Annotated in this window: 38 protein-coding genes; 23 read left to right on the forward strand and 15 right to left on the reverse strand. The window is 63.3% G+C overall.

Annotation, left to right across the window (positions count from 1 at the left end; translation table 11 throughout):
* Window positions 1-160 precede the first annotated feature (160 nt).
* Window positions 161-3244, reverse strand: coding sequence for an efflux RND transporter permease subunit (locus tag NKJ04_RS31280; protein ID WP_352679551.1), 3084 nt, complete (start codon window positions 3242-3244; stop codon window positions 161-163).
* Window positions 3241-4572, reverse strand: coding sequence for an efflux RND transporter periplasmic adaptor subunit (locus NKJ04_RS31285; RefSeq protein ID WP_352679553.1), 1332 nt, complete (start codon window positions 4570-4572; stop codon window positions 3241-3243). The genes NKJ04_RS31280 and NKJ04_RS31285 overlap by 4 nt, the downstream gene beginning before the upstream one ends.
* Window positions 4573-4717: 145 nt before the next feature.
* Here NKJ04_RS31285 and NKJ04_RS31290 point away from each other — a divergent pair, with 145 nt between their 5' ends.
* Entirely contained in the window at window positions 4718-5251 is a 534-nt protein-coding gene (locus NKJ04_RS31290) for a TetR/AcrR family transcriptional regulator (protein ID WP_023811021.1), read from the forward strand.
* A gap of 348 nt (window positions 5252-5599) precedes the next feature.
* On the opposite strand, the gene NKJ04_RS31295 is transcribed toward NKJ04_RS31290, so the two are convergent.
* The 6 genes from NKJ04_RS31295 to NKJ04_RS31320 all read right to left on the reverse strand — a co-directional run bounded on the left by NKJ04_RS31295 (window position 5600) and on the right by NKJ04_RS31320 (window position 13137).
* Window positions 5600-7279 carry a dipeptide ABC transporter ATP-binding protein gene (locus tag NKJ04_RS31295; RefSeq protein WP_127295206.1) on the reverse strand — a complete coding sequence of 560 codons (1680 nt, stop codon included), beginning with the start codon at window positions 7277-7279 and terminating at the stop codon, window positions 5600-5602.
* A gap of 1 nt (window position 7280) precedes the next feature.
* A complete protein-coding gene (locus tag NKJ04_RS31300) occupies window positions 7281-8132 on the reverse strand; it encodes an ABC transporter permease (RefSeq protein ID WP_352679556.1) in 852 nt (283 codons plus the stop codon).
* Window positions 8129-9067, reverse strand: coding sequence for an ABC transporter permease (locus tag NKJ04_RS31305; RefSeq protein ID WP_023811025.1), 939 nt, complete (start codon window positions 9065-9067; stop codon window positions 8129-8131). Before NKJ04_RS31305 ends, NKJ04_RS31300 begins: the two co-directional genes overlap by 4 nt.
* Window positions 9068-9141: 74 nt before the next feature.
* On the reverse strand, window positions 9142-10674 hold the full coding sequence (locus tag NKJ04_RS31310) for an ABC transporter substrate-binding protein (RefSeq protein WP_352679559.1): 1533 nt from the start codon (window positions 10672-10674) through the stop codon (window positions 9142-9144).
* A gap of 74 nt (window positions 10675-10748) precedes the next feature.
* Window positions 10749-12191, reverse strand: a complete 1443-nt coding sequence (locus tag NKJ04_RS31315) for an amidase (protein WP_352679562.1) — start codon at window positions 12189-12191, stop codon at window positions 10749-10751.
* A 46-nt stretch (window positions 12192-12237) separates the two neighbouring features.
* Window positions 12238-13137 carry a MurR/RpiR family transcriptional regulator gene (locus NKJ04_RS31320; RefSeq protein WP_164893024.1) on the reverse strand — a complete coding sequence of 300 codons (900 nt, stop codon included), beginning with the start codon at window positions 13135-13137 and terminating at the stop codon, window positions 12238-12240.
* 434 nt (window positions 13138-13571) lie between these two features.
* On the opposite strand from NKJ04_RS31320, the gene NKJ04_RS31325 reads away from it, so the two are divergent.
* From NKJ04_RS31325 to NKJ04_RS31345, 5 genes are all read left to right on the forward strand, one after another.
* On the forward strand, window positions 13572-14900 hold the full coding sequence (locus NKJ04_RS31325) for an NAD(P)H-dependent oxidoreductase (RefSeq protein WP_352442059.1): 1329 nt from the start codon (window positions 13572-13574) through the stop codon (window positions 14898-14900).
* A 2-nt stretch (window positions 14901-14902) separates the two neighbouring features.
* Window positions 14903-15931 carry a thiamine pyrophosphate-dependent dehydrogenase E1 component subunit alpha gene (locus tag NKJ04_RS31330; RefSeq protein ID WP_127261511.1) on the forward strand — a complete coding sequence of 343 codons (1029 nt, stop codon included), beginning with the start codon at window positions 14903-14905 and terminating at the stop codon, window positions 15929-15931.
* Entirely contained in the window at window positions 15931-16929 is a 999-nt protein-coding gene (locus NKJ04_RS31335; protein ID WP_352679566.1) for an alpha-ketoacid dehydrogenase subunit beta, read from the forward strand. Before NKJ04_RS31330 ends, NKJ04_RS31335 begins: the two co-directional genes overlap by 1 nt.
* Window positions 16930-16932: 3 nt before the next feature.
* Window positions 16933-18315, forward strand: a complete 1383-nt coding sequence (locus NKJ04_RS31340) for a pyruvate dehydrogenase complex dihydrolipoamide acetyltransferase (protein ID WP_352679569.1) — start codon at window positions 16933-16935, stop codon at window positions 18313-18315.
* Between the two features lie 114 nt (window positions 18316-18429).
* Complete coding sequence (locus tag NKJ04_RS31345; protein ID WP_352679572.1) at window positions 18430-18798, forward strand: hypothetical protein; 369 nt, start codon at window positions 18430-18432, stop codon at window positions 18796-18798.
* A gap of 45 nt (window positions 18799-18843) precedes the next feature.
* On the opposite strand, the gene NKJ04_RS31350 is transcribed toward NKJ04_RS31345, so the two are convergent.
* On the reverse strand, window positions 18844-19815 hold the full coding sequence (locus NKJ04_RS31350; protein WP_352679575.1) for a sugar-binding transcriptional regulator: 972 nt from the start codon (window positions 19813-19815) through the stop codon (window positions 18844-18846).
* A gap of 256 nt (window positions 19816-20071) precedes the next feature.
* Here NKJ04_RS31350 and NKJ04_RS31355 point away from each other — a divergent pair, with 256 nt between their 5' ends.
* From NKJ04_RS31355 to NKJ04_RS31380, 6 genes are all read left to right on the forward strand, one after another.
* Window positions 20072-21058, forward strand: coding sequence for an ABC transporter substrate-binding protein (locus NKJ04_RS31355; protein WP_128305052.1), 987 nt, complete (start codon window positions 20072-20074; stop codon window positions 21056-21058).
* Between the two features lie 88 nt (window positions 21059-21146).
* Entirely contained in the window at window positions 21147-22850 is a 1704-nt protein-coding gene (locus NKJ04_RS31360) for an ABC transporter permease (protein ID WP_352679578.1), read from the forward strand.
* The gene (locus NKJ04_RS31365) at window positions 22838-23917 is read left to right on the forward strand and encodes an ABC transporter ATP-binding protein (RefSeq protein WP_352679581.1); all 1080 of its coding nucleotides are present in this window, start codon (window positions 22838-22840) and stop codon (window positions 23915-23917) included. Before NKJ04_RS31360 ends, NKJ04_RS31365 begins: the two co-directional genes overlap by 13 nt.
* On the forward strand, window positions 23917-25083 hold the full coding sequence (locus NKJ04_RS31370) for an MBL fold metallo-hydrolase (protein ID WP_352679592.1): 1167 nt from the start codon (window positions 23917-23919) through the stop codon (window positions 25081-25083). The genes NKJ04_RS31365 and NKJ04_RS31370 overlap by 1 nt, the downstream gene beginning before the upstream one ends.
* Complete coding sequence (locus tag NKJ04_RS31375; RefSeq protein ID WP_352554465.1) at window positions 25080-25838, forward strand: 5'/3'-nucleotidase SurE; 759 nt, start codon at window positions 25080-25082, stop codon at window positions 25836-25838. Before NKJ04_RS31370 ends, NKJ04_RS31375 begins: the two co-directional genes overlap by 4 nt.
* Before the next feature lie 163 nt (window positions 25839-26001).
* The gene (locus tag NKJ04_RS31380; RefSeq protein ID WP_352679584.1) at window positions 26002-27177 is read left to right on the forward strand and encodes a DUF930 domain-containing protein; all 1176 of its coding nucleotides are present in this window, start codon (window positions 26002-26004) and stop codon (window positions 27175-27177) included.
* Here NKJ04_RS31380 and NKJ04_RS31385 read toward each other — a convergent pair.
* Both NKJ04_RS31385 and NKJ04_RS31390 read right to left on the reverse strand, forming a co-directional pair.
* Window positions 27174-27848, reverse strand: coding sequence for an HAD family hydrolase (locus NKJ04_RS31385; RefSeq protein WP_023811039.1), 675 nt, complete (start codon window positions 27846-27848; stop codon window positions 27174-27176). The two genes, NKJ04_RS31380 and NKJ04_RS31385, sit on opposite strands and share 4 nt — an antisense overlap.
* Before the next feature lie 93 nt (window positions 27849-27941).
* Window positions 27942-28583 carry a hypothetical protein gene (locus NKJ04_RS31390; protein ID WP_023811040.1) on the reverse strand — a complete coding sequence of 214 codons (642 nt, stop codon included), beginning with the start codon at window positions 28581-28583 and terminating at the stop codon, window positions 27942-27944.
* A gap of 195 nt (window positions 28584-28778) precedes the next feature.
* Between NKJ04_RS31390 and NKJ04_RS31395 the strand changes: the two genes are divergently transcribed.
* The 5 genes from NKJ04_RS31395 (at window position 28779) to ptsP (ending at window position 33608) form a co-directional block, all read left to right on the forward strand.
* A complete protein-coding gene (locus tag NKJ04_RS31395) occupies window positions 28779-29216 on the forward strand; it encodes a transcriptional regulator GutM (RefSeq protein ID WP_023811041.1) in 438 nt (145 codons plus the stop codon).
* Between the two features lie 88 nt (window positions 29217-29304).
* A complete protein-coding gene (srlA, locus tag NKJ04_RS31400; RefSeq protein WP_013529328.1) occupies window positions 29305-30066 on the forward strand; it encodes a PTS glucitol/sorbitol transporter subunit IIC in 762 nt (253 codons plus the stop codon).
* Window positions 30067-30082: 16 nt separating this feature from the next.
* Window positions 30083-31084 (forward strand): PTS glucitol/sorbitol transporter subunit IIB, encoded by a 1002-nt coding sequence (gene srlE, locus NKJ04_RS31405; RefSeq protein ID WP_023811043.1) that lies wholly within the window; start codon window positions 30083-30085, stop codon window positions 31082-31084.
* A 108-nt stretch (window positions 31085-31192) separates the two neighbouring features.
* Window positions 31193-31573 carry a PTS glucitol/sorbitol transporter subunit IIA gene (locus tag NKJ04_RS31410; RefSeq protein WP_023811044.1) on the forward strand — a complete coding sequence of 127 codons (381 nt, stop codon included), beginning with the start codon at window positions 31193-31195 and terminating at the stop codon, window positions 31571-31573.
* 55 nt (window positions 31574-31628) lie between these two features.
* Window positions 31629-33608 carry a phosphoenolpyruvate--protein phosphotransferase gene (gene ptsP, locus NKJ04_RS31415; protein WP_023811045.1) on the forward strand — a complete coding sequence of 660 codons (1980 nt, stop codon included), beginning with the start codon at window positions 31629-31631 and terminating at the stop codon, window positions 33606-33608.
* 14 nt (window positions 33609-33622) lie between these two features.
* Here the strand turns inward: ptsP and NKJ04_RS31420 are convergent, their stop codons facing one another.
* Window positions 33623-34426: a hypothetical protein gene (locus NKJ04_RS31420; RefSeq protein WP_023811046.1), complete on the reverse strand. Its 804-nt coding sequence runs from the start codon at window positions 34424-34426 to the stop codon at window positions 33623-33625.
* A gap of 159 nt (window positions 34427-34585) precedes the next feature.
* On the opposite strand from NKJ04_RS31420, the gene NKJ04_RS31425 reads away from it, so the two are divergent.
* Window positions 34586-35596, forward strand: a complete 1011-nt coding sequence (locus NKJ04_RS31425; RefSeq protein ID WP_023811047.1) for a sugar-binding transcriptional regulator — start codon at window positions 34586-34588, stop codon at window positions 35594-35596.
* Here NKJ04_RS31425 and NKJ04_RS31430 read toward each other — a convergent pair.
* Genes NKJ04_RS31430 through NKJ04_RS31440 form a run of 3 tightly spaced genes read right to left on the reverse strand, consistent with a single transcriptional unit; the run spans window position 35583 to window position 38756 of the window.
* Complete coding sequence (locus NKJ04_RS31430; RefSeq protein WP_023811048.1) at window positions 35583-36434, reverse strand: TIGR01459 family HAD-type hydrolase; 852 nt, start codon at window positions 36432-36434, stop codon at window positions 35583-35585. The genes NKJ04_RS31425 and NKJ04_RS31430 overlap by 14 nt on opposite strands.
* Window positions 36431-37705 carry an FGGY-family carbohydrate kinase gene (locus NKJ04_RS31435; RefSeq protein WP_352679594.1) on the reverse strand — a complete coding sequence of 425 codons (1275 nt, stop codon included), beginning with the start codon at window positions 37703-37705 and terminating at the stop codon, window positions 36431-36433. Before NKJ04_RS31435 ends, NKJ04_RS31430 begins: the two co-directional genes overlap by 4 nt.
* Window positions 37706-37712: 7 nt before the next feature.
* Window positions 37713-38756 (reverse strand): class II aldolase/adducin family protein, encoded by a 1044-nt coding sequence (locus NKJ04_RS31440; protein ID WP_352554462.1) that lies wholly within the window; start codon window positions 38754-38756, stop codon window positions 37713-37715.
* Window positions 38757-38943: 187 nt separating this feature from the next.
* Between NKJ04_RS31440 and NKJ04_RS31445 the strand changes: the two genes are divergently transcribed.
* From NKJ04_RS31445 to NKJ04_RS31465, 5 genes are all read left to right on the forward strand, one after another.
* Window positions 38944-39720 carry a DeoR/GlpR family DNA-binding transcription regulator gene (locus NKJ04_RS31445; protein ID WP_127266683.1) on the forward strand — a complete coding sequence of 259 codons (777 nt, stop codon included), beginning with the start codon at window positions 38944-38946 and terminating at the stop codon, window positions 39718-39720.
* On the forward strand, window positions 39717-41096 hold the full coding sequence (locus tag NKJ04_RS31450; RefSeq protein WP_352442063.1) for an FGGY-family carbohydrate kinase: 1380 nt from the start codon (window positions 39717-39719) through the stop codon (window positions 41094-41096). Before NKJ04_RS31445 ends, NKJ04_RS31450 begins: the two co-directional genes overlap by 4 nt.
* Window positions 41093-42637 (forward strand): sugar ABC transporter ATP-binding protein, encoded by a 1545-nt coding sequence (locus NKJ04_RS31455; RefSeq protein ID WP_023811053.1) that lies wholly within the window; start codon window positions 41093-41095, stop codon window positions 42635-42637. The genes NKJ04_RS31450 and NKJ04_RS31455 overlap by 4 nt, the downstream gene beginning before the upstream one ends.
* Window positions 42634-43632 (forward strand): ABC transporter permease subunit, encoded by a 999-nt coding sequence (locus tag NKJ04_RS31460; RefSeq protein WP_352611812.1) that lies wholly within the window; start codon window positions 42634-42636, stop codon window positions 43630-43632. Before NKJ04_RS31455 ends, NKJ04_RS31460 begins: the two co-directional genes overlap by 4 nt.
* A gap of 77 nt (window positions 43633-43709) precedes the next feature.
* Window positions 43710-44648, forward strand: a complete 939-nt coding sequence (locus NKJ04_RS31465) for an ABC transporter substrate-binding protein (protein ID WP_027038073.1) — start codon at window positions 43710-43712, stop codon at window positions 44646-44648.
* Window positions 44649-44777: the final 129 nt, after the last annotated feature.

Below are 44777 nucleotides of genomic sequence, written 5' to 3' on the forward strand. Positions count from 1 at the left end.
GAAAGGGCTGGCCCCTGTGCAATACAGGAACCAGCCCTTAAACCTACCAACTCAATGAACCGTCCAACTTTATGGGGTCAGTTCAGAAATTCCCGGCCTCTTTTCTTTTGCTTCCATCGATTTGCCCTGCGCATTTCCGGGCGGGACTCCCTCGACCGCCCTAGCTCGGCAGTGCCGGCATCAGCTTGGGATCCGGCTTCTCCGCCAAATGAGGCAGGTCCTTGCTGGCGATGAAGGTGTAGAACATGGGCACGACGAAGAGCGTGAACATGGTGCCGACCAGGATGCCGGTGAAGATGACCAGGCCCATCGAATAGCGGGCCGCGGCACCAGCGCCGCTGGAGGTGATCAGCGGCACCACGCCGAGCGCCATCGCCGCTGTCGTCATCAGGATCGGCCGCAGGCGCACCTTGGCCGAGGCGATGATGGCGTCGCGCCGCCGCATGCCATGTTTTTCACGTTGCTGGTTGGCGAACTCGACCAGCAGGATGCCGTGCTTGGTTATCAGACCGATCAGTGTGATCAGGCCGACCTGCGTGTAGATGTTGAGCGTCCCGAGGCCCAGATTGAGCGGCACGATCGCGCCGAAGATCGACAGCGGCACCGCCATCATGATGATCAGCGGGTCGCGGAAGCTTTCAAACTGCGCCGCCAGCACCAGATAGATGACGACCACGGCGGCCGCGAAAGCGATCAGGATGGTGTTGCCCTGTTCCTTTTCCTGCCGCGATTGACCGGAATAGTCGAGGAAGAAGGTGTCGGGCAGGCTCTCCTTTGCGATGTCCTCCAGCGCCTTCAGCCCGTCGCCAGTGGTGACACCGGGTAACGGAAGCGCCGAAATCGTCGACGAATTCAGCTGGTTGAACTGCTCGATTGCCGCCGGCGCCGCATTGGTCGAAATCTTGACCACCGCCGATAGCGGCACCATCTCGCCCGTCACGCTGCGCACGAAGTATTCGCCAAGCTTGTCGGGGTTGTCGCGAAACTCTTGCGGCACCTGCGGGATGATGTCGTAGCTGTTGGAATCGCGGTCGAACTGCGCCACTTCGGCGCCGCCGACCAGCAAGGTCAGCGTGCGGCCGATATCGGCGATCGGTAGGTTCAGCGCCGCGGCGCGGTCGCGGTCAATGGTCACCGTCACCTCCGGCGCGTCATAGGCCATCGAATTCTGCACGACGATGAAGCGGCCGGAGGCCTGCGCCTTGTTCTTGATCTGCTCGGCCACCTCGTACACCTCCGAGGAAGCGCCCGTCGATCGCACCACCATGGAAATGGGCAGGCCGCCGCCGGAGCCCGGCAGCGTCGGCGGTGCAAAGACGAAAGCCTCGACCCCGGCCACTTTGGCGATACGGGCCGTAATGTCGGCCTGCAGTTCCTTCGAATTGCGCTTGCGTTCCGCCCAGTCCTTGAAGGCATAGCCGACGAAGGCGCTGTTTGTCGTGCCTCCGAAGGCGACGGCCGAGAACTGCGCCCGTGTTTCGGGAATATCCTTCACCAGGCCGAGGATCTGGTTGACGTAAGTCTCGGTGTAATCGGAGGTCGCATAACGCGGCCCCGTCACAATCGAGAGCAGAAAGCCCTGGTCCTCTTCCGGCGCCAGTTCGCTCGAGGTCTTGGTGAACATGAAGCCGGTGACACCGACAAGCGCAAGCACGATGATCAGCGTCAATGGGCGATAATTGAGCGACCCGGTGACGGCCCGTTCATAGACATGCTCGACGCGCGCGAAGGTGCCGTCGACAATGCGCTGGAAACGGCCCGGCGTGCCGGACTTCAAGAGGCGTGCCGACATCATCGGGGTGATGGTGATGGCGATGACGCCCGACAGCACCACCGAGCCGGCGAGCGTGACCGCGAATTCGCGGAACAGCGCGCCGGTGAGGCCGCCGGTGAAGGCCAGCGGCGCGAACACGGCGGCCAGCGTCATGGTCATGGCAACGATGGCTGACGCGATTTCGCGCATACCGCTGAACGCAGCCTGCATCGGCGACATGTGGTCTTCTTCCATGTGACGATGGATGTTCTCCACCACCACGATGGCGTCGTCGACGACCAGGCCGATCGCCAGCACCATGGCCAGCAGCGACAGCAGGTTGATCGAGTAGCCGACAGCAAACAAAAGGAAGCAGACGCCGATCAGCGACAACGGGATGGTGATGATCGGCATCATCACCGACCGGAAGGAGCCAAGGAACAGAAGGATGACGACGATGACGATGGCAACCGCCTCGGCGATGGTCTTGAACACCTCTTCGATGGAAGCGCTGATCTGCCCGGTCGCGTCGTAGACGACCTCGATCGTCATGCCTTTCGGCAGCGTCTCCTGAATCTGCGGCACCAGCTTGGTGAGCGCAGCCGCCGTGGTCAGCGGATTGGCCGCCGGCGTCGGGAAGATGGCGAGGAAGGTGCCTGGCTTGCCGTTGAACGAGACCCTGGTGTCGGTGTTCTCTGCGGCGAGTTCGACGCGAGCCACGTCGCGCAACCGCACCACATTGCCGTCAGTCGAGCGCAGCGGCAGTTCGGCGAAGGCCTCCGGCGTCTGCAATGTCGAGCGCACGGTGATCGAGGAAACGACATACTCGTTCTGGGTGTTGCCGGGCGCCGACAGGAAGTTGGAATTGTTGATCGCCGTCAGCAGTTCGGAGGCCGTCACGCCGCGCGCGGCAAGCTTGACCGGATCGATCCAGACGCGCATCGAGTATTCCTGGGCGCCGAAGATCTGCACGTCGGCGACGCCTTCGACCGTCGACATGCGCGGCCTGATGACGCGCTCGATATACTCCGTAAGCTGCTCCTTCGTCATGTTCGGATTCTGCATCGAGATGTACATCATCGCGAACTGCTGGCCGGTGCCCTTGACGATGACAGGGTCCTTCGATGCGTCCGGCAAGGTGCCGCGCACGCCCTGGACCTTGGACAGAACTTCGGTCAGCGCGACGTCGGGGTTCGAGCCGAGCTTCATCTGCACCGTCACGGTGCTGGAGGACGGGCGGCTGGACGAGGTGACGTAGTCGATGTTTTCGGTCGAGGCGACGGCGCGCGCGATCGGGGCGGAAATGAAGCCCTGGATCAGATCGGCGCTGGCGCCCGGATAGGCCGTGGTGATGGTGATCGCCGTTTCATCGACCTTCGGATACTGCCGGATCGACAGGTTGAAGATGCCCTGGAAACCCAGGAGCAGGATCATGCAGGCAAGGACCGTCGAAAGAACAGGCCGGCGAATGAAGAGATCTGAAAAGCTCATTGCTGTTCGGCCTGCTTGTTCGCCGATTTGGTCGGGTCGATGGTGTTGTCCACAACGACGGACATGCCGTTGAAGAGGCGGTTCTGACCGGCGGTGACGACTTCGTCGCCAGCCTTCAGCCCCTCGACGATCTCGACCATGCCTTGATTGCGGCGGCCGGGCTTGACGAACACCTGCGACAGCACGAGCGCGGGCTTGTCACCTTCCGCCGCCGGCTTGGCCGCATCGGGAGCCTGGTCAGTCGGCTTTGCCGCATCGGCGGCGGGCTTGGCTGCATCAGCCGCCGGCTTCATGGCATCGGCCGGCTTGGTGTCCGCAGGCTTGGCATCAGCCGATTTGTCGGCTGCCGGCGCGGCGGGTTTTTCCTCCGGCTTGGCAGCTGGCGCCGCCTCGGCGGGCTTGGCTGACTGCACCACGAAGATGTAGTCGCCATAGAGACTTGTCGTCAGCGCCGTCTGCGGCAGGGTCAGCACGTTCTGCTCTTCGGGCAGCTCGACACGCACCTGCACGAACTGGCCGGGGGTCAGCTTGCCATCGGGATTGGCGACTTCCGCCCGGATGTTCACCAGCCGGCTGGACGAGTCGATCTTCGGGTCGATGCCGCGAATGGCGCCTGCGAATGGCCTGTCCTCACCGCCAAAGCCCAATCGAATCGTCTGGCCTATCTTGAGCAGAGCGAGTTGCTGTTCGGGAACCGAGAAATCGACCCGCATCGTGTCGAGATCCTGCAATGTCACCACGGCGGTGCCGGGCGCCAGATACTGGCCGATATCGATCCTCGGAATGCCCACCGTGCCGCCGAAAGGCGCCGTCAACTGCTTCTGCTCGAGCACGGCCTGCAGCTTGGTGACCTGAGACGCCGAGGCCGAGGCCGCCGCACGCGCCGTGTCCAGCGTCGAGTCGGAGCCAACGCCACGCCTGGTCAGTTCGATGGCGCGGGCAAGCGATGTCTGATCGAGCGCGGCCTGCGCCTTCTGTGCGTCGAGATCGGCGCGCTCGACGGCGTCATCGAGCTGCAGCAGAACCGCATTGTCCGCCACCTTCTGGTTGGCATGGAAAAGGATGTCCTTGACGATACCGGTGGTCTCGACCGTCAGGTCGACACCGCGCACGGCCTTGACCGTACCGATCGCCTCGACGCCCGGCGTCCAGGCCGAAGGCTTGGCGATGGTTGTCGAAACGGTTGCCGCCGGCGGCTTCATCGATGCGAAGTACTGCTTGATGCCGTTGTCACGCAGGAAGTTGAAGCCGACGATGCCGCCGACCACGACGACGAGCAGGGCCAGAACCAGAACGATGATAAAGATACGAAGTATGCGCTTGAACAAGGAAGTCCCCTCAGTCGAAAATCCGGCGCGAAGCGCGGATATCGGGACACATATCGACTGGGGTCCCGATTTCAAATAATGGCTGTCTTACTGTACCGTCTGGACGGTCTTGTCAATTGGGCCTAAGCTTGCGATGGGAGGCACCATGAGAGCCCAACGACCGAATTCGCGCGAGAAGATTCTCGCCGCGGCGGCTGATGTTGCCCGGGAATCCGGACCAGGCAGCCTGTCGCTGGATGCCGTCGCCAGCCGTGCCGGCGTGTCGAAAGGAGGGCTCCTCTACAACTTCCCGACCAAGGCCAAATTGATGCAAGGTTTGGTCGAAGGCTATCTGCGTGAGTTCGAGCACGCGCTGGAAGCCGCCCGCACAAATGACAAGGACGAAAATCCCCTGGCCGTCTACATCAGGCTGTCGGCCAATGATTGCGAGGAAAAGCAGCCGTCGGCGTCCTGGATCTTCTCGGCCATCGCCGAGGATCCCGATTTCATGATGCCGATAAAGACCTTCAAGCGGCAGCTTTTCGAGCGGCTGAAGGGCGAAACGCCGGATCTCAAATCGCTATTGATCTGCTATCTCGCCATCGAGGGATTGCGCAGCATGAACCTCTTCGATTCGGATGTCCTGTCGAAAGACGAGCGCGAGCTGTTGGTATCGTCCCTGCTCGAGATTGCCAAATAGGTCGCCCACCCGCTTTTCGGCCAGGCCTGTGCGTCAACGCGGTTCGCCGGCGTCACACAGGGTTCATCGTGCGGCCATAGCGTTCTTCCCAGTTCTTTGCTGCAATGCATCTGGAGTGGGACATGGTGGATATAGTTCCAGCGAGGCGGGCATTCCGAGACCGGACCATCCGCTGGATCAATCGGGCAGCGCGAAGTGGTTCCTGCCGGCCTTCGGTGTGCGCACCGTCGCCCCATTGCAGCCGGAACCGTTCGCCGCCATCGTTCCGGCAACGCCCGACGCAATTTGCTGCTTGCCTGGGTGCTGACGCTGCCGTGCTCGATCACACTCGGCCCTGAAGGCTTTAGTCTAGCATTTGCTTCCGGCGGCCAATAGCGGGGTGTCTCCTGGTTGGATTCCGCTGCTCGTTCGACGCGAGAGTTTCGGGATAGCGGCGATCAATTCTTGGGTATAGGCCTGCTGCGGACGATCCAGAACGTCTTCCGTGTTGCCATACTCAACCAGCTTGCCGTGCTGCATGACCGCAACGTGTTCACAGAGATAGCGCACCACGCCCAGATCGTGGGAAATCAGGATCAGTGTCAGCGACAATTCGCGGCGCAGCCGCGCAAAGAGGCCGAGCACCTGGGCCTGGATGGTGACGTCCAGAGCGGAGGTGACTTCATCGGCGATCAAGATCTCAGGCTCCAGCGCCAGCGCTCTGGCGATGCCGACGCGCTGCCGCTGGCCGCCGGAAAGCTGCGTGGTGCGTCGGTCCAGCAACTGGCGTGGCAATTCCACTTTTTCCATCAGCTCGCGGATCCGCTCCGGGATGTCTCTTTCCGGGCAGATGTTCTGTTGCCGCAACGGTTCGGCCAGAGTTCGCGCAACCGTAAACGCCGGGTTGAGGGACATGAACGGGTCCTGGAACACCATCTGCAGTTTGCGAACCTGCTCCGGTCGGCGCTGCCTCAGTGCGCGATCGAGCGATTGGCCGTCCACCTCGATCTCTCCTTGTTCCGGCTGCACAAGGCCTGCAATAGCCCGGGCTATGGTGCTCTTGCCGGAACCGGACTCGCCGACGATCCCCAGTGCCCCACCGCGCCGCAATGCCAGCGAAACATTGTCGACGGCGCGCACGATTTGCGGCGGCTTGCGCGTCGCCCAGGCCGCAAGGCTCTGCCCAGGGTAGAAGTTCACGCACAGGTTCTTCACCAGGAGATGCGGTTCCGTCGCCACGGGGCAGGCATGCGTGGTCGGCTTCATCAGCGAGGGTTGGGAAGCGATCAGGCGCTTCGTGTATTCATGGGCGGGGTCACGCAGGATCTGATCGACCGAGCCGATTTCCAGCACCGCACCGTCCTTCATGACGACGACGCGGTCGCACATTTCCGCGATCACGCCAAGGTCGTGAGAGACCAGAATGACCGACAGCTTGCGTTCACGCCGGATGCCGCGGAGCAGGTCGAGTATCTGAGCTTGCACCGTGACATCAAGTGCCGTCGTGGGCTCGTCGGCAATCAGCAGTTTCGGTTCGCAGGCAAGGGCCGCCGCAATCATCACCCGCTGACGCATGCCTCCGGACAGCTCGTGAGGATAGGCGCCCGCGCGCCTTGACGCGTCCTTGATATGCATGTCTTCGAGCAGTCCGACCGCCCGCGCATTGGCCTGCCGCCAGGATATGCCCTGATGGACCACCATCGCTTCGCCCACCTGACGCCCGACCGTCATGATCGGATCAAGATGCGTTGACGGGTTCTGGAAGATCATCGCCGCTTGCCCGCCGCGCAGCCGGCCCAGCTCGGCATCCTTCATGGCGAGGACATCGCTGCCCTCGAACATAATCCGGCCCGACTTCACCAGTGCGTTGCCGGCAATCAGCTTGAGGATGGCCCTGCAGGCCACCGTCTTGCCCGATCCGGATTCACCGACGATCCCAAGGACCTCTCCCGCTTTTAGTGAAAAGCTGACGCCGCGCAGGGCGTGGACGTCGCCAAAATTGGTGGCGAAGTCGATGGTGAGGTTCTCGACACTGACGAGGTCGCTCATCTCAGGATTCCGTGTTCAGAAGGCGGGCGAGACCATCAGCGGTCAAGGAGAGGCCGAGCGCCAGAAGGCAGATGGCGATGCCTGGGAAGATCGCAATCCACCATGCGGTCGTCAGGTAGGTCTGCCCATCCGCGATCATGGCGCCCCATTCGGGCGTCGGCGGTTGTACGCCGAGGCCGAGAAAACCCAATGATGATCCGAGCACGATGGCCAGCACGGCATCGGTCATGACGAAGACGATCGATGGGACGATGGCATTCGGCAGGATGTGGAACAGCATGATGCGAAAATGCCCAAAACCCATGCCACGTGCCGCCAGCACGAAATCGACGCCGCGCAGCACCAGCGCCTGGCTCCGCACAAGTCGCGCATAGCTGACCCAGTTCACCAAGGTGAGCGAGATGAAGTAGCTCTTGAGGCCGGGCCCCAGCACGGCCACGATGGCGATCACGAGGACGAAATAGGGAAATGATACGGTGACCTCGAGGATGCGCATCAGCGCGGCATCGATCCGGCCACCCAGATAGCCGGCGATAAGGCCGATGATCGTCCCAAGGATGATCGGACCGACGACGCCGAAGAAGGCCATGGCGAGATCGTAGCGTGCGGCAAACAGTGTCCGCGCCAGGACATCGCGGCCGATGGCGTCGGTGCCAAACCAATGCTCGGCGCCAGGTGGTTTCAGCGCCTGCATCACATCGACCTTGATCGGGTCGAAACTGGTCAGCACCGGCGCCAGAATGGCCACGACGATCCAGGCCAAGGTGATGGCGCCGCCAATGATCAAGGTTGCCGGCATCGTGCGGATCCGCGCCATGGCCAAGGGGCCGCTGCCTCGCATCACATCGCTCATAATTCCACCCGTGGGTCGAGAATGGCGGTCAAGACATCGACGGCAAAATTCGAAATGACGACACCTACGGCAAGCAGCAGGGCCACTGCCTGGACGACGAACTGGTCGTGCGTGAGAACGCCGCGGATGAGCAGGTTGCCGAGCCCTGGAATGTTGAAGACATTTTCGACAACGACCGTCCCGCCGATCAGGAAGGCGACCACGACGCCCAGCAGATTGACTGTCGGCAACAGGGAATTCCAGAACACATGCCGGGAAAAGATGTAGCTTTCCGGCAGGCCCCTGGAGCGGCAGGCGATCGCATAATCCTTGTCCAGCTGCTGAATGAAGGTCGCGCGCAGATTGCGCGCGAGGATCGGCGTCACCCCGATACCGATCGTCAGGGCCGGCAAGAACAGATGCCACAGATTGTTGATAAAGGTCGGTCCGTAACCGGATACCGGGAAAATCTTCAGCCGCAGGCAGAAGCCCATGATCAACAGCAGGCCGACAAAGTAGGACGGCACGCCGACGCCCGCGACGCAGACGAGACGGATGAGGTGATCGATCCACCGTCCGCGCTGCCGGGCAGCGGTGACCGCGAGCGCGAATGTCAACAGCAGCGAGATCACGAGGCCGTAGAGGATCAAGAAAACCGTTGGCGCGATCCGTGCCGCGATGACGCCGCTGACGGGACCCCGGAAGGCGATCGACTGACCGAAATCGCCGCGCAGGCAATTCAGCACGTAATAGAAATACTGCACGGGGATGGGCTGATCGAGACCGTATCGCGCCCGCACGAATTCGATCGCCTCCTGACTGGCCTTGGGGCCAAGCATGAGGCGAACCGGATCGCCGGGTGTCATTTGCAGCAGCAGGAAGGTGATCACACTGATACCCAGCAGCACGGGGATCAACTGTATCGGCCGTCTAAGCACGAAGGAGAATCGATTCATGGTCGGGATCCTGGTGTCAAATCGATGCGAGACGGGGACGAAGTGTCTCGTCCCCGTCTCGCATCCTGTGCTGATCAATCCAGGCTGGTCCCGCCGATGGACGAGAATTGCAGGCCGACGTTCAGGACCAACCCTTTCACGCTCGGAGCGTAGGCGTTGAGCCACGTCGGGTGATAGAGCGCCACCTGCGCCACCTCGTCCACCACGGTCTTCTGGATCTGGGCATAGAGCTCGGCCCGTTTGGCATTGTCCGCCTCACCCGAGGCTTCATCGATCAGTTTGTCGACCGTTTCGTTGTTGTAGCGGGTGTAGTAGGACTTGTTGTCGCCCGCGCCCCAGACGCACCAGCGCAATGCGTTGTCGGGATCTCGCGTCTCGTTGTACCACCAGTTCATTTCCGCCTGATACTCGCCATCGGCGAGGCGGGTCCATGCCTGGGTTGAATCGATCTTGGCAATGTTGACGGTGATGCCGACTTCCGCCAACTGCGCCTGGATCAGCACCGCCGCCTTTTCCTCGTCGGCACTTCCGGCATTCTGGATGAGTTCGAAACTGGCTCCGGTCTTGCCGGATTCTGCCAGCAGGGCCTTGGCCTTTTCGACGTCTCGGGCAATGACTGGCAGCGATTTGTCGAAGAAATCGAGCGTCGGGCTCATGATGGAACTGGCCGGCGTGCCGAGACCCAGCGTCACCGCGGCATTGATGGCCGTGCGGTCGATGCCATAGCTGACGGCCTGGCGGAATTTGAGGTCGTTGAAGGGTTCTGCCGAATGGTTGATCAGCATGTCATAGGTGGTGCTCGAAGGTTCAGGGTCGGCCCGGAAGCCGGCGGCCTTCAACTCGGCCATGCGCGGGGCCGGAACTGCGAGGCAGACGTCGAGTTCGCCCGCCTGCAACATCGAGACCCTGGTGTTGTCGTCCGGGACATAGCGGAATTCGACGCCGTCGATCTTGGGCTCGCCTTGGCGGTAATAATGCTCGTTGCGGCCAAGGACCACGCGGTCTCCCGGCTTCAATTCGACGAGTTTGAACGGCCCTGATGTGACCGGCGCCTTGGCGAAAGCGTCGTCGCCCATTTTCTCGACCGCTGCCTTCGGCACGATGCCGGTATTCCAGATTTCGGTCAGCGTCAGGAAGGGCGTGAATTTGCGGTCGAGCGTCATCACCACTGTCCTGGCGTCCTTTGCCTCGACCTTGGTCAGGGGCTGAAACGGCGCCGCATAGGCGGAATCCTTCTGGAAGCGCATGCGGTTCCAGCTGAACGCCACGTCCTCGGCCGTGATCGGCGACCCATCGGAAAATTTGGCCTCGCGCAGGTGGAAGGTATAGGTCTTGCCGTCATCCGCGATGTCCCAGCTCTCGGCAAGGCCCGGGCCGACTTCTGTGCGATCGGCATTGGCATGCAGCAGGCGTGCATACATCATGCCCTGGATAAGGATATCGGCTCCGTAAGTGGTTTTGATCGGGTCCAGGGTGAGAACCTCGGCCCCATAGGCCATACGCAGTATCTTGCTGCCGTCAGCATTGGCTCGAAGCAATGTGGCCGGCAACGTCGCGATGCTGAAGCCGGCAAACGCCGCACTTTTGAGGAATACTCTGCGGTCCATGACAATCTCCCATTTTCGTTGATGATGTTCCCGGGGCGGTTCCATGCTTGTTGGTTCAAGCAGTCCTTGTTGGTTCAAGCAGTCTTGGTGATGTGGGCAGGTGGTTTGCGCTGGTGCCAGGCGTAGTCGGCCTCAAGCACCGCACCTAGCCGTAGCAGCAGATCGTCGCGTCCGAATGCGGCGACAAACTGCACGCCGATCGGCAGGCCGTTTTGCGTCCAGCCGAGCGGCAGGGATATCGCCGGCGATCCAGTGCCGTTGAAGAGCGCGCTGAACGTCTCCTTCGGCGCCAGATCGGCGAACACCGTGTCGATGTCGCGGCCAGGACGATCCGGGTTGTGCGTGCCGAGCAACTCCGGCGGGATCGCGCAAGTCGGCGTCACCAGCACGTCATGGACGGCCAGGAATTCGCCAACCGTCCGCGTGATCTGGTCATAAACAGCGAGGGCCGCGATCAGGCTTGCCGCGTCCAGCGTTCGGCCATGGCGATAGACAGCAAGTGTCGTCTGCTGCAGGCAGGCCTCTTCGACTGGCCGTCGCAGCAAGCCCGCCAACTCGTCGAGCGACTGCGCCGTAGAAGCTGCCCAGATCACTTTCTGTGCCGCCAGATAGCGCTCATAATCGAACACAGGCCCGGCTTCGACGACCTTGTGGCCCAGTTGCTCCAGCCTCTTGCCCACTTCGAGAACTGCCGCCTTCACCTCGGCGTCGAGCGGATAGCCGGACCAGGACGTTGTACACAGGGCAATGCGCAAAGCCTTTGGTGGCGTCTTGATCGCCTGGGCATAGCTGGTGGCTGGAGGGACGATCTCATAGCTGTCGCCGGGAAGCGCACCAGACCCCAGATCAAGCAAAGCCGCCGTGTCGCGGATCGAGCGTGTCAGCATGAATGAAATGGCGAGACCCAGCATTGGCGCATTCGATTCCGGCGCACCGCTGATCCGGCCACGAGACGGCTTCAGGCCGACGACACCACAAAAGGCGGCGGGGGTGCGAATGGAGCCGCCACCGTCGGCGCCTTGCGCGAAGGGAACGATGCCGGCGGCAACGGCTGCCGCTGCGCCGCCGCTCGATCCCGAAACACCCCTGCTGGTATCCCAGGGGTTGCGTGTCGCACCATAGAGGGAGGATTCGGTTGCCGCCGCTATGCCGAATTCCGACGTGGTGGTGCGCCCGATATTGGCAAGGCCGCCGGATCGCATTTTCACCCAGAAGGCGTGATCGTCGCCGCAGATGAAACCCTTGGCAAGAACGCTGCCGAACTCTCCCGGCCGGCCGGCTTCGATGGGGAAATCCTTGGTCAATGTCGGCATGCCGTGGAAAGGTGCGGGTCCGGGATCCTCGCCGAGCGCTTCGATCGCATCGGCATAGGTTTCGATCACGGCATTGAGCTGCGGATTGACCGCGGCGATCCCTGAAAGGATGCTGTTTCCCAGTTCGCGCGGCGTAACTTCCCGCTTGCGCAGGAGATCGGCCAGACCAACGCCGTCATAGGCGGCGTATTCCGTCAACTTCATGCGCTTGCCCTGACTGTCCACGGTTTCAGCAACGGGTGATGCATCGTCATTCTTCGCCTTCTTCTTTGATGTGCCGTGCGACGCGCCGTGGCGGCTTGTGGAAGGTCCGCAGGATCCCGGCGATATCCTCCAGCTCATTCATCCGCGTCTCGGCCGATTTGCCGAGTTTCTCGGCAACGGAATGCGTGAGGAGGTTCAGAACCGAACTTATCGCGGCCGTCGAATCCCAGTACAGGTCGACGCGCGTCGATACTTCGAGCGCCAGTTTTGTGTATTCAGATGCCCAATGACTGTATTTGTCGGTAACGATGATCAGAGGAATCTTCCGGCGCTTGATCTGGGCGCAAAGCCGAAAGCTCATCGCGGCGTATTCCGCTGTGTCGATCAGCAGGACACAAGAATTTTCGCCGCTGTCGGTGAGGATTTCCGAGAACGTGCCGCCCAAACCTTCGGCAAAGCGGACATCGCTCCGCACCCAGCGCAGACGCGTCGCGAAATCGAGCCCCAATCCCTTCACTGCCTGGAAGCTGACGCAGTTCACGCGATCACAGGTGCTCAGCAGATGAACAATTTCGGACCACATTTCGCCCTGGGCAAGGCCATAGGCCGCGGTCAAGGCCTGCTGCTCCATCTCCAGGCTGCGAGCCAACCGCTCCCGCTTTTCGCCGCCGATGCGGAAACGCAACTCGGCACTGTCCAGGCCCGGGCCTCCGGCTTTCGGTGCGGAGCGCAGGCCACGCTTCATTTCCTTGAGATCGGTGTAACCGAGACGCCGTACGAAACGGGTGACGCTTGCCTCGCTTACACCGGCGCCGACGGCAATGGTGGCGCCAGTTTCAAAGGGAATGTCATGGATGTTGGCGAGCAGGTATCGCGCAATTGCCTGCTCGGTCCGGGCGAAATCCAGCCAGCCCTCACGCAACCTGGCTTCCAGCGCACTGGCCACCTCAGTCTCTCCGGACACAGCCTTCCCGCTAGGCGTTTTCGTCTTCATCGACCGCTGTCCCTTGGCAGACCTATTTGGAACAGACCGGAAAATGCCACCCCAGGAAGCGCACTCCATTTCCAGTCGTGACGCGACGCTAGCACGCGAGAACACGCCATGAAAGATAAATTTTATAGTTTTATATTCCGGTATTTTTATTTCACAGCCGTCCATAATCCCAAAAAGCGTTCCGCGCTGGCGTTGTTCCAGCGCGACTGCGAGCGAACCTGTCTTTGCGCGCCGCGCGGTTCCCAGCTTCGTTTTCCTCCGTGGTTCGGGCTGCCGGGAAAGTGGTTTTAAGCACGAGAATCTGGACATTAGTCTTGACAGAAATACAGATGTTCAATACCCGTCAGGCAATCGAACAAGCCTGCATTATGGGAGGAACGAGCGGTATGGCTTCCAATGTTTCGTTGACGGGCCTTGCCCGCGATCTCGAGGAACGCGCCAAGTCGGGCAAGCCTATCCGTATCGGCCTGATCGGCTCGGGCGAGATGGGAACCGACATCGTCACTCGTGTCGCCCATATGTCGGGCATCGAGATCGGCGCCATTTCCGAACTGAACCTGCCTGCCGCCAGCAAGGCCGTCGATATCGCCTTTCAGGAAACCGGGCATGCGCGCGAAGTGTCCAACGTTTCGGCGATGACCGCGGCGATGGAAGCCGGCAAGGTCGCGGTGACCAACGACGCCAATCTGGTCATCAACAACGATCTGATCGACGTCGTCATCGACGCCACCGGGGTTCCCGCCGTCGGCGCCGAGATCGGGCTGCGCGCCATGGAACATGGCAAGCATCTGGTGATGATGAATGTCGAGGCCGACGTCACCATCGGCGCCTATCTGAAGAGCGAGGCCGACCGGCTCGGCGTCACCTATTCGCTGGGCGCCGGCGACGAGCCGTCCTCCTGCATGGAACTCATCGAATTCGTTTCGGCCATGGGCCATCCGATCGTTGCCGCAGGCAAGGGCAAGAACAATCCGCTCAACATCGACGCCATTCCCCCCGACTATGAGGAGGAAGCCAAGCGCCGGCACATGAATGTGCGGATGCTGGTCGAATTCGTCGACGGCTCCAAGACCATGGTCGAGATGGCGGCAATCGCCAATGCCACCGGCCTGATTCCAGACAAGGCCGGCATGCATGGCCCGGCGGCGACGCTTGGCGAACTGTCCAAGGTGCTGGTGCCGCAGAAGGATGGCGGCGTGCTGTCGAGGGTCGGCGTCGTCGACTATTCGATCGGCAAGGGTGTCGCGCCCGGCGTCTTCGTCGTTGCCGATATGTCGCATCCGCGCATCTCCGAGCGCATGGAAGATTTGAAGATGGGCAAGGGCCCGTATTTCACTTTCCATCGTCCCTATCACCTGACCTCGCTCGAAGTGCCGCTGACCTGCGCGCGCGTCGTGCTCTACGGCAAGGCCGACATGGTGCCGCTGGCCAAACCGGTGGCCGAAGTCGCCGCCGTGGCCAAGAAGGACATGAAGCCCGGCGAGAAGCTCGATGCGATCGGCGAATATTGCTATCGTGCCTGGATCATGACGACGCCTGAGGCGCGCGCCGCCAAGGCCATTCCCTGCGGCCTGCTGCAGGGCGGCTCGGTCACCGCGCCGATCAAGAAGGGCGAGCTCATAACCTACGCGAATGCAGCGCCCGCGGCGGGCTCCAAGATCGCCGAACTGCGCGCCCGCCAGGACAAGCTCGTCTATGGGTCCGTGGGAGCGTGATCATGGCCACAGCCAGCAAAGCCGTCACTGACAGTCGCGCCAATCTGCCCTTCGTCTACCGCCACTACAGCGCCGAGCAGCTCAGGGAGGTGCTCCATAAGATGTACCTGATCCGCCGCTTCGAAGAGGGCGCGGAGGAGTGCTACACGCGCGGTCTCATCCACGGCACCATGCATTTGTCGATCGGCCAGGAAGCCAGCGCCATGGGCATCTGCATGCCGCTTGCCGAGGATGACCAGATCACCTCGACGCATCGCGGTCATGGCCACTGCATAGCCAAGGGTGCCGAGGTCAAGCGCATGTTCGCCGAGTTCTTCGGCAAGACCACAGGCTATTGCAAGGGCCGTGGCGGCTCGATGCACATCGCCGATGTCGGCAAGGGCAATCTCGGCGCCAATGGCATCGTCGGTGGCGGCATCCCGATCGCCGTCGGGGCGGCATTGTCCTCCAAGATGATGAAGACCGGCAAGGTCGTGGTCTCCTTCTTCGGCGATGGCGCCAACAATGAAGGCGCTTTCCACGAGGCGCTCAACATGGCGGCGGTCTGGAAGCTGCCTGTCATTTTCGTCTGCGAGAACAATGGCTATGGCATGTCGACATCGACGGCCCGCTCGACCGCGGTCAAGAACATCGCCGAGCGCGCCGCCGCCTATTCGATGCCCGGCGTCATCGTCAACGGCAACATCTTCTCCGAGGTCGCCGAGGCGTCTCATCAGGCCATCGCCCGAGCCCGCGCCGGCGAGGGGCCGACGCTGATCGAGTCCAAGACCTACCGCCATCGCGGCCATTCCAAGAGCGACCGCAACCGCTATCGCACCAAGGAAGAGATCGAGGACTGGATGTCGAACCGCGATCCGATCACCCTGTTCGAAAGCGAGCTCAGGGAATTCGGCTTCATCGACGACAAGGGCATCGAGGCCATTCGCGATGCCGTGGCGCAAGAGATCGCCGAGGGCATCGAGTTCGCCAAGGCGAGCCCATCGCCCGATATCAGCGAGACCGGAAATTACGTGTATACGGAGCAGGCGTGATGGACGCGATGGTGCGTGAACTGAGCTACGCCCAGGCGATCCAGGAAGCCATGGCGATCGCCATGGACATGGACGAACGCGTCTTCCTGATGGGTGAGGATATCGGTGTCTATGGCGGCGCCTTCCAGGTCACTGGCGACCTGGTCGAACGTTACGGCGCTGACCGCGTCATCGACACACCGATTTCGGAACTGGGCGGCGCGGGCGTTGCGGTGGGCGCTGCCCTCACCGGCATGCGGCCGATCTTCGAGTTCCAGTTTTCCGATTTCGCCACGCTTGCCATGGAGCAGATCGTCAACCAGGCGGCCAAGATGCGCTTCATGCTGGGCGGCGAGGTTTCGGTTCCCGTGGTGATGCGCTTTCCCGCCGGTTCCGGCACCGGTGCGGCGGCTCAGCACAGCCAGAGCCTCGAGGCCTGGCTCGGCCATGTGCCGGGTCTGAAAGTCATCCAGCCGGCGACGCCCTATGATGCCAAGGGTATGCTTTTGGCGGCGGTCGCCGATCCCGATCCGGTGATGATCTTCGAGCACAAGCTGCTCTACAAGATGAAGGGCCCGGTGCCCGAAGGCTATTACACGGTGCCGATCGGCAAGGCCGATATCCGCCGCGAGGGCCGGGACCTCACCATCGTCGCCACCTCGATCATGGTGCAGAAGGCGCTCGACGCCGCTGCCGTGCTGGAGAGCGAAGGCATCGACGTCGAGGTCGTCGATCTCCGGACCATCCGGCCGATGGACAAGCAAACCGTCATCGATAGCGTCAAGAAGACATCGCGGCTGATGTGCGTCTACGAAGCGGTCAAGACGCTGGGCATCGGCGCCGAGGTCAGCGCCATGATCGCCGAGAGCGAAGCGTTCGATTATCTCGATGCGCCGATCGTGCGGCTGGGCGGCGCCGAAACGCCGATCCCCTACAATCCGGAGTTGGAGAAGGCGACGGTGCCGCAGGTTCCCGACATCATCACCGCCGCGCGCGACCTCGTGAAAGGGGTTCGCTGAGAAATGCCGACCGAAGTCATTCTTCCCAAGGTCGACATGGACATGGCGACCGGACAGATCTCGCGCTGGTTCGCCGAGGAGGGCGCGCGCGTCAAGAAGGGCGATGTGCTGTTCGAGATCGAGACCGACAAGGCGGCGATGGAGATCGACGCGCCGGCCAGCGGCGTCCTGCGCGATGTCAGCGGCAAGGAAGGTGTCGATATTGCGGTCGGCGCTGCCGTCGCGTGGATTTATGCTGACGATGAGGCTTATGGGGCTGATGTCGCTGCGACAAAGCAGGACGAAGCGCCAATCTCCCCACCCGTTGGGGAGATGTCGGCGAAGCCGACAGAGGGGGGCGCTGCCCCGCCAACGTCGCATTCTGTCACGCCCCCCTCTGCCCTGCCCTCTTTGCCGCCACTTGGCATCTCCCCCACGAGGGGGGGGATCGGCCAATCGCCATCGGCCGGCCGTGCAACACCGCTTGCCCGACGCCTGGCCCGCGAGGCGGGCCTTGCCCTTGCCAGCATCAGTGGCACAGGCCCGCATGGCCGTGTGGTAAAGGCCGATGTCGATGCGGCAATTGCCGGTGGAGGTGCCCAGGCGGCGCCTGCCGCCAAGGCTCCTGCTGGCGCTCCTGCGCCTGCGGTGAAGGCGATGTCGGACGAGCAGGTGCTGAAACTGTTCGAACAGGGCTCCTACGACCTCGTCCCGCATGACAATATGCGCAAGACCATTGCGCGGCGGCTGGTCGAGGCCAAGACCACCATCCCGCATTTCTACCTGACGCTCGACTGCGAGCTCGATGCGCTGCTGGCGCTGCGCACGCAGATCAACGCCGCAGCCCCGGTGAAGAAGACCGATAAGGGCGATGCGCCCGCCTACAAGCTGTCGGTCAACGACATGGTCATCAAGGCGATGGGCATGGCGCTGAAGGCAGTGCCGGATGCCAATGCCTCATGGACCGAAAGCGCCATGGTCAAGCACAAGCATGCCGATGTCGGCGTCGCCGTGTCGATCCCGGGCGGGCTGATCACGCCGATCATTCGGCATGCCGACGAAAAGACGCTGTCCACCATCTCCAACGAGATGAAGGATCTGGCCAGCCGGGCGCGCAGCCGCAAGCTGAAGCCGGAAGAGTATCAGGGCGGCACCACGGCGGTGTCCAACCTCGGCATGTTCGGCATCAAGGACTTTGCCGCCGTCATCAACCCGCCGCATGCGACCATCCTGGCCGTTGGTGTCGGCGAGGAGCGGGCAGTGGTCAAGAACGGCGAGATCAGAATAGCCACCGTGATGTCGGTGACGCTGTCGACCGACCATCGCGCCGTCGACGGCGCGCTGGGTGCCGAACTGCTGGTCGCCTTCAAGAACCTCCTTGAAAATCCGATGGGCCTGCTGGTCTGATCCACCAAGCAGAAGCCGGCGCCGAATGATGCGCCGGCTTAAAACAGAAACGACTTGTCAGGCGCCGACCCTTGACCCATGTTCTATCTGGATTGCGATCCAGGGAGGCCAAATATGCCTGCATTCGACCCATCTGACGTCAAAACCCTGTTCGGCAAGGTCATGGGCGCGTCGCCATCCGATATCAAGCTGGTGGCGCAGCGCCTGCACGACCACGCCTTCGAGCCGCGCATGTCGGCGGAGGAGACCAGGCAGCTTGTCGCCAGCCTCGGCTATGACAGCCTGGACGCGTTCTGCGCCGATATCGGCTTGCCCACGCATATCGCCGAGCGCTGGAGCCGTTTTGGTGTTTCCGGCGAGATGAAGCAGGTTTTCACGCTGTTGACGGCGCAGCGCAAGCGGGTGGCCGAGGCGATCGCCGAATTCGAATCCATGACCCATGTCGGTGTCGAGGATTTTTTGCGCGAGCGCGGGCTCATTTAGCGGGAAACACGGGTAGCGGGAAACACCGGGGCCAGTCGAACCGGCTCAGCCGCCCTTGGCAAGCAGCGCCGTGGCGGTATCGCTGTCGGTGATCAGCACGTTGGTGTCGACGGCTTTCAGCGCGGCGAGGATCGCCGCGACCTTTCGCTTGCCGCCCGCGGCGAGAACCACGTTCGGCACGTTGCTGACCACATCGAGATCGATGGCCATGACGCGGCTGTTGACCTCGTGGTCGACCAGCCCGCCGGCGGCATCGACGAAATAGCACAGCATGTTGGCGACCGCGCCCTTCGCTTTCAACGGAGCGATCAGCGATGACGGAACGATGCCGTGCCGGAAGATGGTGGCGTCCGGCGACATGTCGCCGACGGTGAGCAGCGCGATGTCGGCGGCGGCCGCGCGTTGGCGTACATCCTGCAGGGCCGGCTGCGCCCAGAGGAGATCGCGCAGCGAGGAATTGTCGACCGTCACCGGCGCGGTGATCTGATAGCTGTCGACCTCGAAGACATCGGCGACCTTGGCAGCAACGATGGATGGATTGATCCATTGCGAGTGCGGCAGGCTGCCGACGAGCGCCACCACGCAGGCACGCTTCAACTGCCGACGGGTAAGGAAGCCGAGGCTGGCATGCAGGGTCGCGCCGCCACCGATCGCCAGCGTCATGCCGTCCTGCATCTGCTCGCCGAGATAGGCCGCGACGGCATGGCCGATGGCCTTCTCCAGATGGTCATGCGCCGAAGGCGTAGGGATGACGACGGCGGCATTCAGACCCCAGCGCTTTTCCAGTTCCCGCTCGAGCGCCACCTGCCCGGCGGTCGGCGCGTTGATCATGGTGACGACAATGCCCTCGGCGGTGCAGGAGGCCAGCGTACGCATGACCTTCACCCTGGAGACATCGAGCTTTTCGGCGATCTGTTCCTGGGTGAAACCTTCGACATAGTAGAGCCATGCCGTTTTGACGGTAAGGTCCGACGAGACCATCGGCAGGCGAGCCTGTCTGGGTTTTTCTGTGGTCATCGGTTCCTGTCCCTCATGAGCCGTGGCCTGCCCGGCGCTCATCAGGAAACACCGGCCGGATGTCAATCGATGCCGATCGCCGGCGCGTCGATTGTCGCACAGTTTTGTTCATTTGTAATTGACATCGTACATATGAACATATTTTGTGGGTTTCACGCGCTGTGTCATCCACCAGTCATATGCGCCGTGCAGGGAGGAAGAGACGGGTAGCCGGCCAGAGCCGGACCGGTCATGCACAGAAAGACAGGAGGTCTCATTGAAGACGCACTTCATCAAGCTGCTGGCCAGCCAGCTGGCGCTCGCGGCAACTTTGTTTGCTGGCGTGGCAAACGCCGAAACACTGACTCTCTACACGTCCCAGCCGGAAGCCGACGCGGCCAAGACCGTGGATGCCTTCAAGAAGGCGCAGCCGGGTATCGATGTGAATATCTATCGCTCGGGAACGAGCGACATCCTGACCAAGATGGCAGCCGAGTTTGCCGCCGGCAGCCCGCAGCCCGATGTGCTTTTGATCGCTGACGCGGTCAGCATGGAGCTGTTGAAGAAGGACGACCGGCTGCTGCCCTATCCCGAGGCAAAGCTCGACGGCATCGAAGCGGATGCCTATGATGCCGACAAGACCTATTTCGGCAGCAAGCTGATCACCACCGGCATCGTCTACAACACCGCGGCGACCGAGAAGCCGCAGCATTGGGCCGATCTTGCCAAGCCCGCCTATGCCGATGGCCTGGTGATGCCGAGCCCGCTCTATTCGGGTGCCGCCGCCTACCTGCTTTCGGGCTTCGTCGGCGATACCAACTATGGCTGGGATTTCTTCCAGAAGCTGAAGACCAACAACACCGTCAGCGTGCGCGGCAACGGTGCGGTCCTGAAGTCGGTGGCATCGGGCGAGAAGCCCTATGGCATCCTTGTCGACTTCATGGCGATGAACGCCAAGAAGAAAGGTTCCCCGGTCGAATTCGTGTTCCCCTCGGAAGGTGTGCCGGCAGTGACCGAACCGGTCGCCATCATGAAGACCGCCAGGAATGTCGATGGCGCCAAGAAGTTCGTCGACTTCATTCTTTCCGATGACGGCCAGAAGCTTGCGCTTTCGATGGGCTATCTGCCGGCGCGCGCCTCGGTCGGCCGCCCCGAATGGCTGCCGGAAGGCGTCAAGGTCAAGGTGATGTCGTTCGACACCAAGGCAATCGTCGCCAAGACCGACGCCGACAAGGCGAAATTCTCGGAACTGTTCGGCGGCTGAGCCGGCAATCCAGTCGGCATGCCCCTCTAGCGGCATGCCGACTGCGAAACCCGAGCGCATCGGCTGATCGATCCCAGGAAAAGCAATCATGTCAACACGGATCAGGGAAAGCCGGGGCCAGGAAATGGTCCTGACGGCGGCGGTGGCCATCGTCATCGTCCTGCTTTCGCTGCTGCCGATGCTGCGCCTGATCAAGGAAATCGTGGCACCCGGCGGCACGCTGTCGACCGTCGCGATAAAGGTGGGGCTCGCCAGTCCGGCGACCTGGATCGCCACCTGGCACACACTGGTCGTCGGTATCGGCGGCACCCTGCTTGCGGTGCTGTCGGGAACGCTGGTGGCCGTCCTCGTCACTCTGACCGATATCCGCGCTCGCAGCGCCATGGTGCTCTGTTACGTCATGCCCCTGATGATCGCGCCGCAGGTGACGGCGCTTGCCTGGCTGCAGCTGTTCGGCCCGGCAAGCCCGTTCCTCAAGCTGTTCGGGGCGGCACCGCCGCTCGGGACCAGGAACCCGCTCTATTCCACCTCGGGCATCATCCTGCTGCTCGGCGTGCAGTATGGCCCGCTGGTCTTCCTGCTGGTGCGCGCCGGCCTGCGCAAGCTGCCGCGCGAACTGGTCGAAGCGGCGCGGGCGGGCGGTGCCGGCTGGTTCACCGTGCTGGTCACCATCGTGCTGCCGTTGATGACGCCCTCGATCATGGCCGCCGCCGCACTTGCCTTCGTCTCTTGCGTCGGCAATTTCGGCATTCCGGCCTTTCTCGGCATTCCCGCCAACTATCTCGTGCTGCCGACGCTGATCTATCAGAAGCTGGCCGGCGGCGGTCCTGCCGTGCTCGGCGAAACCGCGTTCCTGTCGGTGCTGATCGGCATCATCGCCATGGCGGGCATCCTTGCCCAGGAGATCATGAGCCGCCGCCGCGACTATCGCATCAGCTCCACGTCGCTTTCGGCCGAGCCCTATGAACTCGGCCGATGGCGGCCGGCCGTGCAGGCCGGCATGTGGCTGCTGATCGTTGTGGTGCTGTTCCTGCCGCTGTTCGGGCTGGTTCTGACATCGCTGGTGCCGGGCTATGGCATTGCGCTCACCACCAAGACGGCAACGTTCGACAATTATCGCTTCGTGCTGTTCGAGCATGACGCGGCCAGCCGTGCCTTCTTCAACAGCTTCTGGCTGTCGATCGCGGCGGCCTTCTTCGCGGTTCTGGTCGCAGTGCCGATCGGCTATCTGATCGCCTGGGGCAAGCAGCGCTGGGTGCGGCTGCTCAATCTGTCGGTGGAACTGCCCTATGCTCTGCCCGGTGTGGTGCTGGCGATCGCCTCGCTGCTCATGTTCCTGCGGCCGATCCCGCTGACCGGCATCCAGCTCTACAACACGGTCTGGATCATCCTCTACGCCTATCTCGCCCGTTTCCTGGTGCTGGCGCTGCGGCCAACCATCAGCGGCTATCACCAGATCGACCGGGCGCTGGAGGAAGCGGCGCAAGTGGCAGGCGCCGGGCTGTTCACCCGCATGCGCACGATCATCTTTCCGTTGGTGGCACCGGCGGCGATCGCCGGTGGCCTGCTGATCTTCATGACGGCCTTAAGCGAACTTACCGTTTCGGCACTGCTGTGGTCGTCGGGCTCGGAAACGATCGGCGTGGTGATGTTCTCCTTCGAGCAGGGCGGCGATTCCAACTATGCGGCGGCGATGTCCGTCATCACCGTGGCGGTCACTTTCGTGCTGATGCTGGTGACCAATCTGCTTGCCCCCTACCTTCCGACCGGAGTGCTGCCATGGCGCGATTGAGCCTGGACAATGTGACCAAGAGCTTCGCCAATTTCGATGCCGTCAAGGACGTGTCGATCGACGTCGCCGACGGCGAGTTCCTGGCAGTGCTCGGCCCTTCCGGCTGCGGCAAGACGACGTTGCTGAGGCTCGTCGCCGGATTCGAGAAAGTGACGTCGGGCGAAATCCGCATCGGCAGCGAGGTCGTGTCGGGCAAGGGCGGCAGCGTCGCGCCGGAAAAGCGGCGCGTCGGCATCGTCTTCCAGAACTATGCGCTGTGGCCGCATATGACGGTGGCCGAGAACATCGGCTATTCGCTGAAGGTGGCGAAGCTCGACAAGGCCGTCGCCCGCCGGAAGGTTGAAGACGCACTGGCCCTTGTCAATCTGCAAGGGCTGGGCGAGCGTCGGCCGGCCAATCTTTCCGGCGGCCAGCGCCAGCGCGTGGCGCTGGCGCGCTGCCTTGTCGCCGCGCCCTCGCTAGTGCTGTTCGATGAGCCGCTCGCCAATCTCGACGTGCATCTGAGGGCATCGATGGAGGACGAGTTCGCATCGTTCCACAAGCGCACCGGCACCACCATCGTCTACATCACCCATGATCAGGCCGAGGCGATGGCATTGGCCGACCGCATCGCGGTGATGGATGGCGGGCGCCTTGCCCAGCTGGCGACGCCGCGCGAGCTCTATCATGAGCCGGCAAATGAAATGGTCGCATCCTTCATTTCGCAAGGCATTTTGCTGCCCGCCGACGTGCTGAGCGCGGAGCAGGCGGGCCACTGCAAGGTCCGGGTTCTCGGGACTGAGCTGATTGTCCGCTGTCGGCCAGGCGAGCGGCCGCGCGCTGGCGCCAAGATCTGCTGCCGGTCGGCTGATCTCGACGTGTCGCCGGACGGTCCCGGCTTCGATGGCCTGGTCAAGCGGGTGATCTACCAGGGTGGCTCGGCGCGCATCGAATTCACGCCTTCGACCAGTCCCGACATCACCTTGCACTTCGAACAGCCCGACCCAGTCATGCTGGAAAGCGGGTCCCGGGCGCGTCTGCGCATAAGGTCCGGCTGGCTGATCCCGGCGGTGGGGGCGGCAGCGTGATGATGCTCGACCTGCTCGGCGGCTTTGGCGAAAAGGGCCGCACCAGCCTTGCTGTCAGCAGCGGCAAGGATCGCATCCTGCTCGACGTCGGCATCAAGGTCGGCGCCTCGGGGGCGGACTACTATCCGGTGCTGAACGGGTCGGCCGCCGACATCGATGCGCTGTTCGTCTCGCATGCCCATGAGGATCATGTCGGCGCGCTGAGCTGGCTGCTGTTGCGCGGCTATGCCGGCCCGATCTTCATGACGGCCGAGACCCGCAATGAGGCGCCCGCCACGCTCGCGGGCTATGCTGAGCCCGAGGATTTCAGGCGGTTCCCTTTTCCCGAAGATCGCATCGAATTGTTCGAACCCGGCGATACGTTGAACAGCGGCAACCTCACGATCCGGACGGGACGCTCCGGGCATGTGGTGGGCGGCGTCTGGTTTGCCGTGGACGATGGCGAGAGCCGCGTCGCCTATTCCGCCGACGTGGTGCCGGACAGCAATGTCTTCGTCATGGACACGATCCCGCACTGCGACCTGCTTGTCCTCGATGCTTCCTATGGCGCCGATCCGGTGCCGGGGGCGGCGCGGGCCCGCGAAATATCGCAGTGGGTTGCGAGGCATTCGGGCGGGTGTCTTTTGCCGACGCCGCTCTCGGGTCGGTCGCTGGAGCTGATCGCGGCCTTGCCTGGGACGTTCGCCATCCATGCCGGCATGCGTTCGTCCCTGGAAGCGCAGATCGGCGCCACCGCATCCCTGTTGCCAGGTGTCTCAGAACTCTTGCTTCGCCGCCTGCAAGACGCAGCCGACTGGACCGATGCCGATCCTCTGCCGCCAATGCCGTTGCTGGCGGATGACGGTATGGGTGAGGCCGGCCCGTCGTCGCGCCTCTTGCCGCGTGCCGACAATTCCGGTTTTCCGGTGCTGCTTACCGGCCATCTGCCGTCAGGTTCGCCGGGCGATCTGTTGCACAAGGCCGGCCGGGCGGACTGGGTGCGCATGCCGACCCATCCGACGCTGTCGGGCAATGTCGACATCTGGGAGAAGGCCGGGCGTCCCGCAGCACTCGGTCATTCCTGCACGCCGGACCTTCTCGGCGATCTGCAAACCCACATCCCGTCGCTGCGGACGCAATGCCGCACCGGCCAGCGCATAGTGGTGTCGGAGGCAAGAAAACGATGAGAATTCTGATCTGCAACGACGATGGCATCGAGGCGCCGGGGCTTGCCCGTCTCGTCAAGGCCGCCGGCACGTTGAGCGACGATGTCTGGGTGGTTGCGCCCGACGGCAAGCGCACCGCTGCCGGCTCGTCATTGACGATTGCCAGGCCGTTGACCATGCGGCGCGTCAAGCCGAACTGGTACTCCTGTTCCGGCACCCCGGCCGATTGCGTTGTAAGCGCTATGACCTGGCTGTTCGCCGATTCCGACAAACCGGGCCTTGTGCTGTCGGGCGTCAACGATGGCCGCAACGTTGCCGAGGATCTTGCCTATTCCGGTACGCTCGGCATTGCGCGGGAGGCGACGTTCTGGGGCGTTCCAGCCATCGGCTTCTCACGCGTGAAAAATCCTGATTTCACCGATGGCGACGACCAATGGCTTGGCGCGCTGATCACTTCATTGTGGCAATCGCGCGCCGACTGGGCCGCTGAGGGTCATTGGCTGAGCATCAACCTGCCAACGGCGCTGCCGGCCGAAATCCGGCAGCCGCGCATCGGTCGCGACAAGATCGCCCGCAAGGCCGAGATCTTGGAAAGCGACGGCGAACGCACGGTCATCACCGTGCCGCGCGGGCGCGCTCATGCAAGTGAGCCGGGTGACGAAAACGAGGCGATTGATGCCGGCTTCATCAGCATCAACCGGCTGAACTGGTTTGGCGAGACACGGCTGGACGAACGGTTTCTGGACGGGATCCCGCGCCAGCGGCAAGCTGGCTGACCTCAGGGCTTCAATCGGATTGTGGAGGTGGTTTGAGTCGCGCCATATCTCACCGGCGCTGATCCGCGCGTCGTCATCCGATCACCAACCTGTCAGCGGTTAAATCAAGCCAATCCACTACCTATGCTTGAAGCCGCCGCCATTTCATTCCACATCGGTGCGGATGAAGGGCGAAACAGGAGAACGGCGGCGGCATCTGCTGTGGGCTTTGCCCGCATCGCTGATCCTGCATGCACTCATCGCGGCGTTTCTGGTCTATGGCCTGCCGAGACCCGAGCAGCAGCCGGCTCAGCAGGAACAGCCCGTCAATGTCGCGATCGTGCCCCCGCCCGAAAAGCCCAAGCCGAAACCTGCTCCAAAGCCACCGGAGCCGACACCTGAAAAGAAGGCTGAAAAGCCGCCTGAACAAAAGCCGCCTCCGGAACCGCCGAAACCGCCAGACGACCAGGTTTTGAAGCGCGTTTTCCAGTACGGCCAGAAAGATACCGGGCCGGAGAAATCGCTCGACGGAAGCAGCGCTAAACCCAACACGCCGTCGCCGGCCAAGGATGAGGCGCCGAAGCCGCCTGTAGCACCGACACCCGCGCCGACCCAGCCCGCCCCGGCTGCAACGCCACAGCAGAAGGCAGAGCCCAGCAAGTCTGACGAGAAGCCAGCCACCGTTGCGCCGGACGAAAAGCCCGCGCAAAGCGAGGAGAAGCAGGCGACCGAGGACACCGACAAACAGCAGCCGGACAAACAGGAACCCGCACCGCAACCCGACGAAAAGCAAGCCGTCGTGACGCCAAAGCCATTGACGGCTGAGACCGGTGACAAGCCGGCGCCTCCAGCCTCGACCGAAAAGGCAAAGCCCAAAGCCAAACCTGCCAAGACAATGACGTTCAAACCCGCAAAAGCTTTCAAAGCGCCGAGCGGGAATGCTGGAAGGTCAAATCCCACCAACAACGCCCTTGCGGGATCACCGATCTATTCCGGCCTTCCTGGCGTCAGAAAGCTTTACTCGCAAGGGGCAACCGGCAATGCGTTCGCTACAAGCTCCATGGAGAATGTGCCGCGCGGTCAGCGCGTGGCCACCCTTTGCGGCAACGTTCTGAGCCGGGAATTGCAAACTGCCGACTATACGGTCAAATGGGTGCCAACCATCACGCTGGACAAAGGCAATGTTCTCAATCCTGCTCAGGCGGCCTTCAGCACCAGAAATACCTGGTACAATCTAAACTTCCGGTGTGAAGTCGACCCCGATGCGACGAGGGTCCTATCCTTCAATTTCCGTGTGGGGTCATTGGTCCCGCCTGGCGAATGGGCCAGTCGTGGATTCGCCAAGTATCCGCTGAATTAGGCCGGCACACCAAACCTAGCCAATTGCCGGCTAACTTCTTGCCAGTCGGCGCAGACGAAATCGGCACCGGCAGCTGTCAGCCGCGCGGCGTGCTCGGCATAGGTATGGCCGCCGCCGGTGTAGCCGATCGCCGTCATGCCGGCGGCGACAGCGCCCTGGATGCCGAAGGGCGAGTCCTCGATGACGATGCAGTCAACGGGATTGGCGCCGATCTTGTCCGCCGCGAAGAGGAAGATGTCCGGCGCGGGCTTGCCGTTCTTGACCATCGAGGAGCTGTAGATCGCGTCGCCGAAGAAACGCGCCAGCCCGGTCACGGCAAGGCTGTGGTTTATGCGCTCGACGGAGGAGGACGAGGCGACACAGCGGTCGCCCGCAAGCGTCGCGAGAAACGCAGTGATTCCCGGTGTCGGCTTCAATTCCTGCGAGAACAGCACCTTGGTCTCGGCCCAGATGTCGCCGTCCGCCGCCGCCGGAAATTGGTGCCCGGTCAATTCCTTGATCCTGGCGATGATATCGGACTGCTTCATGCCGACGCATTGGGCGATGATGCTGGTGTTGACACCGGGCATGCCGTGCTTTTCGTAGACGCGCTCATAGGCGCGGGCGGCCAGCGGCTCGCTGTCGACAAGAACGCCGTCGCAATCGAAAATAATAGGCCTTGGTCGCGCCACGCGTTTCCCTCTCGAGTCAATTTTCGCACATCGCTATCGGCAAAAAGTCAAATGTTCAATAGCGCGTGCGTTTTGGGGGCGCGAAGAGCGGGCTCAAAGCTGGCGCAACGCATCGCTCGCACGGGAAGACCCGAGCGCCCGTTGCATGGCTTGCCGGGACTGCGCGCGATCTGGGGTGATCCAGTTCGGTTCGGCGCCGAGAAAGCGGTCGAGGAAAGCCACCGCATAGGCCGGCATCTCGGTCACATTCTCGCGATAGGACCACCATGTGCGCAAATCGTCGGCGCATTTGTCGATGCCGGGTGCCGTGCCGAATTCCTGCTCGTGGATCGCCGAAATCACCGAGACGCAGTAGTTGGTGTAGAGGAAACCCTCCGGCCAGAAGCGGACGATTTCCAGCGTGCCGGCGTTCGTTTCCGTCTCGATCAGTTGGGTGAGGCCGGATATTTCTTTTGCCGGCGCCTGTTTTATCAACTCGCGCAGCACGAGGCCGGCGGCAAAGACGATGAAGTCGGCGCGGTCGATCGCGGCGAAGCGCTTCTGCGCTTCCATGATCTCGACCCAGTCGAGAAAGGCTCTGGTGAGCTTGGCCTCGTCGATCTCGAAGCGCACGCCGAACGTGTCCGAGACCACCTTGGCGCTGCCGCGAAAGGTGGCGCGGAACCAGCGCAGCTGCCGCAGCCGATGGCGAAGATCCGGCATCAAGGCCAGCTCGTCCCTGAAGGGCAGCTCCATGTTCCTCGTATCCTGTTTCCCGGTCAGCCTAGCACAACAGCGCCACGGCCGAAATCGGTCAGCGCCCTTGTAGATGACCGCAGCCGAGGCCAATATCATACATATTGACATTCTCGGAAACAAATGTTCTCACTTTGCTGTTGTCACGCGCCGGTCCAAGGTGCGGTTCAACTGAGGCTTCGGGAGGAGAACCGAATGGCGATTTGGCAGTGGGGACTGCTTCTGCTGGTTATCGTGTGGGCGCTGCAGTCGCTCGGCGTCTGGCTGCAGATGCGGCACTATTCGGATGTCTTCAGGGGCGTCACCGACCAGTACAAGGATGGCTTCGTCGGAGCCGGCAATTTTCGCGGCCGGTTGGCCAAGGGCACCATCGCGCTCGTCGTGGTGACGCCTGATCTGGTCGTGCGCCGCCTGATGGTGATGAGCGGCCGTTCCGTCTTCACCAAATTCAAAAGACATGAAGAATTCGAGGGTGTTCCCCTCGATAAACTCCGGTCCAACCCTGCAATCATGGGGGAGGGGGAACCCGGTGTGGCCGAGGCCGTGAAACGGGCGATCGAGCAGATCGACAAGACACGGTCGGAGCCGGGGAAGAAGCCGGGCCTGTCCGGCTTGAACATAGCAAGGGCTTAGGGCCGCAGGATTTCGGGCTCTAAATCAAAGGGATAGAGGACGCCGCGCACCGACTGGGATCAACCGGCGGGTGGCATAAGGAGGAGAAATGTCTGTATTTTCGTTGTTGGCGCAGCATGCCGACATGGCCGTGCACAATCTGCATGTCGCAGGTGCCATGGTCTCGGATGCCGCATTGCATGGCAAGCTCGCAGTCGAGCATGCCTCCGACCATCTCGTTGTCCTCGCACAAGCGGACAGCGGACCGATCACCGTCGATCAGTTCAAGGAAAAGCTGAAGGACGTCCAGCAGGAAGAGCAGCTCGGCTGGCTGACCGCCATCGGCAAGTACTTCATCGGCATCTTCCAGAAGGGCGGCGAGGTCTTCGCCGGCTTCGTCACCGGCATCATCCCGACGCTGGTGGTGCTGATGACGGCCTTCTACGCCGTCACCGAACTGGTCGGCGAAGAGCGCGTGCATGGCCTGGCGCGCGGCGCCGGCCGGATCGCGCTGACGCGCTACACGCTGTTGCCGCTGCTGGCGGTGTTCTTCCTCACCAATCCGATGGCCTATACGTTCGGATCGTTCCTGGAAGAAAAGCACAAGCCGGCCTTCTATGACGCGGCCGTGTCCTATGTGCACCCGCCGCTCGGCCTGTTCCCGCACATCAATCCCGGCGAGTATTTCGTCTGGGGCGGCATTCTCGTTGCGCTGCTGGAGCTGGAAAAGAAGGGCGTCGTCGTTGCCGGTTACCACGTCAAGGTGGCGATCTGGTACGCAATCGTCGGTCTCGTCGTCATCCTGCTCAAGGGCATGCTGACCGAACGCATCACCGCCATCATGGCACGCCGCCAGGGCGTCGAGCTGTAAGGGCGGGGAGGACATCATGGCCAAGACATATAAAGCCGTACGCATCTCCCGGGGCAAGACCGGTTGGGGTGGCCCGCTCGTGATCGAGCCGACCGAACAGCGCAGCAAGGTTGTTTCCGTCACCGGTGGTGGCATCCACCCGGTGGCACAGCTTATTGCCGACATGACCGGTGGCGAAGCCGTCGACGGCTTCAGGGCGCCGCCGATCGAAAGCGAGATGGCGGTGGTGGTCGTCGATTGCGGCGGCACCGCACGATGCGGCGTCTATCCGCGCAAGCGCATCCCGACCGTCAATCTGACGCCGGTCGGTCAATCGGGGCCGCTGGCCCAGTTCATCACCGAGGACATCTACGTTTCGGGCGTGAAGCCGGCCAACATCACAATGGCGGACGGATCCGAAACGGTCACGACTGCAGGGGGAGCAGCAGCGATGAGTTCAAGCAACAATGCGGCCGCGGCACCACAGCCGCTGCCGAGCGAGGGTGGGCTGATCGGCCTCATCAGCACGATCGGCCGGGTCATGGGACGTATCGTCGGCATCTTCTTCAATGCCGGCCGCCGCACCATCGACCAGGTCATCCGCAACGTGCTGCCGTTCATGGCCTTCGTGACCATGCTCATCGGTCTGATCCTGTATACCGGCATCGGCGATGTGCTGGCGCAGCCGATGGGTCCGCTGGCCAACAACATCGTCGGCCTGCTGATCATCTCGGCGATCTGCGGCCTGCCGTTCCTGTCGCCCATTCTCGGGCCAGGCGCTGTCATCGCGCAGGTCATCGGCGTCGCCATCATCGGCCCGCAGATCGCCAACGGCACGATTTCGCCGGCAATGGCACTGCCGGCGCTGTTTGCCTACAATACCCAGGTGGGCTGCGACTTCGTCCCCGTCGGCCTGGCGCTCGGTGAGGCCAAGCCGAAGACGATCGAAATCGGCGTTCCGGCGGTGCTCATCAGCCGCCAGATCATGGGGCCGGTCTCGGTGCTGATCGCCTGGGTCGTCAGCCTGATCGTGTTCTAAGGCAACTCTGGGAAAAGCGCATAATGCTTTCCCTTGGAAATTGCGTCAAAACAAAGAGTTAGAGCGGTTCACCGCTCTAGGGAAAGTTGAGAAAATGAGGTTCGCCATATGACGGTTCTGTTGAGAACACGGGTCACTGCCATCGGCCCCGAAGTGGCGGACCTTGCCGAAGGGGGCGTGGTCATCCTGTTTGCGGATGGCTCGCCGCCGGAGCTTGCCGAGGTTTCGGTGCTCCACAAGGCGGAGCAGGGACCAAGTGACGGAGCGCCCGCCAAGGGCGCTTCGATCACCCTCGGCCCGGTTGTCGCTGTTATCACAGCGGTCGGCTCCAGCGCGTGGAGCAAGGTGCTGGAAATGGGCCATGTCGTCATCTCGTTCAACGGCGCTACCGAGGCCGAGAGGCCGGGCGAGATCTGTGCGTCGCAAGTCGACCCGCAAGCGCTGGTGGCCGCCCTGAAGACCGGCGCAATCATCACCATCGCCGCCTGACAGCATTCGCGCCGTGGCCTATGTTGGGAGCGGCGCCCAAAACCAGAGTATTGCCATGGAACGCTCGACCATCGTCAGAGTGCATGAAGGTTTGCACGCCCGTCCCGCGACGCGGTTCGTGAAGCTCGCCAAGGGCTTCGAATCCGACGTCGAACTGGTCAAGGACGGCAAGGCGGTCAGCGCCAAGAGTTCGGTCAAGCTGATGCTGCTGGCGGTCAAGGAGAACCAGGAAGTCACGGTGCGGGCGAATGGCGCCGATGCCATCGAGGCACTCGAGGCGCTGATCGGCTATCTCGAGAATCCGCGGGCCGGCCTCGATGATGAAGCGGAGGCGCAGAGCCCGGCGAACGATGCCGGGCAGGAAGCGGCACCCGCGCCCGGATCCGTGCCGGCGGCACCTGACGGGGCAAACCGCCTGCGTGGCGTGGCCGCCAGCGAAGGTTTCGCCATCGGCCCGGCCTTTGCGCATTTTCCACCCGATATCGCCGGACAGGGCCGCGTGTTGCGGGCCGAGGAGATAGAAGGCGAGATCGACAGGTTCCGCACGGCCGTCGGCGCGGTCCAGGCCCGTATGGATAATGCGTTGGCGCAGGACAGCCTGTCGGCTGGAGACCGCGGCATCGTCGCCGCGCTCAGGGATATCGCCGCCGACGATAGCCTGACTGGTGAGGCCGAGGGCCTGATCAAGGGCGGCAATGACGCGGTCTCCGCCGTCATCACCGCCGCCTCCACCATTGCCGCCGAATTCAGCGCGGTCGACGATCACTATCTCAACGCGCGGGCGGATGACGTTCATGCGGTCGGGCGGCAGATCTGCCTCGTGTTGCTGGGCCAAGACGATGTCAGCCTCGAAAACATACCCGAAGGGGCTATCCTGATTGCCGATGACATCGGCGCCTGGGATCTGGCACGCGCGCCGCTGAAGCGTATCGGCGGCGTGGTGTGCGGCCATGGCGGCGCCACCTCGCACATCGCCATCATCGCGCGCTCGCACGGCATTCCGGCAGTGCTCGGCCTCGGCGGCCAGGTCAATGCCTTGCGCACCGCGCGAGACGTCGCGCTCGACGGCAATGCCGGCCATGTGATCATCGACCCCGACGAGGCGACCCGTGCCGATTTCGCCGGCCGCGTCGAAGCGGCGGCAAAGGAGCGCGCCGGCCTGACCATCTTCAAGACGGTGACGCCGAAGCTCGCCGACGGCAGGATCATCGAGGTCGCGGCCAATATCGGCTCACTCGAGGAAATCGAAGCGGCGCAAGAGGCTGGTGCCATGGGCATCGGCCTGTTCCGCACCGAGCTTTTGTTCATGCGCCATATGCATCTGCCCTCGGAAGACATGCAGGCCGAGACCTATGCGGCGCTGGCCAAGGCTTTTGCGCCTTATCCGGTCATTGTACGCACGCTCGACATCGGCGGTGACAAGCCGATTGCCGGCATCGAATTTCCCGACGAGGAAAACCCCTTCCTCGGCTGGCGCGGCATCCGCATGTGTCTCGACCGGCCCGACATCTTCAAGCGCCAACTGCGGGCGCTGCTGCGCGCAGCCGTGCACGGCAACATCAAGGTGATGCTGCCGATGGTGTCCGACCTCTCGGAGGTCAGGCAGACGCGCGTGCTGGTTGACGAATGCACGGCCGAGCTGAAAGCCGAAGGCGTGCCGCATGCGACCTTCGATCTCGGCGTAATGATCGAAACCCCGGCCGCCGTGCTGATCGCCCCGACGCTGGCCAAGGAGGTCGCTTTCTTCTCGATCGGCACCAACGATCTGACCCAGTACATCATGGCCGCGGACCGGCTCAATCCGACCGTCGCCAAGCTCAACGATGTCACCAATCCAGCCGTCATGTCGGCGATCGAAATGACGGCAAAAGCCGGCGTCGCCGCCGGTATCATGGTCGGCATGTGCGGTGAGGCGGCCGGCCGTCCGGATCTCATTGCGACATTCGTGAAGATGGGGCTGACCGAACTCTCGATGAGCCCGGCTTCCATCCAGCGCGCCAAGAAAGCGATCATGGCCATGGCCGCTGAAGGCTAGCCCAGGCCGGCCAACTACGGCAGATGGGCAAGCAAGGTGGCGAACACCGGTGTCAGTTCAGCGATCGGGTTTGCCTTGGCGCAGGCCTGAACGATGCGGTCGTGGCGAATATCCGCCGCCAGTATCGCGATCTCCAGCATATCCGGCTCCGGCGCGCCGTCCCTGCCGGCGGTCGCCAGGCCGCAGGCCAAAGCGAGCGGTGCCAGGCAGCTTACGTCAAGCGCGCTGCTGCCCACCACCGCCGGCGTTTCGGACATCGTTTCGGCAAAGCGGACCGGACGCTGGCCGAGGCACTCGACCAGCAGCGCCGAACAGGTGGCCGCGATTGCCTGCAGTCCGGCACCTGGCGCGGCCAACGCGGCCAGCAGATCGCCATGCCGCTTGCGCATCGTGGCATGGACGGCCGCGAAATCGGCTTCGTGGATGCGGGCATTGTCGATGTTCAGGCCGGCAAGAACCGCCTTGGTCAGATAATACATATCGCGCCGGAACAGGCGTTCGGCGTCCAGTTGGCGATCCTCGTTGCCGACCGGGAAATAGGTGCCGAGGCCCTTCACCGTCGTGCCGTCCACCTTGATCGGGCGCTCATGCGGGACGAAAGCTTCAGCGATCGACAGCGCTTCGTCGACGGCACTCGCGGCATGGCTGAGCAGGCCTTCGATGCCCTTGCCTGGAAACGGCGGCAGATGGCTGGTTGCTTCGCGCAGGATGCTGGCATCGCCGCTGCCGTCATGGCGGCTCTGGCGGATGATTTCGCGGACTTCCCGCAGCCGGTCCTTCAGATTGACGCGGACATCTTCGGAGATTTGTCGGAGCATCGCGGATCGCCTTGAAATTTGCTGCGGATAGCCGCCAACCGGGGCAGCCGCCACTCTCTACATTGTTCCTATCGATTGGTAGATCAATAGGCGATACTAGACCAGCATGCAGAATCGGCGGCAGCGCGCTCGTCCGTCGCCGCAGGGGGAGAGACAGACTTGGGCAGACGACGACAGGGCGAAAGCGAAGACGGTCGAGGCGAGGCAACCGAGCAGGTCGCCAGCGAAAGCCGGACGGATCGCCTCAGGATTCGCGCCGCCTGGATGTATTTCGTCGAACAGATGACGCAGAACGAGATCGCCGACGTGCTCGGCGTCGGTCGCGTCACCATCGTGCGCATGCTGGCGGATGCCCGGGCGCGCAACGAAGTGAAGATCACCATCGAGAGCGAATTGTCGGAAATCGTGCGGCTTGAGCGCGCGCTGGAGAAGACGTTCGGGCTGCAGCAGGCGCTGGTGGCGCCGCTTTCGGCACCCGATGCCGATCCGATACCAGCGATCAGCGCCAAGACCGGCAGTTTCCTGTCGGACACGATGAAGTCCGGGATGCGGGTCGGCGTCGGCTGGGGGCAGACGCTGTTCTCGAGCCTGCCCTTCATCAGCGCCAAGTCGCTCACCGATTTCAAGGTGATTTCGCTGCTTGGCGGTGTCGGCGTCGTGCGCCGGGTCAACCCAGCCGAGTTCGCCTGGCGCTTCGCTCAGATATTCCAGGGCGACGGCTATCTGATGCCGACACCAGCCGTCGTCGACAGCGTCGAGACCAAGATCGCACTGATCGAGCGCTGCGGCCTGCAGGAGATTTTCGAGATGGCCGACGTGCTCGATGCCGTTCTGCTGAGCGTCGGCGGGATCGCCTCGGCCACCACCTTCTCTCGTGGCGGCTTCCTCAAGGAGGCGGATCGGGAGGCCCTGCTTGCGCGTGGCGCCGTGGGTGACCTCCTGTTCCATTTCTTCGACCGCAACGGCGATCTGGTCGACCATCCCGTCAACAGCCACGTGATGTCGGTGGATGTCGACCGTCTGCGCAAGGCACCGATCCGTATCCTCACTTCCGGTGGCGAGGAGAAAACCGAAGCGCTGCTCGGCGCCATGACCCTCATTGCCCCAACCATCCTGATCACCGACGAGGAGAGCGCGCGGCGCATGCTGGAAGCGGTCAGCGGAAGCTGAAGCTGTCCGTGATGTAGTCCGGCCAGGCCTGCTGTTCGTCGAAAACAGCGGCGAGATCCGGTGTGTCCGCCAGTATTCCGCTCAGCACCAGCGCGGTGGCGATGCCGGTGCTGTTTCCGCCCGATATATCGTGTTCGACGCTGTCGCCGACACAGACCACGGTGCCACGGTCCGGCTCGCCGGCCAGCGCCAGCGCGGCGTCGAAAATCGCCTTGTCGGGCTTGCCGATTCGGGTAACGCTGCCGCCCAGGCTTTCATAGAGATCGGCCAGACGGCCGGCGCCGAAGCGAGGGCCAACGGCCGTCAGCATGATGATGTCGGGATTGGTGCAGAAACACGGCACCCGCCGCTCTGCGGCCGGCGCGAACAGCCTGCGATAATGGTCGAGGTCAAAGCGGTCACCCTCGCTGGCCGCGATCAGCACCAGTTCGGCCTCATCGCCGGACCCGGTCAGCACAAAAGGCAGGCCCTCGATCGCGGAGCGGTCAGCTTCACGGCTGATCAGCAGGCATTTTGTCCCTGGGCGCAGCTTCCCCGACGTCGCCATCTCCCTAAAGGATCGCCACGCCACCTCGCCGGAAGAAACGAAATGATCCCAGCTTCCCGCTTCGAAGCCGAGTTTTATGAGCCGGCTTTCATTGGGTCGTGCCCGCCTGCCGGAGTTCGAAACCAGCACCACGGTCTTGCCGGCGCGCTTCAGCGCCGACAGCGCTGCCACCGCGCCCGGATAGGGCCGTGTGCCGTCATGCAGCACGCCGAACTGGTCGAGCAGGAACACGTCGTAGCGCTCCGCCAGCGGCCCGATGCCGTCGAGACGTTCGATCGTTTTCGCGCTCATAGGAGTCCTGCCCGGCTTGCACCCATCAGCGCCAGCCGCGCCGTGCCGGCGGCGGCCCCGTCGGAAAGCGCGGGCAGGAAATCGACGCCGAGCCTGCGCCGCCGGATTGCCGTCCAGGCTGGGTTCGCCGCCCCGCCTCCGACGCTCCTGACCGATATCAGCGCGGGCGCGCCGAGTTCGGCAAGCCTGTCATAGCCGAGCGCTTCGATCGCGGCGATGCCTTCGAACATCGCTTTCAGATAATCGGCGTCGTCCGCCGGCCGGGGTGCAAGGCGAGGCGGCAGCGCCGGATCGGCGATCGGAAATCGTTCGCCCGTGGCGGGAAGCGGATAGTAATCGAGGCCGGTGTCGGTCTCCGGGTCGATTTTTGCGCTGAGTTCGATGATACGGGCGAGCGGAAAATGCTGAGCCAGCACCTTGCCGCCGGAATTCGACGCACCGCCTGCCAGCCAGGCGTTGCCGAGCCGGTGGCTGTAGATGCCGAAGCGCGGCGCCGAAATCGGCCGGTCGGACAGGATCTTGATGGTCAGCGAGGATCCCAGCGCGGTGACGCCGTCGCCGATCGCGGCAGCACCGGTCGCCAGGAACGAGGCGCAGCCATCCGTGGTTCCGGCGACGACGGCCACATCGCGCGGCAAGCCGAACAGTTCCCCGGCTTCCGCGGTGAGGGCGCCGGTGACTTCGCCCGGCTCGACCACGCGCGGCAGCAACTCCACGCGCATTCCGGTCGCGGCGATCCATTCCGGCCAGCGGCGGGCCTCGACATCATAGCCTGTCTTCAGGGCATTGTTCTCGTCGCTGACGTCGAAGCGGCCGGAGAAGTTTCCGGCAATCCAGTCGGCCTGATGCAGCACCGCCGCAATGCCCGGCAGATGCTGGAAGCGCAGGGCCTTGGCGAGGCCGGATGTCGCTCCGTGCGCTGCACTTGCAGCCGGCGCGGTGCGGTCGATCGCGGCCAGAATGTCGTCGTCATCGACCTTGTCGTTGTACATCAGCGGTTCGGCCAGCGGCCGCCCGGCGGCGTCGACCGGCAGCAGCGTGCCGGAGGTGCCGTCGATGGCGATGGCGCGGACCGCCGTGCGGTCGATGCCGGAAAGCAGGTCCGTCAGCACCGCCTTGACCGCTTGCCACCATGCCGTGGGGGCTCGGCCATCGCGGCCAAACCTGTCGAGTGGAACGGCCGAATGCCCGGCTATGGAAAAATCCGGGCGCATGGCGACGGCGCGCGCACCTGATGTGCCTAGGTCGATGCCGATGACAAGTGGCATCATGTCCATGCTAGCCGCCAGCCGCGTTGAGCTTCTGGCGATATTGCTCGGCGTCCCAGTTGACCAGCTCGTCATTCTCGGAAGCGGTGAGATAGTTCAGCCGCGCTGCGACGTCGATCCGCGCGGTCACGTCGGCGAGGCAGCGTTGCATGGCATCGGCGCCGGCACTGGCGTCGCCGCGCATCAGCACGCCTGCGCCGGGAAACAGGATCGCCGCAGGCGACGTGTCCAGTCGTGCAATGACATCGGCCACCGCCTCGCCTGGTTTCGCCACGATGGAGCCCTGGCCGAGGAAGATGACGTGGTCCGGATAGAGGCTGCCGGCCTGCGCCATGCGGCGGCTCTCAGGGTCGAGCGCAACCGCATGCGCTTCGACATCGGCCGGCAATCTGTAGAAGCTGCCGCCGGCAAGCGCCGCCAAGGCATCGAGGTCGGGTGCGGCGGTCGCGCGCGCCGGCCGGGCCAGCAATGACCTGATACGGCGCAGCAGAAGCTCCGCCCCGGCGACGGTTTCGGCGGCGACGACCAGCCCGTGATTGCCAAGGATCAGCACGTCGACACCAGGCCGCAGTTTTTCGGCAATGCCGCGTGCAAGCGGCAGGCCGGGCCGGAAATAGGGCACATAGGCCCAGTCGATGCCATCGAGCCGCCTGGCGACCTCGGCCTCGCCATCGGCCTGCACGGCAAGTGAGATGGTGTCGACGCAATGGACGTGAAGAACCACGCGCTGCGGCATCAGGGCGTGCACCGTGGTCTCGATCGACGGCCGCAGGCCGCGCGGGTTGAGCGCTGCAATGGTGAAACCCTGCGGCTGGTCGGCGGCGCGATCGCGCTGTTCGACGGCTCTCAGCAACGGCGCCATCGCCACCGGCACCATGATGTCATCGACCAGCGCGTCCTTCAGCCAGGTGCCGGAGGCCTTGATCCACAGCGTGTCGCCGGCTTTCAGCGAGGTGTTGCCGCCTGCCGCCTGGGTCAGATGCGGGCTCTGCCCGATGCTGGCCGAAAGCGCCCGTAAGGCCGCCAGCTCCTGCGCATCAGCTTGGGTCGCCATGGCGCTTTTCCTCCAACGGCTCGGCCGTGTCCTGCGCGAAATCCCGTTGCCGGGGTTGGCGCTGATATCGCAGATACGAGTGATCTACGTCAATAGTGATCTAGTATCATCAAAACCCGCTTGCAATCCGGCTAATGTTGAGTAAGTTGCGCCAACTGCCATGGAAATGGCATCCGGGAGGAAAGAATTGAGCGACTCCGGCCGCCAGCGTCAGATCGTCGAACTGCTGCGGGATCGTCCGTTCGCTTCGGTGCGCGAGCTGCAGGAACGGCTTGGCGTTTCAGCCGCGACGGTCAGGCGCGATATCGACAGGATCGACGAAGCCGGCGAAGCGCGGAAGGTCTATGGCGGCATCTCGGCGCTCGACGGCGCTTCCCAGGCCGGTGTCGCCTACGCCCGGCCCTATGACGAGAACCGCGACCTTGCGGTCGAGGCCAAGCGGCAGATCGCCGCTCTCGCGGCGACCATGGTGCGTGACGGCGACGCCGTCATCGTGCATGGCGGCTCGACCTGCTTCCATCTCGGGGTCAAGCTCGCCGAGCGCAACATCCGCCTCTACACCAACTCGATGCCGCTGGCGGCCTATCTCAGCGACCACGGCCATTGCAGCCTGACGGTTGCGGGCGGTGATCTGCATCGCGAACCCGGCATCATTCATTCGCTCACCCAGGCCGTGCCCTTCTACGCCTCCAAATTCTTTCTCGGCGCGCAAGGCCTTGGCCAGGAAGGCGTGATGGAATCGCACCCGCTGCTGGTGCGCTCGATCGTCGATCTCAGCCTCTGCGCCGACCAGATCGTGGTGCTGGCCGACAGCCGCAAACTGTCGATCCACGCGCGCAATGTCGCGCTCCCGCTTTCCCGCATCGGCACGCTGGTCACCGACGACGGTCTTTCCGATGCCGATGCGCGCATGCTGGAAGACGCCGGCGTCATGGTGCGGATAGCCTCGGGAGCCATCCAGTGAAGGTGGCTGTCCTCGATTTCGGCAAGACCAATTCGAAGCTGTTCGTCTTCGGCCAGGACGGGCGCATTGTCGACGAGCGCCGGACCCAGCCGAAATGGGTGCGCCAAGGCGGCTTCAGCGTGCTCGACGAGGCGGCGCTCCACCATTGGGCGCTCAGCGCCGTTGCCGATGCGGTCGATGGTCATGGAGTGGAAGGGGTCATGGTCTCGGGCCATGGCTGCACCTTTGCCTTGGTCGACGAGGCGGCGCTGACGCATCCGATCCTCGATTACGAGCAAGAGCCGCCGGCCGAGATTGCCGCGCGGATCGATCGCCGCATTCCGGGCTTTGCCGAGACCTTCTCGCCGCGGTTGCCGCTGGGCTTCAACTACGGCCGCCACATGCTGTGGCTGCAGGAGGTCGAGCCCGACGCGTTCGCCGCGTCGAAATCGATCCTCGGCTATCCGCAATATTGGAGCTGGCGCCTTGGCGGACGGGCGGTCTCGGAAGTATCCTATCTCGGCTGCCATTCGCATTTGTGGGCGCCGCGCCGCCAAGATTTTTCCTCGCTGGTCGACGCGCAGGGCTGGCGTGACCGGATGCCTGCCTTCGAGCGCGCCGGCACCGTTATCGGCGAGCAGCGCCTCGGCGCTGCGGCAAGCCCGATCGCCATCCACAACGGCGTCCATGACTCGAATGCGGCGCTGCATGCCTATCGCCGGCAGGAGCTTGGCCCGGTCACCGTCGTTTCTACCGGCACCTGGGTCGTCGTGCTCAATCCGTCCTGTCCCCTCGACGCGCTCGATCGGGACCGCGACATGCTGGTCAATGTCGATGTCGGCGGCGGCCCAGTGCCGACCATCCGCTTCATGGGCGGGCGTGAATTCGCAACCATCAGCGCCGGCTGGCAAGGCGAGATCGCCGGCCCGGCGGTGCAGCGGGTGATCGATGCCGGCATCATGGCGCTGCCGAGCTTCGCGCCGGGCGGGCCGATGGCGGGGCATTCCGGCCGACTGGCGGGGCGCGCGCCCAATGCCGAGGAACGCGCGGCTACGGCGCTGCTCTACGTCGCGCTGATGGTCGATCTGTCGCTCGATCTCATCCATTCGAACAACACGGTGATCGTCGATGGCGGGCTGAACACGGGCGGTCTGCTCGCCGGACTGCTGGCGCAATTGCGTCCCGACCAGGCTTTCCTGCAGGGCGCCACGCTGGAGGGCAGTGCCACCGGTGCAGCGGCGCTCGCCTTCGAGAGCGTTGGGCGCGAATTCGCCGCCGAAGTTCCGGAGCCGGTGCGCGCGTCGCGTTTCACCGGGTTGGCAGGCTATCGCGGCAATTGGCGTGCCGCCACCATGGACCGGGGCGTCGCTGGTGCGGTGGCGGGAGGCGCGCGATGAGTGCGATTGCCAAGGCCGAGACGGCGCGCCAGCCGGTGCTGGAGATGCGGCACATCTCCAAGACGTTCGGCGCGATCCGTGCCTTGCACGATGTCTCGCTCAGCGTCCATGCCGGCGAGCTGCACGCCTTGATGGGCGAGAACGGCGCCGGTAAGTCGACATTGATGAAAGTGCTTTCAGGCGCCTATCGGCCGGATGCCGGTGGCGAGATCCTGATCGACGGCATGCCGGCCGCGACCGGCGATCCGATCAAGGCGCGCGCCAGCGGCGTCGCGGTGATCTATCAGGAGCTGTCGCTGGCGCCCAATCTGACGGTGGCGCAGAACATCTTCCTCGGCAACGAGCCGCGACGCTTCGGCATCGTCGATCGTGACCAGTGCACAAGGCGCGCCAGGGAGATCATCGCGCGTCTGGGCGTCTCCTTTTCGGCCCGCGACATGGTCTCCAGCCTGTCGCTCGGCGAGCGACAATTGGTCGAGATCGCCCGCGCGCTGTCGACCAATGCGCGCATCATCGTCATGGACGAGCCGACGACGTCGCTGACCTCGCGCGAGACCGACCGGCTGTTCGAGGTCATCGCGACGCTGAAATCGCAAGGCATCGCCATCATCTACATCAGTCACCGCATGGAAGAGGTCTACCAGCTTGCCGATCGCGTCAGCGTGCTGCGCGACAGCGGTTATGTCGGTACGCTCGAACGTGCCGACCTCAGCGCCTCGCGCCTCGTCTCTATGATGGTCGGCCGCGATCTGTCGGCTTTCTACAAGAAGGATCATCGGCCGCCGGACGAAAAGCGCGCGGTGGCGCTCTCGGTGCGTGGCATGTCCGACGGCCGTCTCCTGAAAGACTGTTCGTTCGACCTGCACAAGGGCGAGGTGCTGGCGCTGGCGGGTCTGGTCGGTTCCGGCCGTACCGAGCTTGCGCGGCTGATCTTCGGCGCCGACAGGCGCGTGTCAGGCACGCTGGAACTCGACGGCAAACCTGTAACCATCGGCTCGCCGCGCGAGGCGCTCGATGCCGGCATCGCCTATCTGACCGAGGACCGCAAGGAACTCGGCCTGTTCCTCGACATGTCGATTTCCGACAACATCAGCATGGGCGTGCTGGCGCGGGATTCGCGCGCCGGCGGCTTGCGCGACTTCGCGGCCGCCGAAAGGCGCGCTTCCAAGGCCGTTGCCGGTCTCTCCATCCGCACCAGTTCGGTGCAGGCCAATGCCGGCTCGCTGTCGGGCGGCAACCAGCAGAAGGTGCTGCTCGCCCGCCTGCTCGAAACCGAGCCGAAGGTCGTCATCCTCGACGAGCCGACCCGCGGCGTCGATGTCGGGGCGAAATCGGAAATCTACCGGCTGATCGACAATCTCGCCAAGCAGGGCATCGCCATCCTGATGATCTCCAGCGAACTGCCGGAGGTGATCGGCGTTGCCGACCGCGTGCTGGTGATGCGCGACGGCACGATATCGGGCGAGGTGACGGCATCGCAAGGCGAACCGCTAAGCCAGGAGAAAATCATGGAACTTGCAACGGGAGCGGCTCAGCAATGACCGACAAGGCGACCGAGATCAGCGCAGGCGGCCAGGCCACCGGCACCAGCCGACGGTTGCGCACGGCTTTCGCTGCCCTTGGCATGCTGCCGGTGCTGATCCTGCTGGCGGCCGGCTTCCAGTTCCTGAACCCGCGCTTCCTGACCGAGACCAACCTGTTGATCGTCACCCAGCAGTCGTCGATCAACATCGTGCTGGCGGCCGGCATGACCTTCGTCATCCTGACCGGCGGTATCGACCTGTCCGTCGGCGCCATCCTGGCCGCATCGGCGATGGTGGCGGTGATGGTGTCGCTGGTGCCCGACTGGGGTTTGCTCGGTGTGCCGGCGGCCATTCTGGTCGGCCTCGGCTTCGGCCTCATCAACGGGCTGCTCATCGCCTATATCAAGCTGCCGCCCTTCATCGTCACGCTGGGTTCGCTGACCGCGGTGCGCGGCGTCGCCCGCCTGCTCGGCCAGGACACCACGGTGTTCAATTCGGACCTGCCGTTCGATTTCATCGGCAACGGTTCGCTGTTCGGCATTCCGTGGCTGGTCATCATCGCGCTGTCGGTGGTGGTGCTGTCCTGGCTGGTGCTCAAGCGCACCGTGCTCGGCACCTGGATCTATGCCGTCGGCGGCAATGCCGAAGCGGCGCGGCTGACCGGCATCAAGGTGCCGCTGGTGCTGCTCTTCGTCTATGGCATTTCCGGCCTGCTGGCCGGCCTTGGCGGCGCCATGTCGGCGGCCCGGCTCTATGCCGCCAACGGGCTGCAGCTCGGGCAGTCCTATGAACTCGACGCCATTGCCGCTGTCATCCTCGGCGGCACCAGCTTCGTCGGTGGTGTTGGCTCGATCTGGGGTACGCTGATCGGCGGCCTGATCATCGCGGTGCTCTCCAATGGGCTCATCTTGGCCGGTGTCTCCGACATCTGGCAGTACATCATCAAGGGATTGGTCATCATCGTGGCGGTCGCCCTCGACCGCTACAGGCTCCAGGCAGGAGCAAGAACGTGATTGACCTTAGTCGCCGGCGTCAACGACCGGTTTCATGTAACGCACCGTGAGAGGCGCGGGGCAATCGGAGGAAAGCAATGAAGACCATCGCCAAACTGCTCTGCGGCGTCGCACTCGCGTCGCTCGCCATCGCGCCTGCTTCGGCCAAGGACCTCAATAAGGTCGGCATCTCGGTCGGCCTGCTCGGCAATCCCTTCTTCGTCGCCACCATCAAGGGCATCGAGGACGCGGCCAAGAAGATCAACCCAAAGGTCGAGGTGACCTCGGTGTCGGCCGACTATGACCTCAACAAGCAGGTCTCGCAGGTCGATTCGTTCATCGCCGCCGGTGTCGACGTGATCATGCTCAATGCCGTCGACGCCAAGGCGATCGCGCCGGCGGTGAAGAAGGCACAGGCTGCGGGTATCGTCGTTGCCGCCTTCGACGTTTCGGCGCCGGGCGCCGACGTGACCGTGATGACCAACAACGTCAAGGCCGGCGAAGAGGCCTGCCAATACCTGGTCGACCACACCGGCGGCAAGGGCGACTACGTCATCCTCAACGGACCGGCATCGTCCTCGATCCTGGAGCGGGTGAAGGGCTGCAAGAACGTGCTGGCGCAGCATCCCGACATCAAGATCCTCTCTGACGACCAGAATGCCGAAGGCTCGCGCGACGGCGGCCTGAAGGTGTTCCAGTCGCTGCTCACCCGCTTCGACAAGATCGATGCGGTGTTTGCCATCAATGACCCGACGGCGATCGGCGCCCAGCTTGCGGCCAAGCAGCTCAACCGTTCGGAATTCATCTTCACCGCCGTCGACGGCGCGCCCGATATCGAGAAGGAGCTCTCCTCCGGCACCTCGATGATCAAGGCCTCGGCCTCGCAGGATCCTTACGTGATGGCCGGCCAGTCGCTGACGATGGCGGCCGAACTTCTGGCCGGCAAGAAGCCGGCGGAGCCGACCGTCCTGCTCGACCCGAAGCTCATCACGGCCGAGAACCTGAAGGACTACAAGGGCTGGACCGCAGCCCGCTAAATCCTCCCAAGGCCGGTGGGGGGGGGGGGGGCCCCCCCCCCCCACGGGCTAAACCCCGCCCGGAAGGTATTGTTGGTTTTATAAAAAATACACGACCGCGCACAAAAAAGCAGAGTATTAGTGTGTGGG

It is taken from the genome of Mesorhizobium sp. M0618 (assembly GCF_040320765.1).
Classification (GTDB): domain Bacteria; phylum Pseudomonadota; class Alphaproteobacteria; order Rhizobiales; family Rhizobiaceae; genus Mesorhizobium.

Excerpts from the sequence above, each read along its gene's own strand:
- NKJ04_RS31300 (WP_352679556.1), bottom strand. The coding sequence starts at position 8,132 with ATGAGCGATGTGATGCGAGGCAGCGGCCCCTTGGCCATGGCGCGGATC.
- NKJ04_RS31290 (WP_023811021.1), top strand. The coding sequence starts at position 4,718 with ATGAGAGCCCAACGACCGAATTCGCGCGAGAAGATTCTCGCCGCGGCG.
- NKJ04_RS31410 (WP_023811044.1), top strand. The coding sequence starts at position 31,193 with ATGACGGTTCTGTTGAGAACACGGGTCACTGCCATCGGCCCCGAAGTG.
- NKJ04_RS31365 (WP_352679581.1), top strand. The coding sequence starts at position 22,838 with ATGGCGCGATTGAGCCTGGACAATGTGACCAAGAGCTTCGCCAATTTC.
- NKJ04_RS31380 (WP_352679584.1), top strand. The coding sequence starts at position 26,002 with ATGAAGGGCGAAACAGGAGAACGGCGGCGGCATCTGCTGTGGGCTTTG.
- NKJ04_RS31350 (WP_352679575.1), bottom strand. The coding sequence starts at position 19,815 with ATGACCACAGAAAAACCCAGACAGGCTCGCCTGCCGATGGTCTCGTCG.
- NKJ04_RS31330 (WP_127261511.1), top strand. The coding sequence starts at position 14,903 with ATGGCCACAGCCAGCAAAGCCGTCACTGACAGTCGCGCCAATCTGCCC.
- NKJ04_RS31360 (WP_352679578.1), top strand. The coding sequence starts at position 21,147 with ATGTCAACACGGATCAGGGAAAGCCGGGGCCAGGAAATGGTCCTGACG.
- NKJ04_RS31315 (WP_352679562.1), bottom strand. The coding sequence starts at position 12,191 with ATGAAGTTGACGGAATACGCCGCCTATGACGGCGTTGGTCTGGCCGAT.
- srlA (WP_013529328.1), top strand. The coding sequence starts at position 29,305 with ATGTCTGTATTTTCGTTGTTGGCGCAGCATGCCGACATGGCCGTGCAC.
- NKJ04_RS31455 (WP_023811053.1), top strand. The coding sequence starts at position 41,093 with ATGAGTGCGATTGCCAAGGCCGAGACGGCGCGCCAGCCGGTGCTGGAG.
- NKJ04_RS31420 (WP_023811046.1), bottom strand. The coding sequence starts at position 34,426 with ATGCTCCGACAAATCTCCGAAGATGTCCGCGTCAATCTGAAGGACCGG.
- NKJ04_RS31370 (WP_352679592.1), top strand. The coding sequence starts at position 23,917 with ATGATGCTCGACCTGCTCGGCGGCTTTGGCGAAAAGGGCCGCACCAGC.
- NKJ04_RS31430 (WP_023811048.1), bottom strand. The coding sequence starts at position 36,434 with ATGAGCGCGAAAACGATCGAACGTCTCGACGGCATCGGGCCGCTGGCG.
- NKJ04_RS31465 (WP_027038073.1), top strand. The coding sequence starts at position 43,710 with ATGAAGACCATCGCCAAACTGCTCTGCGGCGTCGCACTCGCGTCGCTC.
- ptsP (WP_023811045.1), top strand. The coding sequence starts at position 31,629 with ATGGAACGCTCGACCATCGTCAGAGTGCATGAAGGTTTGCACGCCCGT.
- NKJ04_RS31345 (WP_352679572.1), top strand. The coding sequence starts at position 18,430 with ATGCCTGCATTCGACCCATCTGACGTCAAAACCCTGTTCGGCAAGGTC.
- NKJ04_RS31305 (WP_023811025.1), bottom strand. The coding sequence starts at position 9,067 with ATGAATCGATTCTCCTTCGTGCTTAGACGGCCGATACAGTTGATCCCC.
- NKJ04_RS31390 (WP_023811040.1), bottom strand. The coding sequence starts at position 28,583 with ATGGAGCTGCCCTTCAGGGACGAGCTGGCCTTGATGCCGGATCTTCGC.
- NKJ04_RS31335 (WP_352679566.1), top strand. The coding sequence starts at position 15,931 with ATGGACGCGATGGTGCGTGAACTGAGCTACGCCCAGGCGATCCAGGAA.
- NKJ04_RS31460 (WP_352611812.1), top strand. The coding sequence starts at position 42,634 with ATGACCGACAAGGCGACCGAGATCAGCGCAGGCGGCCAGGCCACCGGC.
- NKJ04_RS31280 (WP_352679551.1), bottom strand. The coding sequence starts at position 3,244 with ATGAGCTTTTCAGATCTCTTCATTCGCCGGCCTGTTCTTTCGACGGTC.
- srlE (WP_023811043.1), top strand. The coding sequence starts at position 30,083 with ATGGCCAAGACATATAAAGCCGTACGCATCTCCCGGGGCAAGACCGGT.
- NKJ04_RS31310 (WP_352679559.1), bottom strand. The coding sequence starts at position 10,674 with ATGGACCGCAGAGTATTCCTCAAAAGTGCGGCGTTTGCCGGCTTCAGC.
- NKJ04_RS31435 (WP_352679594.1), bottom strand. The coding sequence starts at position 37,705 with ATGATGCCACTTGTCATCGGCATCGACCTAGGCACATCAGGTGCGCGC.
- NKJ04_RS31340 (WP_352679569.1), top strand. The coding sequence starts at position 16,933 with ATGCCGACCGAAGTCATTCTTCCCAAGGTCGACATGGACATGGCGACC.
- NKJ04_RS31325 (WP_352442059.1), top strand. The coding sequence starts at position 13,572 with ATGGCTTCCAATGTTTCGTTGACGGGCCTTGCCCGCGATCTCGAGGAA.
- NKJ04_RS31375 (WP_352554465.1), top strand. The coding sequence starts at position 25,080 with ATGAGAATTCTGATCTGCAACGACGATGGCATCGAGGCGCCGGGGCTT.
- NKJ04_RS31440 (WP_352554462.1), bottom strand. The coding sequence starts at position 38,756 with ATGGCGACCCAAGCTGATGCGCAGGAGCTGGCGGCCTTACGGGCGCTT.
- NKJ04_RS31395 (WP_023811041.1), top strand. The coding sequence starts at position 28,779 with ATGGCGATTTGGCAGTGGGGACTGCTTCTGCTGGTTATCGTGTGGGCG.
- NKJ04_RS31295 (WP_127295206.1), bottom strand. The coding sequence starts at position 7,279 with ATGAGCGACCTCGTCAGTGTCGAGAACCTCACCATCGACTTCGCCACC.